This window comes from Bdellovibrionales bacterium, from assembly GCA_018266295.1.
Lineage (GTDB): Bacteria > Bdellovibrionota > Bdellovibrionia > Bdellovibrionales > Bdellovibrionaceae > JACMRP01.
Genome location: JAFEAQ010000011.1, coordinates 743,198 through 800,868 on the forward strand (window position 1 = coordinate 743,198; position 57,671 = coordinate 800,868).

At 47.7% G+C, this 57,671-nt stretch carries 47 protein-coding genes and 1 pseudogene (2 of these 48 running past the window's edge); 22 read left to right on the forward strand and 26 right to left on the reverse strand.

Annotation, left to right across the window (positions count from 1 at the left end):
* Both JSU04_12380 and JSU04_12385 read left to right on the forward strand, forming a co-directional pair.
* On the forward strand, positions 1-2,672 hold the 3' portion of the coding sequence (locus JSU04_12380) for an alkaline phosphatase family protein (GenBank protein ID MBS1971102.1). 1,363 nt of this gene lie to the left of the window's left edge; 2,672 of the gene's 4,035 nt are visible here — the last part of the coding sequence; the start codon falls outside the window, past its left edge; the stop codon is at positions 2,670-2,672.
* A gap of 84 nt (positions 2,673-2,756) precedes the next feature.
* Positions 2,757-3,308, forward strand: coding sequence for a hypothetical protein (locus JSU04_12385; protein MBS1971103.1), 552 nt, complete (start codon positions 2,757-2,759; stop codon positions 3,306-3,308).
* Positions 3,309-3,369: 61 nt separating this feature from the next.
* On the opposite strand, the gene JSU04_12390 is transcribed toward JSU04_12385, so the two are convergent.
* From JSU04_12390 to JSU04_12410, 5 genes are all read right to left on the reverse strand, one after another.
* The gene (locus JSU04_12390; GenBank protein ID MBS1971104.1) at positions 3,370-3,948 is read right to left on the reverse strand and encodes a porin family protein; all 579 of its coding nucleotides are present in this window, start codon (positions 3,946-3,948) and stop codon (positions 3,370-3,372) included.
* Positions 3,949-4,016: 68 nt separating this feature from the next.
* Positions 4,017-5,834 carry an ABC-F family ATP-binding cassette domain-containing protein gene (locus JSU04_12395; protein ID MBS1971105.1) on the reverse strand — a complete coding sequence of 606 codons (1,818 nt, stop codon included), beginning with the start codon at positions 5,832-5,834 and terminating at the stop codon, positions 4,017-4,019.
* Positions 5,835-5,842: 8 nt separating this feature from the next.
* Positions 5,843-6,538, reverse strand: a complete 696-nt coding sequence (locus tag JSU04_12400) for a leucyl/phenylalanyl-tRNA--protein transferase (protein MBS1971106.1) — start codon at positions 6,536-6,538, stop codon at positions 5,843-5,845.
* Positions 6,538-7,206 (reverse strand): hypothetical protein, encoded by a 669-nt coding sequence (locus JSU04_12405; protein MBS1971107.1) that lies wholly within the window; start codon positions 7,204-7,206, stop codon positions 6,538-6,540. Before JSU04_12405 ends, JSU04_12400 begins: the two co-directional genes overlap by 1 nt.
* A 7-nt stretch (positions 7,207-7,213) precedes the next feature.
* Entirely contained in the window at positions 7,214-7,858 is a 645-nt protein-coding gene (locus JSU04_12410; protein MBS1971108.1) for a matrixin family metalloprotease, read from the reverse strand.
* 194 nt (positions 7,859-8,052) lie between these two features.
* Here JSU04_12410 and JSU04_12415 point away from each other — a divergent pair, with 194 nt between their 5' ends.
* The 5 genes from JSU04_12415 (at position 8,053) to JSU04_12435 (ending at position 16,431) form a co-directional block, all read left to right on the forward strand.
* Entirely contained in the window at positions 8,053-11,379 is a 3,327-nt protein-coding gene (locus JSU04_12415; protein ID MBS1971109.1) for a hypothetical protein, read from the forward strand.
* Positions 11,376-14,444, forward strand: a complete 3,069-nt coding sequence (locus tag JSU04_12420) for a S8 family serine peptidase (protein MBS1971110.1) — start codon at positions 11,376-11,378, stop codon at positions 14,442-14,444. Before JSU04_12415 ends, JSU04_12420 begins: the two co-directional genes overlap by 4 nt.
* Before the next feature lie 57 nt (positions 14,445-14,501).
* Positions 14,502-15,407 carry a hypothetical protein gene (locus JSU04_12425; GenBank protein ID MBS1971111.1) on the forward strand — a complete coding sequence of 302 codons (906 nt, stop codon included), beginning with the start codon at positions 14,502-14,504 and terminating at the stop codon, positions 15,405-15,407.
* Positions 15,408-15,426: 19 nt separating this feature from the next.
* The gene (locus JSU04_12430; protein MBS1971112.1) at positions 15,427-15,987 is read left to right on the forward strand and encodes a hypothetical protein; all 561 of its coding nucleotides are present in this window, start codon (positions 15,427-15,429) and stop codon (positions 15,985-15,987) included.
* 126 nt (positions 15,988-16,113) lie between these two features.
* Positions 16,114-16,431, forward strand: a complete 318-nt coding sequence (locus JSU04_12435) for a hypothetical protein (GenBank protein ID MBS1971113.1) — start codon at positions 16,114-16,116, stop codon at positions 16,429-16,431.
* 114 nt (positions 16,432-16,545) lie between these two features.
* Here JSU04_12435 and JSU04_12440 read toward each other — a convergent pair whose 3' ends face one another.
* Positions 16,546-16,803, reverse strand: a complete 258-nt coding sequence (locus JSU04_12440; GenBank protein ID MBS1971114.1) for a hypothetical protein — start codon at positions 16,801-16,803, stop codon at positions 16,546-16,548.
* A gap of 186 nt (positions 16,804-16,989) precedes the next feature.
* Here JSU04_12440 and JSU04_12445 point away from each other — a divergent pair, with 186 nt between their 5' ends.
* The gene (locus JSU04_12445; GenBank protein MBS1971115.1) at positions 16,990-17,643 is read left to right on the forward strand and encodes an SAM-dependent methyltransferase; all 654 of its coding nucleotides are present in this window, start codon (positions 16,990-16,992) and stop codon (positions 17,641-17,643) included.
* On the opposite strand, the gene JSU04_12450 is transcribed toward JSU04_12445, so the two are convergent.
* Together JSU04_12450 and JSU04_12455 are read right to left on the reverse strand one after the other, a co-directional pair.
* Positions 17,640-18,578, reverse strand: coding sequence for a putative sulfate exporter family transporter (locus tag JSU04_12450; protein MBS1971116.1), 939 nt, complete (start codon positions 18,576-18,578; stop codon positions 17,640-17,642). The genes JSU04_12445 and JSU04_12450 overlap by 4 nt on opposite strands.
* Before the next feature lie 100 nt (positions 18,579-18,678).
* Positions 18,679-19,011, reverse strand: coding sequence for an RNA-binding protein (locus tag JSU04_12455; protein MBS1971117.1), 333 nt, complete (start codon positions 19,009-19,011; stop codon positions 18,679-18,681).
* 282 nt (positions 19,012-19,293) lie between these two features.
* Between JSU04_12455 and JSU04_12460 the strand changes: the two genes are divergently transcribed.
* Positions 19,294-19,986: a hypothetical protein gene (locus tag JSU04_12460; protein MBS1971118.1), complete on the forward strand. Its 693-nt coding sequence runs from the start codon at positions 19,294-19,296 to the stop codon at positions 19,984-19,986.
* On the opposite strand, the pseudogene JSU04_12465 reads toward JSU04_12460, so the two are convergent.
* Positions 19,979-21,424: pseudogene (locus JSU04_12465) on the reverse strand (RecQ family ATP-dependent DNA helicase). The gene JSU04_12460 and the pseudogene JSU04_12465 overlap by 8 nt on opposite strands.
* 148 nt (positions 21,425-21,572) lie before the next feature.
* Here JSU04_12465 and JSU04_12470 point away from each other — a divergent pair.
* Both JSU04_12470 and JSU04_12475 read left to right on the forward strand, forming a co-directional pair.
* Positions 21,573-23,681 (forward strand): elongation factor G, encoded by a 2,109-nt coding sequence (locus JSU04_12470; protein ID MBS1971119.1) that lies wholly within the window; start codon positions 21,573-21,575, stop codon positions 23,679-23,681.
* Positions 23,682-23,819: 138 nt separating this feature from the next.
* The gene (locus JSU04_12475) at positions 23,820-25,595 is read left to right on the forward strand and encodes a M3 family oligoendopeptidase (GenBank protein ID MBS1971120.1); all 1,776 of its coding nucleotides are present in this window, start codon (positions 23,820-23,822) and stop codon (positions 25,593-25,595) included.
* On the opposite strand, the gene JSU04_12480 is transcribed toward JSU04_12475, so the two are convergent.
* From JSU04_12480 to JSU04_12490, 3 genes are all read right to left on the reverse strand, one after another.
* Positions 25,570-26,826: a hypothetical protein gene (locus tag JSU04_12480; GenBank protein MBS1971121.1), complete on the reverse strand. Its 1,257-nt coding sequence runs from the start codon at positions 26,824-26,826 to the stop codon at positions 25,570-25,572. The genes JSU04_12475 and JSU04_12480 overlap by 26 nt on opposite strands.
* A gap of 118 nt (positions 26,827-26,944) precedes the next feature.
* The gene (locus tag JSU04_12485) at positions 26,945-27,340 is read right to left on the reverse strand and encodes a hypothetical protein (GenBank protein MBS1971122.1); all 396 of its coding nucleotides are present in this window, start codon (positions 27,338-27,340) and stop codon (positions 26,945-26,947) included.
* 9 nt (positions 27,341-27,349) lie between these two features.
* The gene (locus JSU04_12490) at positions 27,350-28,546 is read right to left on the reverse strand and encodes a S1 RNA-binding domain-containing protein (protein MBS1971123.1); all 1,197 of its coding nucleotides are present in this window, start codon (positions 28,544-28,546) and stop codon (positions 27,350-27,352) included.
* Between the two features lie 201 nt (positions 28,547-28,747).
* Between JSU04_12490 and JSU04_12495 the strand changes: the two genes are divergently transcribed.
* Positions 28,748-29,401, forward strand: a complete 654-nt coding sequence (locus JSU04_12495) for an OmpA family protein (GenBank protein ID MBS1971124.1) — start codon at positions 28,748-28,750, stop codon at positions 29,399-29,401.
* 50 nt (positions 29,402-29,451) lie between these two features.
* On the opposite strand, the gene JSU04_12500 is transcribed toward JSU04_12495, so the two are convergent.
* Positions 29,452-29,910, reverse strand: a complete 459-nt coding sequence (locus JSU04_12500; GenBank protein MBS1971125.1) for a hypothetical protein — start codon at positions 29,908-29,910, stop codon at positions 29,452-29,454.
* A gap of 284 nt (positions 29,911-30,194) precedes the next feature.
* On the opposite strand from JSU04_12500, the gene JSU04_12505 reads away from it, so the two are divergent.
* Positions 30,195-31,664 carry a hypothetical protein gene (locus tag JSU04_12505; protein ID MBS1971126.1) on the forward strand — a complete coding sequence of 490 codons (1,470 nt, stop codon included), beginning with the start codon at positions 30,195-30,197 and terminating at the stop codon, positions 31,662-31,664.
* 80 nt (positions 31,665-31,744) lie between these two features.
* Here JSU04_12505 and JSU04_12510 read toward each other — a convergent pair whose 3' ends face one another.
* The gene (locus tag JSU04_12510; GenBank protein MBS1971127.1) at positions 31,745-32,530 is read right to left on the reverse strand and encodes a dienelactone hydrolase family protein; all 786 of its coding nucleotides are present in this window, start codon (positions 32,528-32,530) and stop codon (positions 31,745-31,747) included.
* Positions 32,531-32,728: 198 nt separating this feature from the next.
* Between JSU04_12510 and JSU04_12515 the strand changes: the two genes are divergently transcribed.
* From JSU04_12515 to JSU04_12530, 4 genes are all read left to right on the forward strand, one after another.
* Entirely contained in the window at positions 32,729-33,766 is a 1,038-nt protein-coding gene (locus tag JSU04_12515) for an HlyC/CorC family transporter (GenBank protein MBS1971128.1), read from the forward strand.
* 20 nt (positions 33,767-33,786) lie between these two features.
* Positions 33,787-34,095: a divalent-cation tolerance protein CutA gene (locus JSU04_12520; GenBank protein MBS1971129.1), complete on the forward strand. Its 309-nt coding sequence runs from the start codon at positions 33,787-33,789 to the stop codon at positions 34,093-34,095.
* Entirely contained in the window at positions 34,095-34,619 is a 525-nt protein-coding gene (pyrE, locus tag JSU04_12525) for an orotate phosphoribosyltransferase (GenBank protein MBS1971130.1), read from the forward strand. The genes JSU04_12520 and pyrE overlap by 1 nt, the downstream gene beginning before the upstream one ends.
* 111 nt (positions 34,620-34,730) lie before the next feature.
* Positions 34,731-35,603 (forward strand): hypothetical protein, encoded by an 873-nt coding sequence (locus tag JSU04_12530; GenBank protein ID MBS1971131.1) that lies wholly within the window; start codon positions 34,731-34,733, stop codon positions 35,601-35,603.
* Here the strand turns inward: JSU04_12530 and JSU04_12535 are convergent, their stop codons facing one another.
* The 3 genes from JSU04_12535 to JSU04_12545 are packed head-to-tail and all read right to left on the reverse strand — an operon-like array spanning position 35,604 to position 38,607.
* Positions 35,604-36,446: a class I SAM-dependent methyltransferase gene (locus JSU04_12535; GenBank protein ID MBS1971132.1), complete on the reverse strand. Its 843-nt coding sequence runs from the start codon at positions 36,444-36,446 to the stop codon at positions 35,604-35,606. It abuts the gene before it with no gap.
* Positions 36,446-37,501 carry an alpha-ketoacid dehydrogenase subunit beta gene (locus JSU04_12540; protein MBS1971133.1) on the reverse strand — a complete coding sequence of 352 codons (1,056 nt, stop codon included), beginning with the start codon at positions 37,499-37,501 and terminating at the stop codon, positions 36,446-36,448. The genes JSU04_12535 and JSU04_12540 overlap by 1 nt, the downstream gene beginning before the upstream one ends.
* On the reverse strand, positions 37,501-38,607 hold the full coding sequence (locus JSU04_12545; GenBank protein ID MBS1971134.1) for a thiamine pyrophosphate-dependent dehydrogenase E1 component subunit alpha: 1,107 nt from the start codon (positions 38,605-38,607) through the stop codon (positions 37,501-37,503). The genes JSU04_12540 and JSU04_12545 overlap by 1 nt, the downstream gene beginning before the upstream one ends.
* A 329-nt stretch (positions 38,608-38,936) precedes the next feature.
* On the opposite strand from JSU04_12545, the gene JSU04_12550 reads away from it, so the two are divergent.
* Both JSU04_12550 and JSU04_12555 read left to right on the forward strand, forming a co-directional pair.
* Positions 38,937-39,515 carry a hypothetical protein gene (locus tag JSU04_12550; protein MBS1971135.1) on the forward strand — a complete coding sequence of 193 codons (579 nt, stop codon included), beginning with the start codon at positions 38,937-38,939 and terminating at the stop codon, positions 39,513-39,515.
* The gene (locus JSU04_12555; GenBank protein MBS1971136.1) at positions 39,516-40,022 is read left to right on the forward strand and encodes a hypothetical protein; all 507 of its coding nucleotides are present in this window, start codon (positions 39,516-39,518) and stop codon (positions 40,020-40,022) included. It begins immediately after the preceding gene.
* 61 nt (positions 40,023-40,083) lie between these two features.
* On the opposite strand, the gene JSU04_12560 is transcribed toward JSU04_12555, so the two are convergent.
* The 4 genes from JSU04_12560 to topA form a co-directional block, all read right to left on the reverse strand.
* Positions 40,084-42,102: a carboxy terminal-processing peptidase gene (locus tag JSU04_12560; GenBank protein MBS1971137.1), complete on the reverse strand. Its 2,019-nt coding sequence runs from the start codon at positions 42,100-42,102 to the stop codon at positions 40,084-40,086.
* A 113-nt stretch (positions 42,103-42,215) separates the two neighbouring features.
* Complete coding sequence (locus JSU04_12565) at positions 42,216-43,118, reverse strand: hypothetical protein (protein MBS1971138.1); 903 nt, start codon at positions 43,116-43,118, stop codon at positions 42,216-42,218.
* A gap of 18 nt (positions 43,119-43,136) precedes the next feature.
* A complete protein-coding gene (locus tag JSU04_12570; GenBank protein ID MBS1971139.1) occupies positions 43,137-43,754 on the reverse strand; it encodes a hypothetical protein in 618 nt (205 codons plus the stop codon).
* 11 nt (positions 43,755-43,765) lie between these two features.
* Positions 43,766-46,459, reverse strand: a complete 2,694-nt coding sequence (gene topA / locus JSU04_12575) for a type I DNA topoisomerase (protein ID MBS1971140.1) — start codon at positions 46,457-46,459, stop codon at positions 43,766-43,768.
* Between the two features lie 124 nt (positions 46,460-46,583).
* Here topA and JSU04_12580 point away from each other — a divergent pair, with 124 nt between their 5' ends.
* Positions 46,584-47,336, forward strand: a complete 753-nt coding sequence (locus JSU04_12580; GenBank protein ID MBS1971141.1) for an HAD-IIB family hydrolase — start codon at positions 46,584-46,586, stop codon at positions 47,334-47,336.
* On the opposite strand, the gene JSU04_12585 is transcribed toward JSU04_12580, so the two are convergent.
* The 5 genes from JSU04_12585 to rsgA form a co-directional block, all read right to left on the reverse strand.
* Entirely contained in the window at positions 47,333-47,740 is a 408-nt protein-coding gene (locus JSU04_12585) for a DUF523 domain-containing protein (GenBank protein MBS1971142.1), read from the reverse strand. The genes JSU04_12580 and JSU04_12585 overlap by 4 nt on opposite strands.
* A 51-nt stretch (positions 47,741-47,791) precedes the next feature.
* Entirely contained in the window at positions 47,792-49,135 is a 1,344-nt protein-coding gene (locus JSU04_12590; protein ID MBS1971143.1) for a TldD/PmbA family protein, read from the reverse strand.
* Positions 49,135-50,523: a TldD/PmbA family protein gene (locus JSU04_12595; GenBank protein ID MBS1971144.1), complete on the reverse strand. Its 1,389-nt coding sequence runs from the start codon at positions 50,521-50,523 to the stop codon at positions 49,135-49,137. Before JSU04_12595 ends, JSU04_12590 begins: the two co-directional genes overlap by 1 nt.
* Before the next feature lie 39 nt (positions 50,524-50,562).
* Positions 50,563-54,255 carry an ATP-binding cassette domain-containing protein gene (locus tag JSU04_12600; protein MBS1971145.1) on the reverse strand — a complete coding sequence of 1,231 codons (3,693 nt, stop codon included), beginning with the start codon at positions 54,253-54,255 and terminating at the stop codon, positions 50,563-50,565.
* 279 nt (positions 54,256-54,534) lie between these two features.
* The gene (gene rsgA, locus JSU04_12605) at positions 54,535-55,617 is read right to left on the reverse strand and encodes a ribosome small subunit-dependent GTPase A (protein MBS1971146.1); all 1,083 of its coding nucleotides are present in this window, start codon (positions 55,615-55,617) and stop codon (positions 54,535-54,537) included.
* A 366-nt stretch (positions 55,618-55,983) separates the two neighbouring features.
* Here rsgA and JSU04_12610 point away from each other — a divergent pair, with 366 nt between their 5' ends.
* Together JSU04_12610 and JSU04_12615 are read left to right on the forward strand one after the other, a co-directional pair.
* Entirely contained in the window at positions 55,984-56,949 is a 966-nt protein-coding gene (locus JSU04_12610; GenBank protein ID MBS1971147.1) for a hypothetical protein, read from the forward strand.
* Between the two features lie 117 nt (positions 56,950-57,066).
* A protein-coding gene (locus JSU04_12615; GenBank protein MBS1971148.1) for a TIGR02147 family protein crosses the window boundary here: on the forward strand, positions 57,067-57,671 show its 5' portion. Its footprint extends 145 nt past the window's final position; the window shows 605 of its 750 coding nt (coding positions 1-605); it begins with the start codon at positions 57,067-57,069; the stop codon falls past the right edge of the window.

Genomic DNA, 57,671 nt, shown 5'->3' on the forward strand with positions numbered 1-57,671 from the left:
AGCGCACAATACCTGGCCAAGTTCGCTCTAAAGACATCATGCCTTTGCTCGGCGTTGACACACGCACTCTCTTCGGCCGTACTTACGAGTCCGACGCCAGCAACACCGGTACAAACGTTAGAGAAGCCATGAGAAATTATCAGCGCGGTGTTGAAACCGACGCCAAGGATCTTTCTCAACAGCGTATTTTCCAATACCTGACTCGCTTTGTATCTGATACTCGTCCCTACTTCGTAGTTTCTGAAATGAAGAGTTTTATGGATGCCTTCAAGTTTGACCCGTTGAAACAACCAGGCGTTCAGACCTTGTCTCCTATGAACTTCGATATCTCTAAGTTTGATGTTCAGGGCATGATTAGCCCGGATGATATTGGTCAAGTGACGGATGCTGTTTTGACTGCAGGTTCCGCTGAGAACCTGATGAAAGATCCACGCATCAATAAGCTTAAAGATAAAGTGAACTCTCTCCGCGGCATCAAAGAAGCCTCGGTTGAACAGAAAGAACTTAAGCTGGATGATAGCTACGTTTCTAAACTTCGCAATTATGTTTTGCCAGCGAAGCGCAGTGCTATGAAGCTCTACCAGATCCCGTACTTGCTTGAGAAATCCCTGATCGTTCAGGAAAAACCATTTATTAAGGACACACGCGATCTTCGCTTTGCTCAAGATTGGCTAAACGGTCGTGACAGTGATATCAAAACATTTAAAGCCCTCAACAAGATCGGCAACACTCAAGAGCGCGTGACAAAAGTGCAGGCGTTGATGAAAGAAGCCATCAAAGAAGCGGAGCTAGAAGACCGCATCTTCCCGACGCCGCTTAATAAAGCTTATAACCGTAAAAACATGGATGGTCTGACGATCGTCTATGTTCCTGGAATTTATAACAGCATCTTCGATAAAGAGATTTTCAGTCTTGGCTTGAATGCTCTTTCTGATGAAATGGGCCTTCGCGTGATTCAGCCGCCAGTTGAAGCTACGTGCTCAGGTGATTTCAATGGCGATATCATCGCGGACTTCCTCAAGCAGGATACAAAAACCCGCATCGCCCGTGGTCAAGTGGCTCCGAAGTACATGATTCTCGGTTACTCAAAAGGAGCCGTTGATACATTGAATTTCATGGTGAAAAATCGCCAGTTCACGTCAACTTACGTGAAAGGCTTTGTCGCGATCGCAGCCCCACTCCACGGCTCTTCGATCCTCAACAAGACGGACCTGCCATTTGCACTCGTGTCGGCGCTGTCTGAAAAAGACGGACCTGAAGTTTGCAAAAACGAAAAGGCCGCTGCGAAATCACTTGTTCCAAGCGCGATGCAAAGCTTCTGGAGAAAGAACGAAAGATCTCTGATTGGTCTGACTCGTTACTACTCTGTGACTTTCGAAAGTGATCCTGAAGATTCTCATATCTTTATGAAAGCAACAAAGCTCATTGCACAGTTTGACGAGAACAACGACGGTGTTGTTACGACATCTTCTTCGAAATTCCCGGATAATTTGGCTGCGTTGGATCTTGGCACCATGAAAGCTGATCACTTGGCAGGCATCTTGGCATCTCGCTTTAACCAAAAAGCCTTTATGAAAGGCCTTGTGAATACGTTGGGCGAGTTGGATGCGAATAACGACCAAGCAAATATGCAGTGGAATACAAATACGATCTTGTCGGTTGCAAATGCTCACCCTGTTCGTGACCGCATGTATTACCGTGTGACTAAAAATGGGCTCATTCAACGCGTTCACTTGGATTCAAGCATCGTTGCTGAGCGCGGCGACGTCTTCCCATTCTCACAAACTTGGGAATTAAACCGCTTGCTCCTGCCACCGGTAAACGATCCGGCAGACGACTATCAACCGCAAGTGACTCTGCCACAGTCACAAATTAAGTATGACCCTTATGGAATCCTCGATGTCCAAAAGTTACCGGATATCATGTCGGCGACGAGCGTGACTCCCGTGAGTGTTAAAAACATGCCTCAAGGGATCAACATGGAATTCCATCATAAAAACATGGTGCACTTCCGCATGGATCACCAGTTCAACTATGAATCTCGTTCGCCACTCGGTAACGATGACAACAAGAATTATGGTTACATTAATTCTGATTTCAACGGCGAAAAAGACTGGGTTGCAATGAGAAGCGTGAACAACTCGATCCGCATGACGACTCTGTCTTACAGATTCTCACCGGTTGAGTTCAGCAAGATGTCTTTGAAGCTTGCTGTCACTAAAGGCGTGAAAGGTGCGGACCCCGTAAAAGGTCACACTGGTAAAGATGACTCTGCTTTCCAGGTATGGTTCACAATCCGCGATGGCCGCGCCAATGGCAACCGCGCTTTGGTGGATACAAAGAACGACAAGGTGTTCTTGTTCGGTTACTACTGGAGTGATCCAGTACCAGGTGAAAACCGTAAAGCTGGTGACATCTTTGAAAACTGGTACTCGAATAAAAACATCGTGGTTGCGACATTGCCAGAAGCAAAACAGCTGGTACTCAACAACCCAGATATGCTCGGTAAGCCGCAATTGTTCGAGCGCAATCTTGCTGAAGACTTAAAGCATGCGTTCCCGAATAAGAAAGTCGAAGATATGGACATCGTGGGTATCACGATCCAACACGACTCCAACGACACTGAGGACTCTTCAGAAGCTTACTTCAAATGGCTGAAATTCATGCCATAAAACAAGCGTGAAGAGAATATCTTGGTCTCGCTGAATTAATCTCACAAAAACTCAATATGCTGGCTCCAAAAAAAGGAGCCAGCTATGGATTTACAGCCCCCTACGTCCACCCCTGAGCCAACACCCGAGCGACAACGAAGACCGACCACTCAAGGTCCACTTCCCGAATTGCCAGCACCTAATAAAGTCTCGCCTGCGAACCAAACCTGTTGGTACCTGGGGGCGATCGTTCTTGCCACAGGCCTTGTGGGCTTTGTGGTTCCAGGCTTATTTTTATTACACTTAAATCCGGTTCACAATTTACTGTTCATTGTTTCAGGAGCCCTTGCCGTTTGGTGTGGAATCACCGCCCCCGACTATACGGCGAAAAAGTTCTGCGGTTGGCTCGGTGCTGTTTACTTTGTTGTAGGCCTTGCCGGATTTGCCTTCGGCCACCGTGCGATTTCTTTAACTCGTCCGACCTCGACGGGAATTGCCGAAGAGACCTCGTTCCTATGGCAGTTAGTTCCGGGACGTTTTGAACTTGGTACGGCCGATCACGTTCTCCATCTGATGATCGGCACTATTTTCCTGGCAGCGGCCTTTATGACTCTGCGAGGAGTCCGACGCAGCAAAGAGAAAATCACTTGGCACTAGTCACAAAATAAAAAAGGCGTCGGAAACCCAACGCCTTTTCTTTTTAAATTTAATATCTCAATTACAAAGTAAAGCGAGCCATCAAGTTCAGATTCGTTGAATCTGTTTTGAGGTCGTTACCAGAAACCGGAGAAATATTCTTAGAACCTTTTTGGTACTCAACTTCCGCGCTCAAAGTCAGCAATGTGAAGCTAAAGAAGTCATAACCAACACCCAAATTTGTTCTAGTGTCGCTCCCCGCTTTGCCATTTGTATCTGGATCTGTTTTTTGATTCGATACGAAAACAGCTCCTGCAAATGCGTATAGGCCCACAACGGGGAAATGAAACTGAAGGTCCACTGGGATTAACATATTGTTCAAAGTCGTATCAGAAGAACCCAAGATCGAGTTGGTCTCAAATTTTGCGCTTTCATAAGCGACGCCACCGCGAATCGAGAACCACGGAAGAACCGGAATAAATAACAACGCACCGAAAGTGTTGCCACCCTTACTTTTAACGCTGTCAATACCTGTGCCTGTTGCAGTGTAATTAGTTGAAAGCGGATAAGAGCCAAATACGCCTACGCCAAGTTCTGCGTGAGCCGCACTGACAAAACCAAGAGACAAAACCATTGCACAAATCAAACGAAGTTTTTTCATTTAAACCACCTTTAAATTAATTAACTTATGCCTGTGCAAATTTGTCAATGTGCTTGTCGCAAGATGTGTTATTCACCCTTTGCGATTTTCTCAAGTTCCGCCCAGCGAGCATATGAAGTTTCGATCTCGGTTTGCAGTCTAGACATCTTCATATGAAGCTCCTGCAGCCGCGTGGCATTACTAATGACCTCTGCAGAGATGGATTCAGCTTCCATTTTTGCGAGGTCCTCTTCCATGCCCAGGATTTTTGCTTCCATTCCCTCAAGTTCATTTTTGAGCTTAAAGGACATTCGTTGCACTTTTGCCGCAGGTTTCGCCGCCTCAACAGGCGCGACGACGTCGGCTGGTTTTACTTCGCCCGACTCTTCGGCGAGCCAAGCTTCTTCCCACTGTAAATATCCAACAAAGCGTTCGAGTTTTTTCGAAGGGTTGTCTTTTCGCGGGAAACTCAAAATATCCGTCGCGACTTGATCCATGAAGTAACGATCATGCGTTACCAAAATCACAGCCCCGTTAAAGTTCTGAATGGCGTCACTCAAAACTTCCAAGGTTGCTACGTCCAAATCATTCGTCGGTTCATCGAGCACCAAAACCGAAGCCTCTTGCAACATCAGCTGCGCGATACGCAAACGGCTTTGCTCACCGCCTGAAAGGCGGCCCACTGGTAAATCCATCTGCTGGCGCGAGAATAAGAAGCGTTCAAGGTAACTGCGCGCAAAAACGTACTGTCCTTGGAAGGAAACATAGTCTCCATCCGGGCAGATATTTTTGAGTACGCTTTTTTCCATATTCAAATTGCCGCGATTTTGCTCGAAGTAGGAAACCTTCACTTTGTCGGATAAAAAGACGCTGCCGCTGTCCGGCTGTTCATAGCCGAGCATCATCTTAATCAGCGTACTCTTCCCGCTGCCATTTTCACCTAAAAGAGCCAACCGTGTTTTGGGTGTGATCAAATAACTGAAGTTTTCAATCAGAGCACGATGATCGTAGCTTTTGTAGACGTCTTTAATTTCAATCAGCTTCTGCGGATTTCTCTCGGCATCACCAAAATTAATATTCGCAACGCGGTGACGGTTTTTTTCAACAAGGTTCTCAACGTCGTCCTTCAGATCGCCCGCACGATTGATACGAGCTTTCTGTTTTGCCAAACGCGCGATCGCTCCACGGCGAAGCCATTCAGTTTCACGACGAAGAGTGTTCTTCATAACTTGCTCATGCTTTGCTTGCGCCGCTAAAAGCTGCTCTTTCGTTTCAAGATACTGAACGTAGTCCCCGTTCACAGATAGCAAATTATTTGGATTGCGAGGATCCAGGTCGAAGACCTTATTCACCACACGCTGGAGAAACAAGCGGTCATGCGTGACCATTAAAAAAGCAAACGGTGCTTTCTGCAAAAACTCTTCAAGCCATAAAATACTGACAACGTCCAAGTGATTCGTCGGCTCATCCAGAAGCAACAATTCAGGCTCTGTCACCAATTCGCGCGCCAAGGCTACGCGCTTTTGCCAGCCACCGCTCAAATCCGACACGAGAAAATCTTCTCCGAACTGAGTCAGATCCAAACGCGCCAGCCACTCATAGGCCAGTCCCAAAGCTTCGTCTGGATCATGAGCATGGCTTAGCAAAGCCTGCATGATCGTTTCGCGCTCGGCAAACACTGGCGTCTGCGGCAAGAAACCGAGGCGCAAGCCTTTCTTTGGCGTGACTTTACCGCCGTCAGCTTGGCTCTTGCCAGCCAAGATCTTCATCAATGTCGATTTACCAGCCCCATTAGGACCCACGAGACCGACTTTATCGCCGTCCTCGATACCGAGGCTGACGCCAGAAAACAAAGTTTTACCTGCAAAGGATTTTTCGAGCTGATGAGTACTGATAAGCAAAGCCATGAGACGTCTTAACACGTCCAGGGGAAGATTGCATTCTCATTCTCGTCCTGAGTGTGAGCGAGTTTATATAAAAACTCTTCACGCTCAAGGTATTTGCCACCAAAGGATTTTGTCACCGGCGTCACCATCTGGATATCCATCCACTCAAGGCCCCAGGACTCTAAAAGCTTAATCAAATGAAACAAAGCGAGCTTCGACGCATTCGGCGTCTTATAAAACATGCTTTCGCCACTAAACATCCCTTTTACGAAGACACCGTAGATACCGCCCACTAACTGACGTTTATGCCAGACCTCCACACTATGAGCATAACCCGCATTGTGAAAGTCGATATACGCCTTTATCATCGGCGGCAAAATCCAAGTGCCTTCCTGGCCGGGGCGTGGCTGCTTCGCACACTCGCGAACGACTTGTGCGAACGCCTGATCGACAGTGATTTCAAACTCATCACCATGCTGGCGCACAAATTTATCGAAGCTGCGGCTGATATGCAGATCTGAGAACTCGATGATCCCGCGCTTTTCAGGCGAAAACCACAGTAATGGATAATCGGGATGCGGCCACGGAAAGACACCGAGGCTGTAAGCAGTATAAAGAGTGCCTACGTCCAAGAGGCCTCCCACGGCCAAAACTCCTTCGGCCATGGCGTCTCTCGGATCTGGAAAGTCTACGGTTGATTGAAAACTTTTTTTTCTGCTCACCATCACTGTTCTTCAGACAAATCTAAAGTCAGCGGCTGGTCAAGAAGGGAAATGATTTCGTAGCCGTCCATCGCGATACTTTCTTGGTCATTGGACAATTTCACCCCAACAACGTTCCAAGCAGTCGGCCACTCATTGTATAAAAACTGTGCAGAAACCATAAAGCTGTCGCCACGATCCCCGAGTGGAACTTTCCACATCGGATTCTGGCGGACATTCTGATAAAGGCCCTTCAACGGAAGCGGCAAAGCCTGAATGGTTTGACCGTCATCAGAGTTCAAACAAGGGCCGCGCACGATGATCGTCGGAATACTTCCGGAATAAGCAACACCCTCTGCTTGCAAAGTGATTTCCAAATCAGGATACACTTCACACGCGTACACTTTTGAACCTTGAGAATTCTTGACGAGAAAATTACCAACAGTCAGTCCCGCGGTGGCGGCTCCGCGCTGAACTTGCAACCCCTGGGACATCGCAACCTTCGCGGACTTCGAGAACGAAGGCCCCGTCAGATCACTCAAATCATAATAGCTCGTCCCGTTGCTCGTCGTGATTGTTCCATCAAAAGAAGCAACATGGCGCTTTTGCAGGAACAAGCGGTCACCGAGGTAAATTCCCCCGACAAGTAACAACGCGAGTCCGAATAAAAAACGACTTTTTGATGTTTTCACAAAACTCCTAATTATATTCGCACTTCAAGTTAGCGATATCTTCAGCGGTCGGAATTTCCCGCTTCACTAGATAATCAAGCACAGATAACATCACAGACGAACTTCCGTTAGCGAGATGCTTCAGGCCCAACACATGACCGAGCTCATGCACAAGCAAGCTCAGCAAGTGCACATCCGTATTCGAATTCGGATTAGTCACATAATAAGTATAAAATTGAGCATCAACTTTGACGTCGGCTTCAACCAACTGATTATTGGTCCATGATAAGGAACTCATCGCTTGGAGCTTCGTATCTGTGTTGTTCCAAGGATTCATCCAGTAAATAACGTTGCGATTATCCTTAGCAGGTGTAGATGTCGCCGCCGCTCGTTCGAAAACAAACAACGTGCGCCCCAAGACATCTTCCCACTTTTTCGCAGCATCGCGCAGAACAGAATCGTATTCGGTCGGCACCGTCGGATCTATATAGATCTTTACCGGAAGACTTTGCTTCCAAGAAACACGTTGCCCGTAACTGTTTTGGACAAAACCGCAATCCTTCTCGGACGCGGTCGCGATTTTTTCGTCGGTCTCTGGCCCCACCTTCGGTACACGTCCGCAGGCAAGGAGCACATTTGCTGATAACAGACCTAGTAAGAGATATTTTTTCATCTTCTCTTAGTTTAAATAAAGTCCCCGCGAAATATAAGTACCCCAGACCTTTCAGCTTAAAAGCTGCACGCAGCGCGGTAGGTACGGCCCTTGCTTAGTACAGTGTCGGACCTGGACTTAGGTCAATGTGACACCACTGCGGAGGGGTATTCGTGAACACTTTAAGAAGTCTTTTTGTCTTAGTCGCCTTTTTCTTGAGCGCTCAAGCACATGCCGAAAGCGTCTCTATCCCACTTAAAGTAGTTAAGAAGCCCGCTTCCGACCTCGTTGCCTCGAATGGTGCGGTTTTGGACGTTGGTCAGGCTGCGAGCATGGCTCAAGCCGGGCAAGACCTAAGTGTTCTGAATCCCCAAGAAAATAAGATGTGGCAGAATCAGAAGTACCCGCTGACAGATGCTTCGCAACCAAAAGAAACAGCAGTCCTCTATCAGTCTTCTGAAGCCCAGCTGCCATTCACGTTCATGGCCCGGGTGCAATCAAACACCAACCCTGCACTTTTTTACCGCCTGAGCTTGAGCCGCATGACCCATACGACACTGATGCGGGCCGCTCTCTTAAAGAAGCTCGGCTATTTTGTACCAACTCCGCAGTATTCAAAAAATCTACGTGTTTATTTTAAAACAGAAGCGGACAAAGAAGATTTCTTAAGAATGGCCCAAGAGACCATGATCTCGGATTTCGACAGCCGTGGCTGGGTGACTGAGAACGACACAAAAAATCACTCTCTTGTTTTCTCAGATGCAGTTCTTGAACAAGCAACTGCGGACTATTTCGATATTCAGTGGGGTTATGCTCCAGATCCAAATGATCCTGCACAAGTCTCTGTGGTGCAAAGATTCTCTCGTTATCGTGCTTATCGTGCCTTGATTATTCCTTTCTCTCTCGTAGATCTTCCTGAGAGTGTGAACCGTTTCTCTCCTAAATATGCTTCTGTCCTTTCTAACTACATCGTCATCACTCACCCTTCTGCAGAGTCTTTCTCTGCGTGCTCTTATGAAGACGCTCGTTGGTTGCTTCGCCGGTTAAATCAATTTACTGAGCAAGACTTCATGGAGATCGTCAGAGCCGGCGCCTTCCCTGCCGAGCTTGAACAACTCATCTATACAAAGCTTCTTTATCGCGCAAACAACGCGATGGAACTTTTCAACCTTTCAAAGCCTTGGAAATTGCCAAGCCTGAAAATCAACTCTCCGTCTGGCCTTGTGAAAGACGGTAAAGTCACGAAAGAATTGGTTCCAGGTTATCCTCAGCGTTTTGCCCACGGCGATCGTGAATCCCCGTTCAAAGACGGCGACTTCGAGCGCTACCTTGGTATCCGCGGACGTTCTGCGGCGATTTCTACAGTGATGAATCACATCAATGAGAAATTGGATCTGTTGAGCGTTGGCGATCTCGCGAACAACCGCCGCATGGACATTCAGAATAGAATTGCCCAGCACATCTCTCAGCACCCGGATCAGCCACTCTACCAAAACGTAGAGGCTTGGGGCGGACCTGTTGGTGGTTTCAATCTTTCGGCAACTCGCAATGTGACAACGGGTACTTACTACGGAAGTTCTGCGGCGATTCAGCTTGTCGACAACGTGTCTGTGGCTGCTCGTCTTGGTTTCTTCCTCGCTCTGGATGGTGTTCCAAACATCACTCCTGTGGGTGGCGCCAATGTGATGATTCAACGTGATTACACTCACGTTCGCCCGTTGCTTTCTATTACTGAAGGTACAAAAGTTTCTTGGAAAGACCTTGTTATTCCAAAATTCATGAAGGGCCTTACCAACGTTCTTGCCCGAGAAAAAACAGAGGATGGCAAATACGCCGTCGACGTGATGTTGAACGATCTCCGTGAGGGAGAAGTTTTCACGATCACTGATTCAGTGACTCTTGCCGGCTATGCACAGATCAATGCGCCTTTAGATGCCTTAATGGGTATCACGCCGTTGAATTTTATGAACTCGGTCAGTATCGGTGCAGACGGAGCTCGCGCAATCCTTCGTCAAACAAGCTTCATGCGTACAGCTCAAGGCATTCAAGTCTATGTTCGTGAACAAAATAACAAAGTCTTCGGTCTGAGCTTTGACTTGAACTACTTCATTAACATCGTCAACATTCGCGCAAGTACAAACACGGCGGATCTTCACACAGATGCTTTCGTCATCGACTACAATCCAGCTTTGGGCGATATGATCGATGATGGCTCTGCGGATCAGAAGTACGCAAAGGATTTCCTCCAAACTCGTGAAAACCTTCGCCCGGCGTTGATTGCTCTCTTCCGCGGAAACGATACAGAGATTCTGTACTCGCGTTTCAAATACCAGAAGTTTGAAATCACGCACGAACTGAAAACAAAAGAAGTTCGCAGTAAGTTCTTGGCAATGCGCCTGGATAACTTCAACGAAGATCATCTTGTAAAGATTCTCTACCCGCGCAGCCCGGATGCTCCTGAGCTTGATCCAAAAGATGAAGAAGTGATCTTGCTCTCGAACAAACGTGGTGAGCTCGTAGGTCGTGACCTCCTTGGTTTTGCGACAGACTGGATCCAAGCGATCATCAACAAAAAATGGAGCAACTCAAAAGTCGATTTGGGCGGTTCCGACGATCCAAATCCAGCGAACACTCCATTCGGTAAAGCTTACTGGCGTATCATCAACACCGAAGGCGACTTGAGCCCTAACGGAACTCAGTATCCCAACGTGGCTGTTCTTCAGCACGTCTGGGGCGGCTGGCACTTGAACTCGAAAAAGTTCTTCAAATTGATCGACGAAGTTCAAGCGCAGTTTAAAAATACTCCGCTAGCTCCGTACCGCTTGATCGAGCCTGAAGCATTTGCGAATACAACAGCCATCAACTTCTATCGTATTACAGCTCAGTTATCGGTTTTACCTGGCGGTCTTGATAAGCTCCGCGACTTGCTGATCCAGCCTGAATGGGAAGGCAAGCCAATGCCGAAGCAAAACTTCCTCGGCAAACTCGCCCAGAAACTCAGTGAGAAGATCGGCCGCCCAGGCCGTCCTGGCGACAAAGAGTTCTTCCTCGACTTGATGACAATCCTCGGTAACGGCGATCAAAAAGCAGGTCTTGCGAACTACAATGTTCAATGTCAGGCCGAAAAACAACAAAGCCGTGGCGACACAAGCTACCGCCCGGATGACACTGGCATCTGGTGGAATGGCACTTACTACGACTGTTTGAACGGTTGGACTAAAAAGCTGATTGACCTCGCTGGCGAATATCCAAAGGACAAAGCAGAACAAGTGCGTTGGACGACGAAGGTCCTCTACGTTCTTGACGAGCAAATCCCATTGCCACAATTGCTGAAGTACTTGGGCGATGAGAATTACATCTTTGTCATCCGCATCAACGGCTTCCGTGAAGGTGATGAGGACGGTGACCTTGAGTACTTCTCTAACAGCTTGGGCGATCCAAAATCAAACATCGAGTACGCAAACGGTTTGATCAATATGTATGCGAACAAGACACGTATTTCTCCGATCGAAATGGACAGATCACAGGCAGGTTTCCGATGAGATATTTGAAGCTTCTTCCGCTAGTTACGTTCGCCGCTCTTTCAGCTCATGCCGCCGACCTTTTTGAGAAAAATCAATGGGGTCTTCATAATGACGGTACAGCTCAGATCATCGACTTGGATCCGATGCACACTTATAAAGTGCCTGCTCGCACTGGTGAAGACGTCGATATGCCAGCACCTGTTCAAGCATCTAAAAAGATTCTTGTAGCGGTTCTTGATACCGGTATTCAAAAAGATCACCCGGATTTGAAAGGCATCATTCATCGCAACCCGACGGAGTGCGCGGCCCTCGAAAAATTCCTCGCCTGCGTTCAAGATGGCGATCGCAAAGCGTGCGAAAAGAAATGGATGGATTTAAAAAATCCAGAAGTTGACCAAGATCACAACGGCTATCCTTTAGATTGTGAAGGATGGAGCTTGCTCGGTGGTAAAAACGCCGCCAACATCATGGGCCGTCCGGACTTTGACGACGATCAAGGTCACGGAACTCACGTAGCCGGTATCATCGCAGCGATCGCTGGTAACGGCATCGGTGTTCGCGGCATCAGCAACAACGTAGAAATTCTTCCGGTTCAGGTTTTGGGTGAACAGCCTTCTGAGCCGATCAAGCCTTACTCTGTCGACATTGCGCCGACAGAAGACAATCGCACACCTCCGCGCAGTCTTGGTGACAGCGTGGCTCGGGGTGTGATGTACGCCATTCACTCAGGCGCAAAAGTCATTACTTTCTCAATGGGTTGGCCGGCAGGACAAGACTCGCAAATCATGCGTGACACGATCGCCGAAGCTCAGCGCCGCGGCATTATCATTGTTGCCGCCGCGGGTAACGATTCAACTCGCGCGCTTCTTCGTCCTTGCACATACCCAGGTGTTATCTGCGTCGGTGCCACAGGTCCGGATGGCGCGCTTGCGCACTTTTCAAACTTCGGCAGCGGTGTTGATATCGCAGCTCCGGGTGTGAACATCCTTAGCACATTCCCTGAAAGCATCCGCCCCGTCAGATTTAGATCTACTCTCGGCTATGAATACTTGTCTGGGACTTCTCAGGCGACACCCTTCGTAACAGGCGCCGTGGCTGAAATGCTTGCCCGCGGAATTCCAGCAAACGAGATCATGCCACGTTTGGTCTTGGGCTCTCGCCCACTTCAACAAAGCCTCAACTTGATTGAGAACCTGATCGGCGGACAAAAGATCACGGTGAATACCGATGCAGCTCCGAGATATCTTTTGGCAGGTCAGTTGGATGTGAAGAAAGCTCTTGCGGTCAGCGCACAGCCATTGATCGTTCCTGCGACAAAAGAAAAAATTGAAATCCAGTGGAACCGTCAAGCTTCAAGCATCGACGTTGAAGTCAGTCTTGTGAACAGATGGGCTTCCGTAGATGCTTCAAAAGTACAAACGCAGTTCTATTTCTCTAAGCCGCATGCTGAAGCGATTCGCCCAGCGGTCTTGGCTGTGAATCCAAAACAAAGTTATGGCAGCACTTGGGCCCAAGGCGAAGTTCGCACTTATGTGGTGCGCTTGCAGACAGCTCCGCGGATGCCGGGCGAATTAGATCTCATTGGTCAAGTCAATTTGCCAAACGGTTCTCAGCGCCGTTTCATCCTCGATGTCGACGTCACAGTCCCTGTTTCGCCGACAATCAAAGATGCAGAGATGCAAGTTCTGCCGATCAAAGGCATGCCTCAGCGTGACCGCCTTGACTTCCTTCCGATTGACCAAAACTTGGATGGCCAACCAACAGGTCGCGATTACGTCGCCTACTCTGAAGACGGCAACAGCCGTGAGCTCTGGTTAGTGCGCCAAGAAAAAAATCAGTATCAAGTTCGTGGTACGACAAAAATCGATCTTGACGAGCCTGTCGGCGATCCAGATGCGTTCCGTGAGCAAGTGGCTGCCCGTCTCGACTGGGATGGCGATGGTCGCAGTGAATACGTGATCGGCTATTTGGACGAATCATCGGACGATGAAACAAAAACCAACATGCAGTTCTTCATCTTTGATCAAGACATGCACGTGGTGAAGAAGTTCAAATACACGAGTGAAAAAGCTTTGATCCCTTACGATATCTACTGGCACACAAGCCACGGCAAGAAATTCCCGGCGTGGGTTGGCGGCGGTAAAGATCCGCAGAAAAAACGCGGCCTCAAAGATCGTTGGGAAAATCCAGACAATATTGAAGGCAACAAAACCCGTTTCTACTACCTTGAGAACGAAACGACTTTGCGCAGCCTTGATGAGTACCAAGGTTACCGCTTCGTCGACGTGATCGAGGCCCGCCCAGATCAAATCCAGCGCGGTGCAGTTCCGGTCTTGCTTGCAAAGAACGAAGGAACAGAAGCCAAAGCTTCTTACCTCTATAAGTTCGCAGTGGCTGAAGTTCTTGACGGCCAAGTGATCAACTTCTCAGAAATGGGCAGCTTCGGTCAGGCCGGCAACTACCGCAACATCTTCGAAACCCGCGTCGATAAAGTGTACAACACATCTACCGACAACCGCGTATTCGCCGGTAACTTCTGGTTCGGTGAAGGTCTGCTTCGCGAGCAGCGTCTGTCGATCTTCGACAATAAGAACCTCGATATCATCGACAACACTCTGCAAGCTCAGAACACGCAAACGGACTCTGCACTGTGGGTGCGCGCGGCATTTGCCGGAGACAACCGAAACGGCGCCTTTGTGCTCACGAACAGCGAGATTCAGTATCACGATTTGGATCATCACCAGGTCGCATCGCATAGCATGGAGCGCTACACGTTCTATCCAGACATGCTCATGACGAACTTGTATTTCCCAGTGACTCTCGGAGATACGAAAAATCCGTCAACGCGCTTGCCGGCTCTCTTCACAACCGAGAGATCGGGCCTCAATCGCGGTGTCAAAATGCTTGTCCCAGTTTTTGCAAAGGATTCCAAGGTCATTGAAGTGGTGTCACCAGCGCGCTTGAGATTCGATACGGTCGGATGCACGCCGCTTGCGACACCGGTTTTTGTGGGCGGAGCGACGGGCCATGCCCTCGACTTCCACTGCAAAGACACGATTTTGAGAATGCCTTTAACCTATTAGATTTTTATTTAAATTAAAGGTCTCATAAAACTAGAGACCAAAAGAGGAGGAAACCACATGAAAAAACAAATCACGACAGCCCTGACAGGGATGGTACTTGCGACTCTCGCAGCTTGCGGTGGCGGCGGCGGTGGTGGCGGTGGTCACAGCAGTGACGTACTTTACTACCCATATGAAACTGTCTACGGCGACGTATGTACAACTCAACAGCCAACTCCGGGTTGCACATTCTTAACTAAAAACGGTCAACGTATCAAAGTAACTGAAGATACTGACTACGGCAAAAACGGCCACGGCTCTGATGACATGTGGTACGTCAAGTTTGACGGTGCTGGAACTGCTGCGGTTTATGACCAATACGGCCGTTTCCAATACTACGCAAACCCTAAAGACTTCGCAGGTTACATCGGCGGTACAACAATCGGTGTTGGTACTACGGGTCTCTTCTGGGAAGACATCACTGGCGGCACCTACTGGCTTGGTAAAAACGGCGTTCTTTACAATGCGAACCCAGGCGAGTCTAACTACGGTCAAGCGATCAACGATAAGTCTTCTTCAAAAGCATCTGATTCAAACTTCGCAGCCCTTAAGTCAGACACGAACAAAAAACTCGTGAAGATGGCAACTGATAAGTTGATGAAAGAATACGGCTTCAAACAAGACAAAGCTGTTGCTGTTGCTTCTGCTTTGAACTCTTGGGCTGTTGCTGCTGCTGAGCGCGGTCAAACAACTCCTGCAGATATGGACAAAACTTTCAAATCTGTATTCGGTGTTAAGTTCGCTGACGCTTTGACGGCAGTTAAAGAATTGCAGAACGGTAGCACTGCGGGCATGGCTGATTTGACAAACAGATCTGCTGCGGCTCTCGGTTTGAAACCAGACCAAGCGCAAAAATTCGTAAAAGGTATGTATCGTAAATCCCTCGCTAGCTGGGGTTACGATGTAGACCAAGTGAACTGGTAATCAGTTTTAACAAGGAAATATTTTTATGAAAAAATTATTACTCATTCTCACAGCCGCGTTGACTCTGTCAGCGGTTGTTGCTGAAGCCTACATCACTCCAGGCAACCCACCGGGCCCTGGATATGGTCCTGGCCGCGGCCCAGGTTACCCGGTTCGTCCGGGCCCGGGCCCTCGCCCTCGTCCACCAGTCAGACCTGATCCGGGTCCGGCGCCTTACCCAGGCAATCCGTATCCGCCAAATCCAGGTTACGGCACAATCAGCGTTCCAGTTTATGTAGACCGCTACATGATGGGCAACGATCGCATTGATATCGGTCAGTACGTCAATTTGTACCAATACCAAGGTTACAGATTGGTTGCTGTCGATTTCACAGCGAATGCTCAGTACAACACGGCGCTCATCGATGTTTTGATCAACGGTTTCCAAGTTGCTCCAACGATCAACTTGAACGCTTATCCTAACAATTTCCGCATTTTCCCTAACCAAGCGACTTATATTGGTTATGGCGCGGATAGCATCGTGATCTACGGAAACGGTAACTTGTATATCAGAAATGTGTTCTTACAGCTTTCTCGCTAATCCGCAGGTGTGGAGCTAACGTAAGATCTCATGGAGCCTCGGGGGTTTACCCCCCGGGGCTTTTTTTGCTTGATTCATGGGATCTCCTTTGTGTAGCTTCAAAAAAACTTGCGGAGGTTTTAATCAATGAAGTTCTTGTTTGTTCAGGTTCTGCTCGGGATCAGCGTTCTATTTAGCTCTATGTCTTTTGCTCAAGATTTGAACTTTACTGAGTACAGAAAGTTCCTCATGAACGGCAGCAAGACTTCTGGCGGCAAAATGGCGATCCAAACGACTTGCACAACAACCACAGGCCAAACTTACCGCATCGGTGAAACCGGCTACGATACATGCCTTGCAGCTCTTAAAAATCAGCATGAAATGAAACAAATCACGGGCGGCAAAGATAGCAATCAGCCTGTAAATTCAACCGGCGCAACGACGACAATCCATATCGGCAACTAGTTTTTCAAGCCGATCATTCGCACCAGACATTTGCAGAGTCACGATGCCTACGTGACAAATAAAAAAGCCTTCGATTTCTCGAAGGCTTTTTTTATTGTTTGTCCGCAATTCAAACTATTTATTGTGGGCCATTTTCTTTGCTTTACAAGCAGACACAACATCCGCACCAACGTTGACGCCAGCAACAGATTGACCAGCCAAGATAGGCTGAACGCAGTCTTTATAAAGACCCTTTTTCTCTTTATGGTCGCCTTTTTTGAAGCCAGCAGATTGGCAAGCGAGGTTGATTTCTTGGCAAGGCTTTGAGCCTTCGTGGCCAGCAAATGCAGAAACAGAACCCAAAAGAACCATTGCAGTAATAAGACTTTTCATACGAACTCCTTGTTTTTTTCGTTAGGACTTATTGCTTATAAAAAAATCTTACTCCGGACGGATTAAGAACCTATGAGAACCCGATTAACTTTTTTTAATTCCTCTGATACTGTGTTTCCATTCGAGAAATAAGCTTCAACAAAATCGAAAAGGGCGTCCTCTCTGGCTAAAATCGTTTTAAACTTTATGGATTTATTTCCACAATTGCCGGAGGCTTCTCATTCTTACACGGAGGCCCAGGAGCATGCCGTCATGGTTGATGCGCATCTTGGATTTCAAACCAAAGAAATCGAAAAAAGTCTGCTCAATGAGTGGGGACCAAAAACTGTTTCCTCGGATGTCCAAGCATGGGTGGGACTCCCTGTTCAAGCAATGCAAACTCCCTACACGGAGTTGCGCCAGATTTTGGCTTTACTTTCGCCTGAAAACGACAGCACTGTCGTCGATCTTGGCTGTGCCTATGGGCGCATGGCTCACGTCATTGGTCATCACTACCCCCACGTGAATTTCATCGGCTACGAACTCGTCGACGAGCGCGTGCAAGAAGGTCGCAGAGTTCTGGCGAAATTCGATTACCCACGCTGTCGTCTTGAGACCGCGGATCTCAGCGCTTCAGATTTCATTCCGCCACTGGCAGAGTATTATTTTATTTTTGATTTTGGCAGCCGGCCGGCTATTGAGAAAACTCTCGAAGATCTTAAAAAGATTTCCCTGCAAAAATCTATCACAGTGGTGGCCCGTGGACGTGGCATCCGCAACTGGATTTATCAAGGTCATCCATGGCTGTATGCCATGAATGAGCCTCAGGTCTTTGATCATTTCAGTATTTTTCGCCCTTAGTGAATCCAGCCGGCCTCAATGGCACCGAAGGTCGCGGACGCCGCGATAATCCAAAGCAAGACCCCTTGAAAGAAAGGCCGCGCCCCAACACTGCGAAGAGTTTCCCGCGTCAACCCACTGCCAATCAGAAACAAAGTCAAAACCAGCAAGCGCTTTGCAATCGATTCAATCACATGTCCCGCTGGCTGCAACACCGGGACCCATGTCACCAAGGCTGCCGCAAGAATAAAACCCAGAATAAACCACGGCTTTTTGCCTTTCCCCGCAGCGCCCGTTTGCTGATTGCGAGCCACAACCCAGCCGATCGCAAATGCAATTGGTACGATCCAAAGCGCGCGCGCCAATTTCACTGTGGTCCCTACCTGCAAAGCTTCAGCACCGTATTGAAGAGAGGCTCCGACGACAGAGCTTGTGTCGTGAATCGCCAGCGCACTCCACAAGCCAAACTGATGTTGAGTGAGACCGAAATAATGCCCCAGAGGTGGAAACAGAAACAACGCCACAGCATTCAGCACAAACACTGTGCCCAAAGCCACAGACACCTCATGGGACTTTGCGCGAATCACCGGCGCGACGGCTGCAATGGCGCTACCACCGCAAATCGCAGTTCCCACCGAAACTAAGATAGAAACATTGCGATCAGTTTTCAGCAGTTTACCGATAAAATATCCCAGAGTGAGTGTGAGCGAAATCCCCGCGATGGTGTAACCGATCCCCTGCAGGCCCACACGGCCAATCACCGCGAGATCCATTCCGAATCCCATCCCAACAACTGAAATTGCGAGCAGTCGGTGGGTATATTTACGTGCAAGATCTAAATAAGGATTTCCGAAAATCAGAGCCAGCGCCACACCCATAAAAAGCGCGGTTCCGGAAGAAATAAAAGGAGCCAAACAGAGAAGCCCAGCCAATGGAAACAGAATTCGAGCTAACATAAGACCTACTTTCGAAATCAGTATCGGCCGATTCTCTGAAAAGGCAATAAAAAAGGGCCGGTGTTTCCGGCCCCTTTTTCTATTTACAATTTAAAATTTTCTAACCGCGCATGCGGTTTTGATCACCACCGCGATGCTCACGATGGTCGCGGTGATCGCGTGGCCCACGCCCCCCTTCACGCGGCATCATGGGCTTTGCTTCGCTGACATTCATCGCACGTCCTGCCAGCTGAAAACCATTGAGTCTTGAGATCGCTGTCGCGGCCTCATCGTCTGTGGCCATTTCAACAAAGGCAAAACCTTTGCTGCGACCGGAATCACGATCCATGATAATGCGAGCAGATTGCACACTACCAAACTCAGAGAACACATCCATCAAAGATTGATCGTTCAAAGAATAAGACAAATTTCCTACGTAGATTTTTTTTCCCATTAAAAGCCTCCTTTAACCTGGCGTTTGGGGAGCCGCTTAAGAGAAACCGTGGCCCCACGCCCGTACCCTCCCAAGGACTGATAAGAAATATCTTTGGGTCGCCGTAAACGTATTTCAATCGAAAAAACCGATTGGAGAAAAACAGGAACAAAACCCGACAGGTTTCTCCAAAATCTCTCTCGCAAAGTCCAGGACAACGCCAATTAATAATTCTAATGCCGTCATCAGATCTATTAATTTTACAGTTTCCTCACATCGACCTACAAAGAGTGCGGAGGTTTTATGATGAAGTCATTCTTATACCTAGCCTTGAGTTTCTTAACCGAATTCAGCTATGCGCAAGTTCTACATCATTCTTCACACTCCTCCGACCGTCCTTCTACTCACGGTATGGCGGTTGTAGGCACTCAGCATATTTACCTGTCCCACCTACCGATGTTTCATTCACCGCACGATTACCAAGTGATTTTAGAAGTCACGCTGGATACCGCGTCTCAGGCTCAGTATCTGAAAATGAAAGCGACGACCGGCAGTGAACTGATCACCATGGTGCCTGAAACTTTTGTTTTACCAGAAATGGTGGCTCACCCACGCCCGTTTAAGGCAGCTTTCTACAGAGGTCACTTTGAAAGAGGCGGCAGCGTTTTCATCGATGAAGCCAGCGTCACCATCAGCAAGGTGATTTACTTCAATAAATTTTCACCCACCGAGAACAAACATACGGAAGCCAGATTCATTTTATTTGGCGATAAGAAGGAGCAGTTCCTTGCTCATCAAATCACAGTAAAGCCGGATTTTGATCAGCTTCTCAGCGTTGAAGCTCAAGGCTTTCAAGAAAAAAACAATGGGGATGTCTTAGTCTTCAAAGACCGCAACAATGACCAAGCTCTCAATCCCGGTGAAATTGAAACGCCGGACATAAAAATCCAAGTAAAAACAAATCTCTATTTGGAATTCGGCGATCTGGCTATTTAGCATTCCCTGCGAGGCACACATCACAGTGCCCGCACTTGCTGGCACCTTGGTAACCAAAATATTCATAAACCTGCAACAAGCGACACTCGTCTTCGCGAGTGGCGTAGCGAACGATGTCATAGAGCTTTTGGTTTTGACTCTTCAGCAGCGCCGGCGAGTTTTCTGCCGCAAACATTTCCGGCGTGGGTTCACGAACCGCAATGTATGGGAATGGCATATCCGGCGCGGCCTCCAGACAATCCCAGCGTTCCAGGATACGCACGGCGCTCTCAACTCGAAAGTCGCGGCGGTTTCTAAAGCTCATCTGCCCGCGCAGATAATCGAAGCCCTCTTGGTCGAGGGGCCCGCGGTTTTTCACAATCAACTGGTAAACCTGATTGATGAACTCAGGCTCCGGATGCGACCACTTCAAGAACTCCATCTGAATTGAGACATCGTCTTGATCATAGAGCAAATGACACTGCGAAGGCAGCCCATCGCGGCCGGCACGCCCCACTTCTTGGTAGTAGGCCTCCACTGAGCCAGGAATCTCCACGTGCACAAGCAAACGCACGTTCTCTTTGTCGATCCCCAAGCCAAACGCCGGCGTTGCCACCATCAGCGGCGCTTCTTCAGAAACGAAGCGCTTCAGATTGCGCTTACGGTCCTGCCCCGGCAAATCGCCATGATAAACCAGATGTTCCACCCCTAGGCGGCGGAGATCACTAGATACTTTTTTCAAAGTCTGAATCAGCGAGCAATAAATAATAGCCGCCCCCGGCGTCTGATGATGAAGACCAATGATCGCGCGGATCTTCTCATCGATCCCATAGACATCATGCACGCTGAGCTGGAGATTCGGACGCTCGAGCCCTCCGAAGATGATTTCCCCGGAGTTTTCCATATCGAGCTGCTTCAAAATGTCTTTCTGCACAGCCGGCGTCGCGGTCGCAGTCAAAGCCAGAACTGGCGGGTTCCCCAAAAGCTTCCGGAACTCGCCTAAGCGCGAATAATCGGGACGGAAATCATGGCCCCACTGGCTAATGCAATGGGCCTCATCAACTGCCAGGCAAAAAAGTTTTCGTTTTTGAATGGCTTCAAGAAATTCCGATTTGCGAAAGCGCTCGGGCGTCACATAAAAGAGCTGGAACTCTCCGGCGGCGAGGCGTTTTTGGCGGGATTCGCGGTCTTCGCGACTCACGGTTGAACTTAAATACGTCGCTGAAATGCCCAGCTTCTGGGCTTTTTGGACCTGATCTTCCATCAAAGCGATCAGGGGCGAGATCACTAGCACGAGGTCTTTTTGCACCTTTGCCGGAAACTGGAAGCACAGGCTTTTTCCCATCCCTGTCGGCATGAGTGCCAACGTGTCTTTCCCAGCCATGACCCTTTCCAGGATCTTTTCCTGTTCACCTCGAAACTGTTTATAGGGAAAATTTTCAGCTAAAAGTTGGGAGAGAATCACTCAATAAATCCTTGCCTGATTAAACACTGCGCAAAAGGCCTGTCGTCACGGATTCGTCACATTCTTCTTTTGCAATGGGGGCCGAATAATGATAACTCCTTAGGCTCTTTAAGCAATCATTAACACACAAAAGGGTATAGTTATGTCCAAAAAATGGAATATTGATACGGTTAGAAATATCGGTATCTCGGCTCACATCGACTCGGGAAAAACGACAACTTCTGAGCGTATTTTGTTCTATGGAGGTCGTATCCACGCTATCCACGAAGTTAAAGGTAAAGACGGCGTGGGCGCAACGATGGACTCCATGGATCTTGAGCGTGAAAAAGGTATTACAATCCAGTCTGCTGCGACTCAGGTACAGTGGAAAGATTATACCATTAACTTGATCGATACACCGGGGCACGTGGACTTCACCGTTGAGGTAGAACGTTCATTGCGCGTTCTTGATGGTGCGGTCTTGTTGTTGTGTGGTGTTGCGGGCGTTCAATCTCAGTCAATCACAGTTGACCGTCAGATGAAACGTTACAGCGTACCTCGTTTGGCATTCGTGAATAAGTTGGACCGTCAAGGTGCTAACCCATTCCGCGTTGCTGATGCGTTGGTTGATAAATTGAAATTGAATGCAGTGATGATCCAAATCCCAATCGGTTTGGAAGATCAACATCGCGGTCACGTTGATTTGACTGATATGAAGTCTTACATCAACGAAGGCGAAAACGGCGAAAAAGTTGTTGTTGGTGAAATCCCTGCTGACTTGGTTGAGCAAGCGAAAGAATACCGTCAAAAAATGATCGGCAAATTGGCTGATATCGATCCTAAGATCGAAGAAAAGTTCTTGATGGAAGAAGAGCCAACGACTGAAGAAATCCGCGCGGCGATCCGCACTGGTACTATCGGTTTGAAATTGGTTCCTGTTCTTTGCGGTTCAGCGTTCAAAAACAAAGGCGTTCAGCGCTTGATGGATGCAGTGACTTACTACTTGCCATCTCCTGCTGAGAAAAAAGAATACGCATTGGATTTGACTAAGAACGAAGAAAAATTCGAATTGTTCCCAGACAACACGAAGCCATTGGTTACTTTGGCGTTCAAATTGGCTGAGACTCCATTCGGTCAGTTGACTTACATGCGTCTTTACCAAGGTAAGATGGCGAAAGGTGATTTCATCATCAACCAAACGAACAAGAAATCTGTGAAGATTCCTCGCTTGGTGCGTATGCACTCTGACAAAATGGAAGATATCGACGTAGCTTACGCGGGTGACATCGTTGCCTTGTTCGGTATCGATTGCGCATCTGGTGACACTTTCTGTGACGATAAAATTGAAGCTTCTATGCAATCAATGCACGTTCCAGACGCGGTTATCAGCTTGGCGGTTGCTCCTAAGCACAAAGAAGGTGCGAACAACTTCTCTAAGGCACTCCAAAAGTTCCGTAAAGAAGATCCTACCTTCCGTGTACACCGTGATGAAGAATCTAACGAAACTATCATCTCTGGTATGGGTGAGCTCCACTTGGAAATCTACGTTGAGCGTATGAAGCGCGAATTCAACTGTGAAGTTGTTGTCGGTCAGCCTCAAGTTGCTTACCGTGAAACAATCGCTGTTGAAGCTCCTTATGACTACACTCATAAGAAGCAAACAGGTGGTTCTGGTCAGTACGCGAAGATCGTGGGCGCGATCCGTCCATTGCCTCCGCAAGAAGATGGTTCTGTATTCAAGTTCTCTAACAGCGTTGTCGGCGGTCGTATTCCTAAGGAATTCATCCCAGCTGTTGAAGAAGGTTTCAAAGAACAAACGGTGAAGGGTCCACTCATTGGCTTCCCTATCGTTGGCGTAGAAGTAGAATTGACTGACGGTGCTTACCATGATGTCGACTCCTCTTACATGGCCTTCAAAATCGCGGCGATGGCTGCACTTCGTGAAGTGTACCCTGCTGCGAAACCAACTGTTCTTGAGCCGATCATGAAGCTTGAGACAACTGTTCCAGATGAATACCAAGGTTCAGCGGTTGGTCAAATCAACCAACGCCGTGGTGTTATCGTTGGTACAACTTCTTTCGAAGGTAGCTGCGTAATTGAAGCAGAAGTGCCGTTGACAGAAATGTTCGGTTACTCAACAGATTTGCGTTCTGCAACTAAAGGTAAAGGTGAGTTCTCTATGGAATTCGCTAAATACCAAGCTGCTCCTCGCAACATCCAAGAGGAACTCGTTAAGAAATACCAAGCGAAGCGCGCAGCTGAGCAGAAGTAATCTTTGCGATAAAAGCGAAATTCAAAAAGCCGGTGGAAACACCGGCTTTTTTTATGTCCCCAGTTCCACTTTGTGAAGACTCCGTGACTTGCAGGACCTCCTGAACGAAGCTAGACAGATAGCTCTCACGGAGGTCCCATGACTACATCCCCTGCTTGGAATATTGAATCTGAATACGCATCTCTCGAAGCGCCGGCTTTCAAAGCCGATTATGCCGCTGTTGAAAAAGGGATTGCTGATATCGAAAAACGCAATAGCGCGAAAGACGTTGCAACAGTTCAGGATCTCTTTGTCTTGCGTGAGCAGACTTCTGTTTTAATTGGCAACCTTTTTACCTATGTGAACTGCATCCTGTCCGTCGATGCTTCCGATCAAAATGCAAAGGCCGTGAACTCGCAAATCGCAGTGCTGCTCTCACGCCTGTCTCAAGCCTGCACTCCACTTGAAATTTTGGTGAAGACTGCCGACGAGAGCTTTTTAAAACAGCTTTTGGATCATCCTACACTCTCGGCTTACAGCTTTGCCTGGAAGCAAGACCGCGCTAAATCTCCGTACCTGCTCTCCGAAGGTGAAGAGACTTTACTCACAGCTGTCGGCGTTTCAGGCCACACGGCATGGGAAACTCTTTATACAAATCTTTGCGGCACTATTAAGTGTGAAATGAAGTATCCGGACAAAACTGAAACCGTGGGCCTTGCCCAAGCTTTGGGTTCATTCTTTCAGAAAGACGAAGTCTTACGCAAAACTGCATGGCATGCTGTTCAGGAAGCTTGGACTGAGCACCAAGAAACTTCGGCGGCGATTTTGAATTCTCTCGCAGGCTGGCGCCAAGAGGTGAATAAAAAACGCTCGCACACAAAACCTGTGCACTTCTTGGATACTCCCCTGCATGAGAACCGCATTCAACGCGCCACCCTCGATGCAATGATGAGCTCGCTTCACAGCAACGTTGGCAACACTCGCAAAGCACCTGCTTTAATGGCGAAGATTCTTAAGAAGAAGCAGCTCGATCCGTGGGATTTGCTCGCCCCAAGCCCGCTCGGCGAAGAAGGTAAAACCATCGAGTTCTCTGAAGCTGTGAAGCTCGTACGCGAAGCCTATGGCGCCGTGGATCCACAGATGGCGGACTTCGTCGACATGATGGTGAAAAATAACTGGATCGAAGGACGAGTCACGCCAAATAAAACCACTGGCGCTTACTGCACATTCTTCACAAAGAGCAAACAGCCCCGCGTGTACATGACTTACATGGGCTCTGAGCACGATGTGACGACGTTGGCGCATGAGCTCGGCCACGCCTTCCACTCTTGGTCGATGCGTGATCTTCCGCAAGTGCAAATGAACTACCCGATGACGCTGGCAGAAACTGCGAGTGTCTTTGGTGAAACGGCTCTTCGCGATATGCTTTTACAAAAAGCTAAAACCAACGCTGAAAAGCTCGATCATTCATGGAACGAGCTCGAAGCCGCTTCGGCATTCTTGATCAACATCCCTGCCCGTTTTGATTTCGAAAAAAGCTTCTATGAGAAGCGCGAAGAAAAAACCCTCAGCCCCGCGGAGCTTGGCACATTGATGGATGAGGCTTGGACGAAGTGGTATGGACCTGTGCTTTCAAAGAACGACAAGCTCTTCTGGGCGCATAAGCTGCATTTCTCGATTGCAGGTGATAATGGGTTCTATAACTTCCCGTATGCGTTCGGGTATTTGTTCAGCCTCAGCATCTATGCTCGCCGCAAAGAGCTCGGTTCGAATTTCATGAAAACTTACGTGGATGTTTTGCGTGATACAGGCCGTATGACGGCGGAGGATTTGATCCAGAAACACTTCGGCGAGGATATCACCCAGCCGAAGTTCTGGCAGAAGTCTTTTGATCTCGTCGCAAGCAAACTTACGGCGATTGAGGCGCTGGCGTAGACGACGCCTGCTCCGGTGCCGGCGTTGCTGTCGGCGCTGGCCAGTAGATCTCTTTGAGCTTGGCCCAGTGGCGTGCTAGCACAGTCCCTTCAGTGGAGTCCGACATGAGGTCTCCGCTATTACTTTGGAAGGTATAAGCACAAGTATCCGTGCTCCAAGTCGTATAGTAGTTATCGTAGAAACCCAGAATATGTCCGAACTCATGGGTTATGGTCTTAAATCGACCCCAGTTGTGAAGTTGCATAAAAAGTTTATTCCAGTTTACGAAGGCTCGGCCGCCTAGTTCATTATCTACAAGAATTTTATAAGAGGACTTTTCTACGCCAGTGACAGATTCAACCTTCAATGAGTACTTAGAGTCGATATTCCACGTCTTTTCGATAAGAGCCGCAAACTTTTGCGCTCCCTCCACGCCAAGATCAGAAAGGTCGAGTGGAATTATCAATGTTTTGCCCTCTGTTCTGATCACCGGATTTTTAAAAAATCCGTAGCTCGAGGCATCGTCTTGCACTCGCTTTAAAAAACGATCTAAAACATCACGCTTTTTCGCGGAACTCGCAGAGGACCCATCAAGGATACCCATATAATACTTATAGATAGGATTTGTTTTAAGATAAACCCACTCATCATCCGTCAATCCAGGGTTTGTACAAACAAGGTCCTTTTGGCAGTTCTCTAGTTTTTCTTTAATCGCGATAATGACTGGCCCAGAATCCTTCGTCAGGCCATAAAAAGATCCATACGAAATACGACTTTGATCGTCCGCCACCATACCACGAGCCTTGCGATTTAAATTAACCCAGTATGGATTTTGCGGATTATCTTTAATGATTTCGTAATCCCGAACTATTTCACTCCAAGAAGAAGTAAAAGTCGTCCACTCATCTTTTCCTGGCGGATTGCTCATATCATCGATGAACTTAAAGGAACCAAAGTCAGTTCCGACAATATTATTTTCAGAATTTTTCTTCTTTGCGAGAGCTTCAATGTCTTTACGCTTTTCTTCGAGGACACGGGCGATTTCTAAAATTTTCGGACGCCATTGCAAGTCACAAACGTCCATTCGCGGCTCATTCTCTTGAGCGTAGATCTCGTTCATCTTCTTATCAAGATCGCCAAGATAAAGAGGCTTTACGGCCTCATTATTTGCCGGTGTATCGCTTGATTTCTGGCAGGCAGCCAATGTAAAAAGGAAAGACCCCACCAATAAAATAGACAGTGCTTTAGACACGAAAAACCCCTCAATGCTTTAAACGATGTGAGGGAATCTACAGCAATGCCGGGGCCAAAACCAGCGTGCAAAAGAAATAAACTGTTTTCCCGTGATGACTCGATAAAATCGATTCGAATTATTTTGTAACCGGCTTAAAGCAGCCGCCCTTTGCCTGCACCCATTTTACAGAGACAGTATAAGGCTTGCCTTGGTTTTCAAGGGAGATTTCGACTGGCTTTTCCCAGTCTTTTTCCATCTCATTCATCTTTACAGAGATGCGATGAGGATAGCTTCTCATTTGGCCCTTTTCGAGGACTTGCAACCCTGACATCACTGTCAGCATGGGCTTGCCTTTCGGGCCAGTCGCTTTGATAGACGTAATCTTTGGCAGCTGAGTGCCGCCATCGAGAATGATCTCCTGAGACTTATCGACTTCAAGCGTGTAATTCTTGGTGGGTGTCAACACCAGCGGTGCTAACTCCGTCCCCATACAAGCCATCGCATTCATTGAAATCAATAAGCCCAAGATCATGGTGTGCTCTTACTTTTTATTAAGATTCAAATTTTTGAACTGATCCGCCAAAGTGCCGAGGCCTTTGCCGCCGCCACTCGTGCTGTTTGAAGTGAAACCCTGCCAAGAAGTGTCTTCTTGTTCTTTAGGGAACGACAAAGAGATCTTCTTTTCAGCCGTGTTTACGTTCTGGATTTGAACTTTCAAAGTTTCACCTGGATTTTTCTTTTCCATCTCACGCTCATCCGCGACTTCGCGGAAAGCACTCTTTGGCAAAAGGCCGACGATGCCTGGTTTCAACTCCATCAAGAAACCGAAGCGCTCTTTGCTGCGGATCTTGCCTGTGTGCACGCTGCCCACTGGGAAATCTTTGTATGCGAGCATCCAAGGATCCTCCTCAGCCTGCTTACGAGACAATGAAATCTTCAAGCGGCCGTTGGCATCTTCTTCGATTTTCAAAATCTTCACAGAGATCTCTTGGCCAAGTTCGAGCGCTTCAGAAGGATGAGCTAAACGAGACCAGCTGATTTCAGAAATGTGAACCAAGCCATCGATACCAGAAGCAAGCTCTACGAAAGCACCGTAAGCTTCGATACGGGTCACGCGGCCGTTCATGATTTCACCGGCCTGATGCTGATCCATGAACGTGCCTTGGTTCTCAAGTTTTTCCATGTCCATCATACGACGGCGAGATACCACGATGTTGCGGCCGCCTTTTTCGAACTTCGTGATCATGAAGTCGAATTTCTTATCGATGTAGCTTTCAGGCTCCGTAATCATCTTTGTGTCCATCTGACTGATTGGACAGAAAGCCAATTTACCCATGATGTTCACGCGGAAGCCACCGTTCACAACTTCAGTGACTCGGCCCTCAACCGGAGTTTCGAAATCGAAAGCGTCTTCGAGATCGTCAGCCAGCGCTTTACCGGAAGCTTTCGCAGAAAGAACCAAAAGACCTTCCTGAGACTTTACAACGTAAAGAGTGATTTGATCTCCGACTTGCACTTTCAATTGGCCGTTGGCATCGAGAAGCTCGGTTCTATGAACCATGCCGTCGCGGCCGCTCACGTTCACGAACACTTCTTCCTTACCTAGAGTGACAACTTCAGCAGTAACTTTGTCGCCTTTGCCATAGGATTTTGTGTAACCTTGAACGGACTCCTCGAACATCGCCGCGAAGTCATTTTTCTTATTCTGTGAATCGTCGTCCCCGAACATGTCTCTCATAGTTAAACCTCAGTTTGAAAGGCTCCTATTTGATCTAGTTTCCCCCCTTTTGTCTATGACCGAGCAATGCAGAAGGGGCCGAAAGTCTGGGCCGCCCCCCTCGTTCACGATTAAGACGCAGCGAATCCTGACTGGATCTTTTGGGATGAAAACTTCCATAATAAATCCATTCGATTTCACGAAACTAAAGGAGCTTGAACTATGAAAAAGCAAATCATTCTTATTGCCACGGCAGCAGCGATGCTTTCTGCGTGCGCATCTGGCGACAACAAAAACACGATCAACAAAGCAGGAATCGGTGCCGCTGTCGGCGCGGTTGCTGGTGCTGTTATTGGTCACCAGACTGGCCATCGTAACGAAGGTGCGCTTATCGGTGCAGCTTTAGGTGCTGGCGTGGGCGGAGCCATCGGTCACCGTTTAGATAAGCAACAAAAAGAACTCGAAAAAATTGCTGAAACAAAGCGTACAGAGCAAGGTCTTATCACGAAGTTGAAAAGCGATATCTTGTTCGATACGGGCAAAGCTGATTTGAAACCAGCGGCAAAAACGAACATCAACGAACTTGCGGCTATCATGAAGAAGTATCCTGAGAACGTTTTGACGATCAAAGGTTACACAGACTCTACAGGTTCAGACAAAGTGAACAAGCCACTTTCTGAAAAACGTGCGAAAGCTGTTCGCGATGCTTTGGTTTCTGGTGGTATCCCAGAAAACACTGTGAGCTTCGTAGGTATGGGCTCAGAAAACCCAGTTGATCCAGGCAAAACAAAAGACTCTTTGTCTAAAAACCGTCGCGTTGAAATCGAAATCACTGTCGACGAAAGCAAAGTTCCTAAGCAAGCTGCTAACGACTAGTTTGCAAAGGTCCGCAAAAAACAAAAGGCTGGTTCATCACCAGCCTTTTTTTATTTCTTCGTCCAAGCCATTTCGATCTTACAAGAAACCGGTCTGTCATCACCCTCGCCATCTTTGACGGTCAGGCTGACAGCGGTCTTCGTCTTGGCCGTGTCTCCCATATCGATCTCTTGAACGATTTTGTAGGTGCCGGATTTATTGCGCGAAAGCACGTTCAATGACTTATTGAAAGTTCCGTTCGCGGCGCGCGGCCAGATCATGTATTGGCGCTCGGACCCAAACGTCAGAGCTTGGTTTCTGCCAACATTCGCAACGTATTTCACCTCATCCAAAGTACGTCCGTTGCTGACAAGCTTTTGCTTGTTATGAATGACGATACCGTTGGCTTGGCAAGAGTACTTCGTTTGCAGAGCGAAGTCTTTTGGAGCACCCGCCGGAACTGCGTTCGCAGTGGTGAAAGTGCCGAAAATGAGGCCTAAAGCCAAAATTGGGCTAAATAGACGTTCCATAAGCAAATCTCCTTGAGCCGGAGCTCAGTATGTCTCAAATTAGCACAATCAGTGCCAGCATTCTCAAAACTGGACGCTCCCAGAGCCATTCCTCAGCCTAGGCCCAGCAAACAACCTATTGTGTCGCTGGTTTTTACATCTGATCATGAAGATGTATACACCGGTATCCATGACAGCCCGTTTTTAGGTCTTAAATCCATCACGGTTGCGATGACGGTTTTTGTCACCTGGTGCCTGGTTTGCATTAAATCTTTTCGGGAGCTAACTTTTTTCGGGGGGAAACCATGGGAATTCATAAACTGAATTCTTCAGTTGCAACGGTCATTGTTGGATTGACCATTATCACGTTCGGATTCCAGAACTGTACCAAAGCGAGATTCGTTATCGATGAAGCGGCAAAGCAAAAAGCCCTCGGTGACGGCAGCGTTTTCGGAACCACTCCTGGTGACGACGGCCAAATCGCAGGCGGTGGAAACACTCCGGGCGACGACGGTAATACTCCAGGCTCACGACCTGGTGATGATGGCTCCGTTCCTGGCGGCATGAACCCAGGTAACGACGGCTCTATGCCGAAATTCCCAGGCATGGGCAACGATCCAAACATGCCAAAATTCCCGGGCATGGGTAACGACCCAAATATGCCGGGCATGCCAACAACTGGTAACGACCCAAGCATGCCACGGATGCCGAGTGTTCCTGGTATGCCTACAACTGGTGACGACACCGCTGTTCCAGGTGATGGTACTGCTATCACGGTGGTTCCAAATCCAGTTTGTGGACCAAGCATCACTTCAGGCCAAGCTTCTTTGCCGACTTCAAGCAAAGTGGTTGCGGTGCTCTTTAAGTCCGATAACTTCTCTGCAGGTGGCGCAACTGTGATCCAAGCTTGGGATGCAGAGCCAGATGTAACAAACATCCGTACGCAGCTCGCCTCTTTGAAGCCATTGTCTCTGAAATTATCTAAGACATTGGCGGCGGGTACTTACTCAGTAGTTATGTTTGATGCGAGCAAAGTAAAAGCTCCTTACAAATACGACTGGAGCGCCGGCCAGAATGTGATCGCACCTTTGCAGGATTCTATCGCGCACTTTGTCGATATGAATTCTACTTTCAAAGTTGATAGCTCTGGAAAACAAAAGGCCGTGCAATCTATGAACCTCTTAGTAGGTAAGCAAGGCGATGCCGCTTGCGCGACAGCGGGTTCTATTGACCCATTGTTGATTCAGTTGAAAACATCGACTCCACAGCCGATTGCTTTATCAGCTCCGGAAGATGGCGTGATGTTTGACTTGCTCGGCAACCGCTTGAACCACAAGAAAGTTCAGACTGCTTGGTTTGAATCTTCTAAGACAGAGAACTACTACTTAGTATTGCCTAATAAAGACGGCCTTGTTCTTGGCATCGATCAATTGTTCGGTGACGCGACTCTCGGTCCAGATGGCAAGTACGCTTCTCACGGTTTCGCAGCTCTCGCTAAGTACGACGACAGCGGTGATAAGGTCATCAGCGAAGACGACGAAGTGTTCTCACAACTCCGTCTGTGGAAAGACGACAACCTTGATGGTATCGCTCAACAATCTGAGCTGTACACTCTCGAAGAAAAAGGTGTTGTTGCCATCGACTTGAGATTTGATAAGCGCTACAGAGAAACGGACAAACACGGTAACGTTACAAAATATAAATCCGTGGTTGTCATGAAAGATGGTCAATACGGTCTGGTCTATGACTTGTACCTGAGATACATCAACAAGTAAGACGGAAACAGAATCTAAGGGTAAAATAAAAAAGGGTCGTTCGGAGAACGGCCCTTTTTCTTTTTTACTGACGGCCTCAATTATTTCGTAATCGGCGCCACCTCATTGAGGAAATCCAGGAACGCCACCATCGAGCGACGGTCAGAAACCGGGTTGTAAGCCGCACCCTTGCTCATGTCATTGCCGGCTTGAGGGTTGGTAAAGGCATGAACCGTGCCGCTATAGCTGATGAATTGATAATCCACCTTCGCATCGTCCATCTCTTTTTGAAATCCAGGAACCTCTGGCTTCACGTTTGGATCCAAAGCTCCGTGCAACACTAACAACTTCGCTTTGAAGTTCTTAGCTGCGTCTTGTGGATTCGGAGTTGAAAGTCCACCGTGGAAACTCACAACACCCGCCAGAGGCAAGCCCGCACGACCCATCTCGAGCGCCACAGTTCCGCCAAAGCAGTAACCCATTGCGATCATCTTACTGGAGTCAACATAAGGCTTTGTCTTGATAAAATCATATCCCGCTTTTGCTCGCTCACGCATCAGCTTGCGATTGTCTTTGTACTTGCTTGCTTCTTTCGCGGCCTCAGGTCCTTGCGCAGGACGCACGCCCTTACCATAGATATCCATGGCAAACGCCACGTAACCTTTTTCAGCAAGCTCTTTGGCGCGGCCTTTGACGTAATCACCAAGCCCCGTCCACTCATGAACAATCATAATCACGGGACGCTTGCCCTTAATACTGCTGTCGTAAGCAATATAGCCTTCGAGAGTCGTGTCGCCTTGTTTGTATTCGACAGTTTCAGTTTTGATCTCTGCACGGGCAACAAAGGCACCGAGGAGAAGGATGAGTGTTAGAAATGCATGTTTCACGCTGAACTCCTTTTGTATGCTAAATAAGGAAGCATTCCGCGCCGGAGATGTAAACAACTAGCCTAATTTCTGTGCTTTTTTTGATTTTCCGCAGAATGGAGTGCTTATTTACTGGGCGCTGGACCTAAGTCCCGCGTCAAGGGTCAAGGACCACTAGACAAAGTTTTGCTGTAGCGTGGTATGATACATCCTACATCTATGACCACAATCCTTCTCTTATTTTGCGTTACTCTCCTCATTTCATTCACGTGTTCACTCTTGGAAGCTGTGATCCTTTCCGTTTCACCTGCTTACGTGGCAGTGGCTGTGCAAAACAAAAAGCGTAGCGGTTTACTTCTTCAGCATCTGAAAGAAAACCTCGACCGTCCTCTTTCCGCGATTCTGACTTTGAATACGATTTCTCACACTCTGGGATCTTCGGCGATTGCTTTCAAAGTTCAACAGCTTTACGGCGAAGACTTTGTCACATTGTCTTCTTTCATTCTGACATTCATGATCTTGATCGTGTCTGAAGTTTTGCCAAAAAGTATTGGTGCTTCTTACTGGAAAGTGATTGCACCTTTTGCGGCTTATTTGATCCAAGCAATGATCTTCGTTCTTTACCCGCTGGTGAGCTTTTCACAATTCGTCGGCAAACTTGTTTCAAAGCCTGACGTTCCTGAGGTCACTCGTGAAGAGATGATCATGACGGCCGAGCTCGGTGCTGAAGAAGGTACTCTCAAGACAAAAGAATCTAATGTTATTAAGAATCTTTTGATGCTCGATAAGATCTACGTTTCTGATATCATGACTCCGCGATCTGTTTTCTTTGCGCTGGAAGCCGATATCACGGTCGATGAAGTTGTGAATAAGTATGTCCCTCTGCGCTTTTCACGTATTCCGGTTTATCGCGACAGCTTGGATAACATTATCGGTATTACTCACCGTTATAAAATCCTTGAAGCTTCGTCAGATGATCAGCACACGCGAAAAGTTTCAGATCTCGTGACGCCAATCGCTTCTGTGTCTGAGCGTCTAACAGTGGCTCAGGTTTTAGATTTCTTCATTAAAGAAAAAGAACACTTGGCGCTTGCAGTAGATGAATACGGCGTGACGACGGGTCTTGTCACTCTTGAGGATGCTGTTGAAACCCTTCTGGGTGTTGAGATCGTTGATGAATTCGATAATATCGAAGACATGCGCAAATACGCGTTGGACCAGTGGCAGATTCGCAAGAAACAACTCCGCCGTAGCTAAGGGGATTTATGGCCGACGATATATGCCTGTACTACGTCACCTGCCCCGATACTGAGACCGCAAAGAAAATCTCGATGACAATGCTTGAAGAAGGCCTCATTGCCTGCGCAAATATTTTACCGGGCATGGAGTCTTTGTATTGGTGGGAAGGCAAAATCGATTCTGCCAAAGAAGTGGTTTTGATTCTGAAATCCACCACTGCCCTTTCTGCGCGCATTACTGCTCGCGTTGAGTCTCTGCACCCCTATAACACGCCTTGTATTCTGACTCTTCCGATTGAAAAAGGTTCTGAAGCATATATAAGATGGCTCAAAGGGAGCCTCTTTTAATGCACAAAAAAGAACTCGCACAAAAGATCTACGAAGTGGCCCATCTCACGGGCGAATTTAAACTCCGATCCGGTACAACTTCTAACGAATACTTCGACAAATATCGCTTCGAAGCTCGTCCTGAATTGCTGAACGAGATTGCCTTGCACATGCGCGCACTGATTCCTCCCGGAACTCAAGCTCTCGCGGCGCTTGAAATGGGTGGCATTCCTGTGGCGACGGCTTTATCGCTCATTACAGGCATTCCTTGCGTCTTTGTTCGCAAAAAGGCAAAGGATTACGGCACTTGCCAGTTTGCCGAAGGGCTCGATATTAAGGGCCTTCAGCTCTGTATCATCGAAGACGTCGTTACCACCGGTGGCCAGGTTTTGCTCAGCACGGAAGATTTGCGTTCAATGGGCGCAAAAGTAGCTGACGTTTTGTGTGTGATTCACAGAGGCGGCGGCGAAGAAAAACTCAAGGCGGCGGGTTTGAAGCTCGGTGCGCTCTTTGAATCTGAAGAACTCAAAGCTCATTTAAAATAAATCCCTGGACTAAAGCTCAGGCCGGAACAGTTTCACCTGGAACCCGGCCTTGTGAGAGCAGACCACTCTAAAGCATACTATCCTTATAGAATCTTTCATGAAGGAGACGTCATGCTTCGTTTCGCAAAATCCGTAGCCGCGGCTAGTCTTATCGTTTTACCTGCAATTTCTTTTGCGGCTCGCGATGGTCAATTTTTAGATACCGCAGAATTAAAATGCATTTCTGATGGTATGGAAGTCGCTACTTCTCAAAATGGTGGACTTGGCCTGACTCCTTCTCCAAAATTTTTAGCACTCGTTGGCTTTGGCATGCAGAGATTCCAAAAAGACACGAATGGAAACGCCGGCTTGGACCGCGAGACCTATCAGCAAAAAGTGATCGAGTTCATTCAGGCTAATGGTTACTGCCTAGCAGAGGCTGTGGATGGCGCTGGGCAACCTACAAAGCGTGATGGCTACGGCGGCATCAAAGGCAGCGATCAAAAAGAGCCTGACCGCTTGGCCTTGATCGTTCTTGGCACCGGGACAAAACGTGTGAACGACAATCTCTCTCAGAACCAGTTTACAACAAAAGAAATTGACCAAACAGTGAAGCTTTTGGGCTTTAAAGACATCGATCAAATCAAAGCAATCTTCCAAAATGATAATTTCTCAGGTCAAACACCGGCGCAACGCCAGGAGTTTTTCCAGAAAGCGATCGCTGATAATGGCCGCTATAGCGACGGCTTGAAAGAGTGCTTTAATCAAATGAAAAACATGGAAAAGCTCAGTCCTGTCTACAATCACAACGGTAAACGTAGCCCACAGAGCATCAAGGTTTGTGAAACCTTGGCAGACGAGTGCGGCTTGCCAGACAAAAAATTCTGCTCTCTGAGCGTTCAGATCAATAGAAAGTCTGTGGGTGGCCAGCCTGTGAAAACGGCGCCAGCGAAAACCGGCCCAAGCATCTATGACGGCGTGGGCGGCAGCGGCGGCGCTCAGTAATTATTTTTCAGCTACGATATAGGCGATCCAGCTGTCGCAGGATTCGCCTTTTTCAGTGCGGGTGAAAACACCGTCACCTGACCCGTCTTTCGCAGTTCCTTCCCAGTACACATGAGTTTTCTTGAAACCCACTTCGCTCATAATTTCGCGAAGTTCAGGAATAGACCACAGACGCCAGTCGTAAGTGAAAACCTTTTCGATCTTCTGCCCACCAACTCTGAAATGAATATAGAAAAGAGCTTCGCCACTCACTGGATCGTAATTGCTCTGATCCCAGTAGTAAGTAAAGCCATCAAGTTTGATTGTATCTTCAATCGGCCCCTGACATTGTGAACCGCCGAAACAGTCCACCAAAAAGATGCCCTCTTTACCGAGCGTCTTGTAAACATTGGCAAAGTATAGCTTCATCACTTCACGGGATTTAAAACAGAAGTAAGAAAAATTCATCGCTGCAACGATATCTGCCTTCGGCAAATTCGGCTGAAGCACATTGCGCTCATGAAGAGTCATGCGCTTTTGCTGCTCGGGTTTTAGCTTCGACAGATAATGAGTTTTTCCGTAAGCCATTGGCTCCGGATCAAGATCAATACCGATTGCCTCGTGACGAGGATTCAGCTTAATCCATTCTGTCGACAACGCAAAAGTTCCGCAAAAGTCTTCGCGGAACGTCCGTGCATTGCGCTTTTTCAATTCTTTGTAAGTATCACGGATAAAGACTACGTCATTTTCCGCGGATTGAACCGCACGACGATAAAAATCGTATTTATCAAACACGATGCGTGCGCGTTTTTTATTTACGCGACGACGCACTTTCTTACGGTGAGGTTCAATCTTCACTGCCATTATGGAACTTCCGCTACGATCTCACGGATCGCTGTTTCGATGTCTGCCATTTGAGGAACTGAATTCTTCTCGAGGTTCGGCGACAAACCGATGCCTGGAAGATTCTTACCCGCTACAACGCGAGGACGAGCCATCAAGCTATAGAAACATTCTTGAGTCGTTCTGTAAGCCAAATGCTCACCGAAGTTTGTCACTTCAGTGTCTTCATTCACAAATAATACGCGGCCTGTTTTTTCAACAGACGACTTAATCATTTGCCAGTCGTATGGATAGATAGAACGAAGATCGATCACTTCAACAGAGATGCCTTCGTCCGCCAATTTCTTAGCAACATCATCACACAAATGAACCATGCGGCTGTAAGTAACAACCGTGATGTGCTCACCCGCATGAGTGATTTTACCTTTACCGATAGGTACGATGTATTCTTCGAGCTCCGGCCATTTCGCTTTCCAGTTGGCAAAGTTCTGAACTGGTTTATCGATCATCGACTTAAGCTCTTTTTCATCCGCAGGTTCGCCAGGGATCAATTCATCACCTTTATGGCGCATCAAAGCTTTTGATTTAAGATATAATACTGGATTCGGATCCTGAATCGCCGCCAGCATCAAGCCGTAAGCGTCGAGAGGATTTGAAGGCATCACGATCTTCCAGCCTGGCAAGCGAGACGCCCACGCATCGAAAGAGTGCGAGTGGTAAACGGAACCAAAGATTCCTGCGCCCACTGGAGTCATCACAACCATCGGTAATTCAACTTGTCCGTTCGTCACCCACAAAGTATTGCCGGCGATTTTGAGCAAATCGATGGTATTGAAAATATAATCTGCAAATTGGATCTCAGCCACGCAACGGTCACCCGTCATCGCAATACCCATCGCCATGCTGATGATACCGCGTTCATCCAGCGGAGAGTTCCAAGCTGTCTTCAAACCTTGAGTCGCTGTGAAAACACCGCCGAGAGGCGCGCCCACGTCTTGACCGAAGATATCTTTAACACCGAGATGTTTTTCACCATAGTGAAGGGCCATTCTGATGGCCTGTGCTACGCTAGCCATTAGAACTTCCTCCAATCAGCATTTTCGTTTCCTACATAAACATGATCCCACACAGAGTCTGCAGAAGGGCTTGGCTCACTACGAGCTTGCACTTGAGCTTCAACGCCCTCAGCCTCATATCCTTCCCAGATTTTCGCCGATTCTTCTTTTGTCAAAATACCCGCATCGATCAAGCGCTTTTCGAAAGCGAAGACGGGATCGACAAGTTCTGTCTTACGGTTCGCACCGTCCGCAGAAGAGTGACCGTACAAACGAGAAACATAAACTTCAATGAAAGAGGGCTTACCGGTTTTACGGATGTATTCCATCTCTTCTTCAAGGGCCAAATATGCTTCAACAGGATCATTCCCGTTAATGACGCGTGAACGGATGTTGAAAGCTTTTGCACGATCCGCGATTTGCGTCTCACCATGCTGGCCTTCATACGGAGTCGAAATACCGAAACCGTTATTTTGAACTGTAATCAAAACCGGAAGTTCTTGGCCCTTACGAGAGGCCCAAATCAAACAGGTCGCGAAATCACCTTCCGCAGTTCCGGCATCACCACCGGTCACGATGCTGATCGCTTTGTGACCCGCGCGCTTTTGCGCGTGAGCCGTTCCGCAGGCCAAAGGATACTGAACTTCGATCGGAGAAGTCACAGGTGCTACGTTCCACTTAGGGAAGCAATAGTGACCTGCGAAGTTACGGCCACCTGTCGATGGATCCGTCACGCGGTTCATCATCAATCGAGTTGCATCGATCATCGGCATACCGAGAGCCACCATGGTAGGCGTGCAACGGTAGTGCAAATGGAACCAGTCATAGGCAAGGCCTTGGCCTTTACGTGCTAGCAAACCGAGTGGAACGCCGAAAGCTTCCTCACCTGGCCCACCGATCCAGAAGTAACCTTCACCGGCTTTGTAAATCTTGATCACGCGCTCTTCAAGCACGCGAGACTTAACCATCAAATTATGCATTTTCAGCAAAAGTTCTTCAGACAATCCGCCAAAATCAGATTTGGATTTTTTAGGAGCAGCCTTCTTAGCCTTCACCGCTGACTTGGCTACAACAGCCTTCGCCGGCGCCTTAGCTTTGGCACTGGATTTCGTGGTCTTTTTAGACATTTCTATGAGCCTCCAAAAGTAGAAATATCTAAGCGATAACGAGGGCTTTTGTCGCGCAATAATCGCAATAATGCAATAAGTCGTCACCCCCAAAACCTACCCGGAAAGCCGATTAAGCCGCCAAAGAAGAGTAAACAAGCACTGAGCCCAAGAAAATTTATGGGGCTGATGTAAATTTAGAGTAAAGGCCTTGGGGAACTGCCTTGCAGTCCAGGTTAATCAAAAACTTCTCAAGATCTTAGGCTCACGTAAGGGTCTAGATTCCGTGCATAAATCTAATTTATTTATAGAACTATCCGATAAAAAAGAGACAGGTCATGGAGAGAAAAATGAAACTAATTTCAACTTTGGCCCTAATACTCCTATTCTCAGTTGCGTGTGGAAAATTGAAAACTTCCGACGAAAGCTCAAACTCAACTGAGAATATGAACACGGCAATCAAAGTCTATACCAAAGACGGCGTACTTCTTGGAAAGTATATCGGTATGTTAGTAGGCTCCAACGCGTCGGTCGTTTTACAATTCACAGATGGCGGTTTGGGAAATATCGACACTACACTGGGCACCCCTACGGGCTACTTTTCGACCTATTTCGATATTTCAACTACATTCTCTTGTTTCTATAAAACATCTAACGCCTCTGGGGCTTGCTACACGCCTGTTGATACACTCGGCTCCGTTCAAAGAAATGCAATTTTTTTTGATGGCACAAGCTTTTACAAATATACCGGCCAAGAACCTACCGAAAGTATCACGTACGCATATATTTGTTCTTACTATCCATATAATACAACACCAAGTTGTGGTGCTGCGACGGGAACTATTACGAAAGCTGCTCATCTTACGACTCCATGGTCGCTTCCAAGTGGTCTAAGCTTTCCTCTGTATAATCTCATTATCGGATTTTAGATGAAGTCTCTGGTTTTTTTCCTTTTCGTTGCCATTCCAAGTTTCGCGCTCGCAAGTCAGCAGATTTCGACAAAAGCCATTCCTGAAAATGGATTCTTAGTACGTCTTAGTTATCTTGATATAGGCCAAAACAACGGAGGCCATCTATCAACAGGCGTCGTTGAAAGTGGAGTGCGTGGTTGGTTTAATCCGAGCTACTATTACGCAGGGGTTATAGGTGCCTATCCGCTACAACTCGATGATAAAGAAGGGAACGTTGTTGGTGGCACGTTCTCGCTAGGCCTTGGTTGGAGTTGGGATCGTAAGATTTTACTAGAGTCGGGCCTCGACTATCACACATGGGGCGGAGCTATTAATGCAACAACGGGTCTGTACGGCAAAATCATCATGCCTTTCAAGACCGACGGCTCAACGGATTTCTTTATCGGCCTCAGCGTTTTCGGCAGCACTGCTCCGATAGCACCGCAGTCACTCATTCAACTCGGTATTAGCCAAGTTTTTAAATAACCAAAAAAAAGCCCCAGGATCACTCCCAGGGCTTCACAAGTTTTACTTTATCTACCAGCTCTTAATTCGCCGCCTGCTTGCCAGTGGGCTGAGCCGCCTCCGACTCCATCAAATCCATCAACACATTCGTTGCTTCATTGATATCCGGACGCTTCAGGTATTCTTTGTTCTTCTGATCTTTATTGCCGTAACGAGCCACTTTTTCTTTTTCTTTTTTATTCTTAGTCTCGTTTTTATCTTTCAGAACTTCGCTCACTTTGATCAACTTGCCGCGAGCTTTTGCCTTCTTCAACTCATCTTCAATCTTCTTGAAGTCTTCGCTTTTCTCAACGCGAGCCACTGACTTTTCACGCAGAGATTTGATCCACTCAGGCTTGAGCATTGACCAAGCGCCTGGACCTTCTTTCACGTAAGCTTCAGGTGACAAGAATGGAGCGATCTTTTGCGGTGGCAAAGAATAATCTAAGAACTTCTCACCGATATCGTCCGTGCTGTAAGGGCCTGGCAATACAACGTCGGCTTCAACACCGCGGTGCTGAGTTGAGTTACCGCCTGGCACGAAGAACATGCCGACCGTTACTTTCAAAGCGCCCAAGTTGTTTGGCATTGGCAAAACGGATTGAACAGAGCCTTTACCGAACGTGTGGTCACCACCAACGATGACAGCACGTTTGTAATCTTGCAAAGTACCAGCGACGATCTCAGAAGCAGAAGCACTGATACGGCTTGTGAGAAGAACCAAAGGTCCCGCCCAGTCTACTGCAGGATCTGTATCACTCAGCGTCTGTTCACCACGGCTTGCATCGCGCGAAGATTGTTTTACGACGTTACCCGTTTTAAAGAAAAGACCTGCGATTTTCACAGCGTCTTCCAAGCTACCGCCACCGTTGTTAGAAAGATCAAGAACCAACCCGTCGACTTTCTTTTCGTTAGCTTCTTTGATGATCTTTTTCAGGTCAGCAGCAGAAGAACGGCCGCCACGGCGAGAGTCCGCGTAGAATGAAGGGAAGTTGATGATACCGATCTTCTTCTTTTTACCGTTGATCTCTTTATCTTGGTAAATGATAGAAGCTGCTTCGTCTTCCAAGTTTACTTTTTCCCGAGTCAAAGAAACATCAAGACGCTGTTTGCTTTCACCTTTTTTGCGAAGGATCGTCAAACGAACTTTCGTTCCCTTAGCGCCACGGATTTTCTTAACCACATCTTTCAAATCCATGTCGATCACATTTTCCATCGCGCCTTTTTCTTGGCCGACAGCGATGATCTTATCTTGTGGCTCGATCAAACCCGATTTCGCAGCAGCACCGCCCGGAACCAATTGTTCAACAACCGTGAAGCCGTCCTGAGAAGAAAGTGTCGCGCCGATACCTTCCAAAGACAAACGCATTTGGATCTCGAAGTCTTCCAAGCTGTCGCGAGAAAAGAAACTTGAATGTGGATCCAAAGCTCTTGCGAAACTGTCCAAATAGTCTGAGTACAAATCAGTTTCTTTGGTATCTTGCAAGCGCTTCACTGCGCGATCATAGGTCTTGATCACATTTTTCTTCGCTTCATCCATCTTCATGTCCGTCGCCTGGTAATTCGCGATCTGGAAGTGGATGTATTTTTTCATGAAATCATTAGCTTCATCAGTGTTTTTAGGAAAAGGCTTTTTATCTGGGTCGAATGTAAACTCAGTCTTTGGATCAAACTTGTAGTCTTTACCCAAGAACGTTTTTGCGAAGGCGGCACGTTCTTCAGCACGCTTCACCAACAACTTCTGCGTTTCAGTCAAGAATGCGCAGTCTTTGTTTTTTGTTTTTTCAAACAGGTTGGACATCCAGCCTTTGATTTGATCGATATCCGTTGAAAGTAAATAGATTTTCGAAGGGTCAATACGCTTGATATATTGCTCGACAGTGTGGTTTGCCAATTCAGCGTCGCGATTTGCGTAGCGAATGTGGTTTGCAAGGAAACCGCCTTCGATGGCGCTCAGATACCGACACTCAAGATCGTCTTTGCCTTGTGCGTATGAGTTTGAAGTGAGGAACAAAAAAGATCCCGCTAGAACAAGCGAGGCGATGCCTTTGAATGAGCCCATGTATATCCTTCCTATGGTCTACCTGTAAGGTCGATCTACTTAGGATAGCAAATATCTAAGCGAGATCATTCAAATTATCGGCTAAACAAAGAAAAAGAATAGTCGGCTATGCGTTAGGACTTATGTCTATCAACATCAAACAAATTGAGCTGATTTACAGACACAGAGTCACCAACTTTAGGCTCGGTTCCGTGACGAGTGATCTCGTGTTTGACGAAATTGCCATCGTGAGTAGCAATCAAAAAGAAAGACATTTCAGGATAATCCGCCTTCAAACGAATCATCTCTTCCGCGATCAATTGAATATTCTTGGGATCATCGTCAGACATTCCAAAGCGGTGGTGTGGACTGTGGCCGTATACTTCCAAGGCTCTTTCCACACTTGCGCGAATCGCTTTTTGTTTTAACTGAGCCGCATTCATCGTCAGATTCGCGTCGCCGAGCACGTGACGAGTGGCTTTGTGATTCACAGGGAACACGCTTAAGTAATTCGGCTCATGTGGAAGAAACTGACGATCCACGAAGAGCTGAATCCCCGCCTTCAAGGTTTCTGGGTGATGACCGCGGGCCGTGATCACTGAAATGGGACGACGGTTAAAAGTTGCGTGGTAGAAGCACTGCCAAGAAGGACCTTTCCACTGAACATCCGGAAAGCCCAACGCCTCCGCCAAATCTTGCACGAAGATCTGTTTTTTGCCTTCGAGTTTTTCAATATCACTGATGTTGATGTCACGGAAATTACGGTACGTCCCTGTCTCATCGTCAAAACGAACTTCGTAGTCCTGGAAGGGACCCGGTTCGCCAATGATGGAGTGAATTTTCGCGTATTCGCCACTCCCCACACGTAGCTCCTCGCCGGTGGTTTTGTGGAATAGAATTAACGGAGTCGAAAGAAAGGCAATATTATCGTCGAAGTCGAAGAAATAGAAACTACGCCCACCTAAGTGATGATTTCTGTCTTTTTCTTGGAGCCGTTGAATCCCCAGTTCCAACTGCCCCTTGTGGGAGTTCGTCATAACAAAACCTCAAGGGCTTTAGAACACGATCCCGAGGGCCACCGAAGCGCCAAAGCCGTTTGCGTTGGCCTTTTCCATATCATCGATATCACTCTGAACCTGTGTGCCGTAGCTACGTCTGATAGAAGGCTTTTGTACCATGACTCGGTATCCCACATCTAGGGTGAGTGAAAAAAACTCCCGGTAAATAGAGCGAAAAGCAAGCCCGGGAAGGATGTACATCGAATTGCCCTGATCGTAATAGGTGTCAGCTCCGTTATGGGTGTAGGTTTTACGACCGCCATTTGCGTAATAGAGGTTCCCACCGGCTAATACTTGGCCATGGCAAGAAAAGGCAAAGAAACAGGTGGTTTTAGGCCAATTATACAAGAAGTAGTTTGCTCCGCCGGTAAAGAACCAGCCTAAACTATCCACCCCTGTTCCGGCATTCCACTCCCAGATGTCATTGACGGCATTTCGATAGGTTACAGCACTGGTTCCCGTCGATGAAGAAAACCCGGTAAAAGTAAAATCAATCCCCTGCCAAGCCTTCACTTGGCGGTATTTTTTAGCCTCTTTTTCAGGATCAACCCACGCATGAGCAAGAGAGGCTGCAAAGAACGAAAATACCAACAGGACTGCAAATACTCTATTCATTCCGGAGTTCCTTATTTCTTAGCTTTTTTACGAGTAACCACTTTCGCCACTTGAAGCTGCTGAGCTTTTTCAGACTTACCAACCTTCTTAGCTGCTTTCGGCGTCGCTGCTTTTTTCGGAGCGGCGGTTTTTTTAGCCTTTCCTTTAGACTTCGTCGAAGTCGTACCAGCTTTGTCGTTGATAAGCTCAATCGCCTGCTCAAGTGTCACAGTTTCTACCGTCGCACCTTCAGGCAAAGACACATTCGTCTTTCCTGATTTGATGTAAGGACCATAAGGACCGTTGTAGATCTGAATCGCCTGCTCAGTGCCTGGATGCACACCCAAGTCTTTCAACGGAGCTGCTTTACCACGGCCTTTTTTCGGCGTGCTCAACATCTCGAGAGCTCGCTCGAGTGTGATAGTGAAAATGCTTTCGCCTTTTGGAATAGAACGGTAATCGCCATCACAAACAACGAACGGACCGAAGCGGCCAAGACCCGCTTTGATCTCTTTACCCGTGCCAGGATGAGTGCCGAGAGTTTTCGGTAATTGCAAAAGCTCAAGAGCTATCGGCAAAGTCACGTCTTCAGGCTGCACACCTGGAGGCAGTGAAGCGCGTTTTGGTTTGTCCGTATCACCCACATCGCCCAACTGAACGTAAGGCCCATAGCGACCGTTTAAAACGTAAATCGGCTGATCGGTTGCAGGGTCTTTACCAAGAGCATCTGCACCGTTGATTTTTTGATCGATGAGCTTTTCTGCGATTTCCGGAGTGATATCCGCCGGAGATTCGCTCTCTGGCAAAGACGCACTGACATCCTGACCATCACGTTGTGTGGTGAGGTAAGCGCCGTAACGACCGACGTGGAAAGCATATTTTTCCATGCCTTCGAGTTTGATCGTACGTGCATCTTCTGGATCAATTTTGTCAGCTTGTTCTTCGACTTGCTCTTTCAAACCTTTCGGTCCGAAGTAAATCGATTTCAAATATTTTTCGAGCTCCAAATCGCCATCAGCGATTCCGTCGAGTGATCTTTCCATTTCAGAAGTGAATCCGAGATCCACGTACTGAGGAAGGTAACGACTGAGGAGTTTTGAAACAACCATCGCCGTGAATGTCGGAATCAGAGCGGTCCCCTGCTTACGAACATAACCACGATCAATGATGGTACCGATAACCGACGCGTATGTTGACGGACGGCCGATACCTTCTTTTTCCATCGTTTGTACGAGACTGGCCTCAGTGAAACGCGCTGGTGGTTTTGTTTCGTGTGAAGTTGGGTCAGCTTTCGCGCATTTGACGCTATCTTTGACTTTCAACGCCGGCAAGCGCACTTCGCGCTCTGCCAAGTCTGCTTCAGGATCATCGCTGCCTTCCACGTAGGCGCGGAGAAAGCCCGGGAATTCAATCGTCATTCCCGATGCGCCGAAGAGGGCTTCTTCAACCTGAATTTTTGCACTCACTTGTTTCTGGCGAGCATCCACCATTTGGCTGGCGATCGTACGCTTCCAGATCATATCGTAAAGTTTAAACTGAGTGCCTGTCAGACCCGTTTCATCCGGATCCACGAAGCTCACTCCCGCTGGACGGATGGCTTCATGGGCCTCTTGCGCGCCTTTGACTTTCTTCGCAGCATAGAAGCGCGGAGCATCCGGAAGATACTCTTTGCCGTACTTGCTTTGAATGCCATTGCGAGACGCTGTGATCGCCTCGTTCGACAAGAATGTCGAATCTGTTCTCATGTAAGTGATGAAACCTTGCTCGTAAAGCTTCTGCGCCACTTGCATCGTCTCGCGCGAACTCAAGCCCATTTTTCTATTGGCTTCCTGTTGCAAAGTCGACGTGATGAACGGAGCTGCCGGGCGACGAGTCGTTGGCTTTTCCTCAACGTCTGTCACAGTCCATGCGCCGGTTTTAATCGCAGCTGCAAGGTCTTTGGCTCTTTTTTCATCGAGGACCAAAACATCTTTACCGGCAACAAGCTTACCTGTTGTACCGTCGAAATCTTTACCAGTCGCTACACGCTGTGATTTCACATTTTGCAAACGGGCTTCGAATTCAACGCCGTCTTTTTGCAAGTTCGCAAGGATGCCCCAGTAACTGGAGCTTTTGAAACGGATGCGCTCGTGTTCGCGTTCAACAATCAACCGAACCGCCACCGATTGCACACGGCCTGCTGACAAACCGTAAGCCACTTTTTTCCATAGCAGCGGAGAAATCGTGTAACCCACCAAACGATCCAGAACACGGCGGGCTTCTTGAGCCTTCACAAGATTAAAATCAATCTCGCGCGTGTCACTCAGAGATTTTTGGATCGCGTCTTTCGTGATCTCATGGAACACCATTCGCTTGGTTGGAACTTTTGGCTTCAAAACTTCCAGCAAGTGCCAGCTAATACTTTCCCCTTCGCGGTCTTCGTCCGTCGCGAGATAAAGCTCTGCGGCTTCTTCAAGTTTGTCTTTGAGATTCTTAACAACTTTCGTTTTGTCTTTTGGAACACAGTAAAGAGGCTCGAAGTTTTTATCGACGTTCACGCCGAGCTGAGCCCATTTCTCTTTCTTTACTTTTTCAGGAATGTCTTTTGCTGATTGCGGCAAATCACGGATGTGGCCCATGCAAGACTCAACCACATAATCCTTCCCGAGGAATTTACGAATGGTTTTGGCCTTGGTCGGAGACTCTACTACTACTAATTTAATACCATCTGCTGATTTCTTCGCCATTTTTTACACCTTCATCATGTGCAGGCACTACTAATATATAGACAAACCATGAAGCCGATTCTCCAACTGCGCAAGTACAAATTTTGACTTTGCGCTTCCTAAGGTCGCCGACTATCATCGATTCATGCCGAAAATAAAATTTCTTCTAACTGATATCGACGACACTTTGACCGACGAAGGTCTTTTAGGACCCGAAGCCTACGAGTCCTTGTGGAGTTTGCATCGAGCTGGTGTGCATGTGGTTCCAATTACTGGACGTCCTGCCGGGTGGTGCGAAATGATCGCGCGACAGTGGCCTGTGAGCGGAGTCGTTGGAGAAAATGGCGGATTTTATTTTCGCTACCACAACAGAAAGATGCTCCGTCATTTTTTCTTCGATGAGAAAGCACAGAAAGCCAATCGAGAAAAACTCAACAAGTTAGAGACCGAAATTCTCGCGAAGGTTCCGGGCTGCGCTTTGGCGAGCGATCAGTTCTGTCGCTTGATGGATCTTGCTATTGATTTCTGCGAAGATGTTCCCGCACTTTCAAAACCGGAAGTGCAAAAGATCGTGGACATCTTCCATCAGCATGGAGCTCAAGCCAAAGTTTCTTCGATTCACGTGAACGGCTGGTTCGGCACTTACGACAAACTCACGATGACTCTGACGATGTTACAAAAAGAATTCGGTGTGAGCGCTGAAGAGGCAAAAAAAGTTTGTGCGTTTAGTGGTGACTCTCCAAACGACGAGCCGATGTTTGGCTATTTCCCACATTCCTATGCCGTTGCAAATATCCAGAACTTTATCAACGATATCAAACAAAAACCCGCCCACATCATGAAATCACGCGGTGGTTTGGGTTTTGCTGAAATTGCTAAAATTATTTTGGCTGGTTAGTCGACAGCAGTCACTTTGATGCCGGCTTTGAGGAGAGCTTCTGTAAAGAAGCCGTTGCCCTCAACAGTCTTGCCGCTGAAAGAACCGTCGTAAATGATACCTACGCCGCAAGATGGGGACTTGGATTTCAGATAAGCCTCTGTCGCGCCATTTTCTAAGGCGACCTTCAAAGCAACGTCAGCGCCTGCGATAAATTGCGCGGTCACATCGGCACCTTGATTGGTCACTACACGGCCATTTTGAATTTCAGACGGCGGACGAGGCGTAGAAAGCCCGCCCATTTGCTCCGGACAAACGGCCACAGCTTCGCCCTTCTCGACCCATTCACGGATCTGAGCGCGCTCTTTGGCTTGGCAATCGAAGCGGCAGGGAACACCCGCCAGACAGGCTGAAACGACTTTCATAGAGACAATATAAAAGAAAAGGGGGCTTGTTAAAAGCCCCCTGTAAAAGCTTTAGGCTCCCGCGAAGCTCATCGACTTGATAAGGACGTCAGGACAGATATAGGAACTTCCAGGCTTTGCATATTCATTGCCCAGTTCATCGATATCACTAAGGACATCCATGATATTCCCAGAAACTACGAACTGATCAATCGGACCAACCATCTTCCCTTTTTCATAAAGGAATCCCTCGGCAGGCATCGAAATATCACCCGTCGTCTCTTTATAACCTGAATGCAGACCCGCCGAGAACTCAGTCAGGTAAACAACCTGATCGTACTTCTCAAGCAACTGCTGCAATGTCTTCGTACCTTTAGAAACCACAAGGTTTGTCGGACCGATATCCATTGAAGAAGCAGGGCTTCTCGCAGCATGTGCCGTATGCGGCAGTTTCATTTTCTGCGAGTACTCGAGATTCGTCAGATAGCTTTTCAAAACACCGTTCTCAAAAATCACCGTCTTTTGCGAAGGGGCTCCTTCCGAGTCAAACGGACGCATTGAAGGTCCACGAGTCTCAAACGGATCGTCCACAACCTGGAACTTCTCGCTAGCAATCTTCTGATTCAGTTTTCCCTTAAACAGAGACTTCTCTTCATAAACTTCTTTCGCTGAAAGATAGCTCGTGAACATCTCCATCACCATCGGAAACATCTCACGGCTGATCACAACCGCATAGTTACCGGTTTTCAACTTTTGAGCACCCAAGCGCGAAAGCGCTTTACGAGCGCCTTCTTTCGCAGTTTCTTCCGGACGAACATCTTTAAAAGATCTGACGAAGAAAGAATCTCCATCCATCTTTGAGTTCTCTCCGTCTTTTGCCAGCGGATACGCATAGCCTGTGAAATAACTCGTTTTATATTCTTGGTCCATGCCTTCAGAATTCAAAACACGGCGCGAGCCCATACCTTCGCTAAACGAAGAGTATGGCACCGCTTGAATACGTGGATCTTGATTCAAAGCCACTTCTTCAAGGAGCTTGGCAACTTCCATCTTTTTGTTCATCGGAATTTCTTCCGTGCTAAAAAGACCATCGATCGTTTTGAAACTCTGTGGTTTCATCAACAGAACTTCGTTTTTTTCATCAGACTTCAAAGTCTTCGCATTACTGAGGGCTTCTTTATAAGTGCGATGAAGAGCTTCCCAAGAAAGATTCTCGGTATAAGCGTAACCTTGGCTTGCGCCAAGAATTACACGAAGACCCGCCATCTGAGTTTGTGTTGATTCAAACTTTTCAAGCTTGCGCTGGCTGTAACCTAAATTAAGGTTTTCACCTCGTGACAACAACAACTCGACTTTTGCGCCTTCGCCTTTTGCTTCAGCAGCAATCTTATTAAAACTTTCTTTCAAAGCATCCATTACGACGCCCTCCCGCCGACCATCAGGCTAGAAACCAAGATTTGCGGCTGACCAACACATGTCGGGATGCTGCCGCTCACAGAGCCGCACATACCTGTTGCGTGTTTCAAATCATTAGAGACTTTCGTGATCTTACCGAGAGTATCAATCCCGCGGCCGATCAAGCAGGCGCCCTTCACAGCTTCTTCGATACGTCCCTTACGAATGATGTAAGCCTCACGTACTTGGAAGTTATAATCACCCGTTCCAGGATTCACGGAACCGCCGCCCATGTTTTTCGCATAAAGACCGTAGTCCACATCACGAATCATATCTTCGAAAGAATCTTTGCCTGCATCGATGAAAGTGTTTCTCATACGAGATGCCGGTGCGTACTTGTAAGACTGACGACGGCCGCTGCCGGTTGCTTCATAGCCTGTTTGCTTCGCACCCATTTCATCAACGATGTATGACTTCAAAATTCCTTTTTCAATCAAAACCGTGCGTTTCGTTTTATTGCCTTCGTCATCGATGTTCAAAGAACCCCAGCTATTCGCCATCGTTCCGTCATCCACTGCCGTCACGCACTCAGGAGCAATACGCTCTCCGAGCTTGCCGCAAAAAACGGAAGCGTTCTTCGCGACCGATGTGGTTTCAAGACCATGACCACAAGCTTCGTGGAAGATCACGCCACCGAAAGAATTATCAATCACGACCGGCATTTCACCCGCAGGAGCATACTTCGCTGTTGTCAGCAAATTCGCACGATCCACGCAGCCTTCAGACAATGACTTCAAATCCCAGCGGTCGAAAACTTCGGATGTGCCGAGCAAACCTTCGCGCTCGGAAGCACTTTCCTTCACACCATTGTGTTCAACAAACGTTTCCACCATCACGCGAGAATACGCGCGCTCATCATAAGCCATTAGCCCCTTTGAGTTTGCGATCTGCACTTTTTGGAATTTCTCGTGCAACATCGATTCAACTTGAGTCACATGCGAGCTTCTTGCGCGAGCATGTTGATCCATCGAATTCAACCACTTAAACTTTTGATCACGATTCATTTCCCACGGCTTTTCACCGTAAGTGTGAATTGAATCAAACGCGACTTGCATCAAAGGCATCGATTTTTTTGCTGCTCCTTGACCACGGCTTTGGGCCGCATTCAAAGCCGCTTTCACGAGCCCTGCTTCGCTGAGGTCGTTTGTCGTCACGTAAACAATCTCGTGGCCAAAGAACAAGCGCACACCGGCGCCATAAAGTTGACCGACGATGGCTTTGTCTGCTTTCTGACTCAATAAACTCAACTGCGAAGAGTAAGTATCTTCGACAAAGATATCTGCGAAGTCAGCACCGGTTGAAAGAGCCGCATCCAGGGCTTTTTCCAAAATACTTTGAGAGACAATCATTTCTACCTCCAAAAACTAGATTGTATACGAAGAAAGAGCTTACACCAAACTCTCTTCGATTTCTTGCCGCGTCCATTCTCCTGGACGTCGGACTGATTTTACTTCGCCTGCGGAAATCTCCACGATCTGATCGCAGTCCGCGACGGTCCCTAGGCGATGCGCGATAATCAACATAGTCACTCCGCTAAACGCGCTTCTGATGACTTTCTGTAGTAATGCATCTGTCTGCACATCGACGCTCGCTGTTGCCTCATCCATCACGATCACACGCGCTTTGGTCAGCAAAGCCCTTGCTAAACACAACAATTGACGCTGCCCCTGACTTAAATTGAGGCCGCTCTCAGTCACCGGCGAATTCAATCCTTGCGGAAGACTCGCCACATATTCCCACATGGACGCGTGTTTCAAGGCTTCAGTCACATCTTTGTCAGAATACTCATTAAAGCGATCCAAGTTGTTCCGTATGGTTCCAAGGAACAATGTGGGATCTTGCGGAATGATTGCAAGATTGCGGCGCAGTTTTTCTAATGGAACTGTCCCAATGTCCACACCATCAATCGCAATTGTTCCCTGTTCCGCCTCAATAAAGCGGAACAGAGATTGAAAGAACGTGCTCTTGCCTGAGCCTGTTCTCCCAATGATCCCAACACGACTACCTGGGGCAACATCAAACGTGATGCCTTTAAGCACTAACGGCAAATGCTCTGCATAGCGAACCTGCAAATTCTCAACTTTAATTTCACCAAACTCCGGCCAAGTCGGACGCAAAGCTTCAGACGATTTTCTGACAGTCTCTTTTTCTGCCGGAAGATTCGCAAAGAACTTTAGACGCTCAATCGAAGTCATGCGCGATTCGATATCGGCAAAAACTCTCACGCCCCAGTTCAAGTATCCCCAGAACGAAAGTGAGTATAACGTCACAAGCCCGGCAGTTCCCGCACTCATCACACCCGAGTAAGCAGAAAGTGCAATACCCACAGTTGTTGCCATCGCAATCACCCCACCCACAAGCGGAATGCGCGAAGAGAACCAACGATTCAACATATAATGCGAATAGAACATTCTCTGACTGTGCGCGAGCTTGTCGTAGAAGTTCTTCATGAACCAATCTTGCTTATTGAAACTGCGGATGACGACAAGCCCTTGTAAGCTCTCTTTAAAGTGAGCATAGCGAGGCGAGCGCGCCACGCTGTCGAGACGTTTCGCTTCACGTGCAGGACGACGATAATCCCTCTGCAAGAGATAATACAACGCCATCACAGGACCTATCACAAAAATCATCATCGGCATCAAACCCAAGATCAGCACGAGCGACACAACCACTTGCATCGCACAGTTAACCGCAGCACTAAACATCCACTGCAAATAGACATCGACAGATTCGATATCACGTGAAAATCTCTGCAACACACGTCCCACCGGAGTCGAGTCAAAGAATCGCACCGGCGCATGTAGTACGCTATGAAGCATTTTATTGTGAATATTCTGACCAGCACGAATACCACGCGCGAGCCAGAAGAGCTGATCGAGCAACGTCAGCACAAGCAACGCCAAACCGATCAAGCCGTAAATACCCACAGCTGTCAGAGCCATCCACTCCGTCTGATGAGATGAATAGTAAGACAACCACGCCTTCTGAATGAGCGGCAAAAAGTTCACAGCACAAGTTGCAATAAACAGAGCCAGCAAAATCAACGGACGCGTGTACTTACCGTCACCACCCAATGATAGAATATAATCCCAGTAAACGGAGCCCTTCACGGCGCCTTTCTCACGATCCTCATCCTCGGTCACGCGAGTTTCAGATTCGTCATCTACTTTCGAAGCCGCTACTTCCGTGCCGGCGTCAGCTGTTGCAACAGCAATATCACCCTCACCATGGGACTTCCCGTGCTCTGCATAGAAAGTCACAAAGGATGGACAGCTATTCTTAACCTGCTCAAGCGTCCCTTGGCCCTTAATCTCGCCATTCTCAATGAAAATGACTTGATCAAACTGCGCCAAGAATTCCAAACGATGAGTCACTACAACGCGGGTGACATCTTTCCATGCACCAAAGATCAAACGCTCGCACAAAAGCTTCTCAGTATCGGCATCCACCGCAGACAAAGGATCATCCAGCAACACCACCTGAGGTTTACTCAAGAACGCCCGACCCAAGGCTACACGCTGCTTCTGACCGCCGGAAAGATTCACACCCTTCTCACCGATCTCTGTGCGCAGTCCGCCTTTCCATTGACGCAAGTCCTGACTAAGACAGCTGTTATGCAACGCCCGGCGAAGTTCTTCTTTCGTGACGTTCTCACCGAACTGAAGGTTCTCCAGCAATGTCGTATTCACGATATAGGCTTCTTGCGGCACATAAGCGACACGCGGACTCACGCTTTCAGGCAAACCGGTGAATTTAAATCCTCCCGACGCCAGTTGCATCTCACCTAAGAGCGTATTGAGAATCGAGCTCTTCCCCGAACCGACTGGACCTACAATGGCAACAGAGCTGCCCGCAGGAACATTCAAGTTCAAATGTCTCAACACCGCGCGCTCCGTCCCCGGATACACCAAGGTCAGATCATGCATTTCAACACCCACAGACGCACCCGTGGTATCCAATTGCTTTTGCCAATTCGGAACTTCCTCTTGCTTTAAGAAGTTCAATATACGAGTGGCACCAACCTTCGCCGCTGTCGCGCGAGAAATCAAACGCGATAACTCGCCAAATGGCCCTTCAAGTAATCCGAACAAAGAGATACAAGTAAAGATCAAAGCCGCATCCAAAGTCTGCCCACGCAAAACGTGCGTCGCCAAAGCGACAAAAAGCACAAACGTTGAAACCGCCAGATAACCAAGGCTTGCAATCACTTCCGCGCGCGCCAAGCGGCGACGGCTGTGCAATTCTTTCTCGCGAATCTCCGTGACCTCTTTAGAGACACTTTTTTCCCAGGCAAAATACTTCACGACACGAATCGCATTCAAAGCCTGCGTAATCAGAGTCACGCGATGATCGCGATGAGCCATCATCTCTTCATCAAGTTTCGTAAAGCGCTTTGCTACATAGTTCGTCAGCGGGGCCAGCGTAAAGAGCACGATCAACGCTGCCAGTGCCGACCAGCCGATATAATAGAAAAGCATCACAATCACGGCCGTCATCATTAATATAGACATGATGAAGTCCGCGAAAATGATCGGCCAATCCGCAACCGAGTCACTGTCACTGCTCATATAGTTTACGATATCGCCCAGTTGATTCTTCTGGCGCGCATTCTGACTCAGCTTCAAACTGTGAGTAAAAATTTTCTCGTTCAGAACATTGGTCAATACCTGATAGCTGCGAAGAGTATTGTGAAAGAAATGCTGCAAGCAAAAGCCCGAAACAAAACCGCAGAAGCCCAGCAAAAGGCCAACAATGACCGCCTCAACTAAATTCTCTTGCGTGACACCTTTTGAAATCAAACCGACAAAGTGATGCACCAACACAGGTGTCGACAAAGAGAAAACCGCGTTGAGCCCGTACCAGGTATATCCCGGAATCACAAAACGTCTTTGGACTTTAATCAAAGACATCAAGTGAGACCACGGAGAATCCCAGCGAATCTCGTTCACAGGTACTTGAATTGAGCGTGGGTTCACCAAATCCGGCAGCGGTAACATATCATTTTCTTCGATATGCTGGAGCTTGGCCTTTTTGATCAACGGCACAGCTTGGGTAAAAAATAACTTCCTAAAGAAATCCATAAAAATCCATTCTGGATATGCAGCTGCCGTCAGCAACTGCGCATAAAACTTAAATTGTGAAAGAAACAAAAGGTCTGATCGCTATTATTTGGAACTAATGAGGCCTTTAGAACTGAGAGAGAAGAGAGGCCGACATAGCTTCAATGCGAACTTGCATTTTAATTTGCAATCTAACTTGCATTAGAATCATGGTGCTCTCCTCTCTAAAGATTTTTCCACGCTATCCGGTAAATTCCTTATTGTCTAGCGGGGAAATATTTTTTCTCTCAGTTCCGGACCTCAACGGCGTTTCATTTTAATATGCTCGTACATTTCTTTCTGCTGCTTCTTGAGCTTTTCCCTGGCCTGTCGCTGCTTTACGCGGTCCTCGCTGATCTGTTTTCGCTGAAGTTCCCGCTTTAGTTTCTGATAGCGGTTCCAACGATTTTCGTCGAGCGCCCCGTTTTCAAGCGCGCTTAACACAGCACAGCCAGGCTCCGTCCGATGTTGGCAATCTCCGAAACGACAAGCGTTTTCAAGTTCCGCTAAATCAGAAAACAGCGTATCAACTCCGTCTTCCTGATCCATTAGCGACAGCATACGCATTCCCGGCGTATCAATAACAAAAGCTCCGTTATCCGTTGGAAACAAATACCTCGCCGTCGTCGTGTGCTTTCCGCGATCATCGCTCTCGCGGATTTCCTGCGTCTGCAACACATCTTTTCCCAAAAGATGATTTGTCAGAGTCGATTTTCCGACACCGGAAGACCCCACAAAGACCACCGTTTTTCCCGCGGCAATGTAAGGATCCAAATTCTGCAAACCGATTTTCTCTTTCACACTGAACGCATGCACTCCGATTCCGGGAAATTCACCTCGTAAGTTCTCAAGCAGATCTTCCAGGTTTTCTGAAAGCTCCGCTTTGGTCACACAAAGAACCGGAATCGCACCGCTGTCCCACGCCAGGCTCACATAGCGTTCAAGCCGCGCGATATTCATATCCGCATTGACTGACGTCAGGATAAAAGCAAAATCGATATTGCTCGCTAATATTTGCGCAGCACCGCCGCCGCCAACCGCTTTGCGGTACATACAGGACTTCCGGGCAAAAACTTTTTGCACAAGTGCCACCGCCTGGTGCTCTTCATACTTGCAAGAGATCCAGTCGCCGACGGATGGCAAATCCATTCTTGAGTGCGATTGATAGCGATACTTTCCCGGCAACTCCGACCACACCGTTGCCGTCGCAGAAACCTGCACCCGCCAACGGTCTTTTTCTTCTCCAACAACCCGGCCTATAATCTGATCCGAGTCTTTTAATTGTTTTTCAAAAAAATCATTCCAACCCCACGCGAGGCGGAATTCTAAATTGCTTTGCTTCAAGCAAAACTCCTTAAGTTTAAAATTGAAAATAGAAATAACTTAAGGTCGTCTTAGCTTCTGAGAACTCAAATTGTTTAAATTAAAAATCTCTGGTTTGAGATCCTAGAACGCAAAGAGGACCGACATTGAATTGATTTGTACTGCAATCATAGGCCCTCCCTGTGTGGCGATAGCCGAACTGGCTATGAACTCAATATAAACGAGTCCGCGTGGGACCGCAAGAGGCCTTTCATCCTAATTTTGGCACAGGGCTTGGATGGTAGGGTTCCGACGGCTTTTAAAACCCTTAATTTGTCCCTTAACCCCCTAAAAAGAGACAAGAAAGGGCTGTTGTCGACAACTTCGCCATGCCCTAAGGAGACGAACATGAAATTCGCAATGCTGAAATCCACTCTGCTCATTTCTGGCCTCGTAGTATCGGTCGTTGCCTGCACCAACTCAAAAACGGCTAAGAACGTTTCCACAAAAACCAGTCAGCAACAAACCACCAGCGAAACCACAACCGTCAATGGCCAAACTGTTTCTGAAAAGTACTCCTACCGCCTCGAAGAAAACGGCTGCGATACAGAGCTTCGCAAATTCAGCAGCAAAGAAGCTATGTGCTCGGGCCTTCAAGACGAAAAACTTAATAACTTCTGCGCGCCAGAAGCCCGTGAAGAAAAATTTAAAGCCCTTTGCAAAGGAACATACAAACCTTTCGTCTCCGATAGTATGGGCAATGTTGATGTTGAAAAAGGCGCCCCTGACTTGAGAGCCGATGCTCCCGAGGCTTCGGATAAAATGGCTGTGAAGGAAATCAGCGAAAAAGGTGGGCTTGAATATTTCAAAATGACGGCGGACCAAGATCACTCGACAGCGATCTCAGCTATCACGATCGTAAGCTGCGATTCCAATCCTGCAAGCTCCATCACTTCAAAAAGAAATGGCATTTTGCTTTTGCCGTCTTCGAAAGCCGTTCTTACGCGTGATCTGAATAATGTCCTACCTGACGGCTCTACGACGGCCGGTCTCCATCCATTTGTGACATTGAAATGTGCTGGTAATGAAGCCGCAAAAACCGTCGACCTCACGACCCTTGATCCAAGCAAGTTTGAATTAAAAGAAATTAAAGCTTCGAACATTGTTCAAGACATTATCGTGACCTCACCGGAAGTTGAAACAAGTGAACGCCAAACGGGTGTCGTTAGTATCTCTTGCAGTGATGATACGACAGCCGCGATGAAATCTGCTTTGAACGGTATTCAGTTGATAAAAGGCTCTAGCGTTATTCTTGTTCGCGATCTTCAGCAGAAGCCTGATCAAGCGCCTTACCTCGTCGTGAGCTGCAAATAGAAATCGATCTTCGCCAGTCTCTGCACATTTACGGAACAGAGTTTATCTGTTCCGCAGAACAACAGCTTCATTATTATTTTTTGACTGGTCTCTTTGCTTGCTGAAATAATTTTTTTCATGTCAAGAGCCGCCGAGTTTTTACTGACCCAATACAATCTTAGAAAAGATAAAAACAAACGTTTTTCACAAAGAGCCTTTGCCCGACTGATTGATCTCAATCCAGGCCGTGTGAATCACTATTTCTCCGGAGAGCGCCAAATTACCAAAAAAATGGCGCAGAAGATTTCTCAGAATCTCGGACTGGATGCCAAACAAGAAGCCTATTTCATTCATCTTTGTGAAATCGACATTGAGACAAAACGCAACCCAACGACCCGCCGTCTACAAGACGACGAACTCGCGCTCATCGTAGAGTGGCATCATTTCGCGATTCTATCCCTCATGTCGACGAAGGATTTTCAGTCAAATCCAGAGTGGATCTCAGGGCGTCTGGGGATTCCGTTGGACCTGGTCTCTCCGTCGTTAGAACGCCTCGAGCGTATTGGACTAATCAAGAATCTTAACGGCAAGTACGTCAAACAGCCTGGCTCTTTAACGACGACCGAAGATATTCCAAGCCAATTCTTGATGATGTCTCACCAAGATTCTCTCCGTCACATCATACATCACCTCCCAAACGTGGCCGTCGAAAAGCGCGATGTCAGCTCCATCACCTTGGCGAT

Bases quoted from the DNA above. Each gene is read 5' to 3' on its own strand.
- JSU04_12385 (MBS1971103.1), top strand. From the start codon at position 2,757: ATGGATTTACAGCCCCCTACGTCCACCCCTGAGCCAACACCCGAGCGA.
- JSU04_12390 (MBS1971104.1), bottom strand. From the start codon at position 3,948: ATGAAAAAACTTCGTTTGATTTGTGCAATGGTTTTGTCTCTTGGTTTT.
- JSU04_12395 (MBS1971105.1), bottom strand. From the start codon at position 5,834: ATGGCTTTGCTTATCAGTACTCATCAGCTCGAAAAATCCTTTGCAGGT.
- JSU04_12400 (MBS1971106.1), bottom strand. From the start codon at position 6,538: ATGGTGAGCAGAAAAAAAAGTTTTCAATCAACCGTAGACTTTCCAGAT.
- JSU04_12410 (MBS1971108.1), bottom strand. From the start codon at position 7,858: ATGAAAAAATATCTCTTACTAGGTCTGTTATCAGCAAATGTGCTCCTT.
- JSU04_12420 (MBS1971110.1), top strand. From the start codon at position 11,376: ATGAGATATTTGAAGCTTCTTCCGCTAGTTACGTTCGCCGCTCTTTCA.
- JSU04_12425 (MBS1971111.1), top strand. From the start codon at position 14,502: ATGAAAAAACAAATCACGACAGCCCTGACAGGGATGGTACTTGCGACT.
- JSU04_12435 (MBS1971113.1), top strand. From the start codon at position 16,114: ATGAAGTTCTTGTTTGTTCAGGTTCTGCTCGGGATCAGCGTTCTATTT.
- JSU04_12440 (MBS1971114.1), bottom strand. From the start codon at position 16,803: ATGAAAAGTCTTATTACTGCAATGGTTCTTTTGGGTTCTGTTTCTGCA.
- JSU04_12445 (MBS1971115.1), top strand. From the start codon at position 16,990: ATGGATTTATTTCCACAATTGCCGGAGGCTTCTCATTCTTACACGGAG.
- JSU04_12450 (MBS1971116.1), bottom strand. From the start codon at position 18,578: ATGTTAGCTCGAATTCTGTTTCCATTGGCTGGGCTTCTCTGTTTGGCT.
- JSU04_12455 (MBS1971117.1), bottom strand. From the start codon at position 19,011: ATGGGAAAAAAAATCTACGTAGGAAATTTGTCTTATTCTTTGAACGAT.
- JSU04_12460 (MBS1971118.1), top strand. From the start codon at position 19,294: ATGATGAAGTCATTCTTATACCTAGCCTTGAGTTTCTTAACCGAATTC.
- JSU04_12470 (MBS1971119.1), top strand. From the start codon at position 21,573: ATGTCCAAAAAATGGAATATTGATACGGTTAGAAATATCGGTATCTCG.
- JSU04_12475 (MBS1971120.1), top strand. From the start codon at position 23,820: ATGACTACATCCCCTGCTTGGAATATTGAATCTGAATACGCATCTCTC.
- JSU04_12485 (MBS1971122.1), bottom strand. From the start codon at position 27,340: ATGATCTTGGGCTTATTGATTTCAATGAATGCGATGGCTTGTATGGGG.
- JSU04_12490 (MBS1971123.1), bottom strand. From the start codon at position 28,546: ATGAGAGACATGTTCGGGGACGACGATTCACAGAATAAGAAAAATGAC.
- JSU04_12495 (MBS1971124.1), top strand. From the start codon at position 28,748: ATGAAAAAGCAAATCATTCTTATTGCCACGGCAGCAGCGATGCTTTCT.
- JSU04_12500 (MBS1971125.1), bottom strand. From the start codon at position 29,910: ATGGAACGTCTATTTAGCCCAATTTTGGCTTTAGGCCTCATTTTCGGC.
- JSU04_12505 (MBS1971126.1), top strand. From the start codon at position 30,195: ATGGGAATTCATAAACTGAATTCTTCAGTTGCAACGGTCATTGTTGGA.
- JSU04_12515 (MBS1971128.1), top strand. From the start codon at position 32,729: ATGACCACAATCCTTCTCTTATTTTGCGTTACTCTCCTCATTTCATTC.
- pyrE (MBS1971130.1), top strand. From the start codon at position 34,095: ATGCACAAAAAAGAACTCGCACAAAAGATCTACGAAGTGGCCCATCTC.
- JSU04_12530 (MBS1971131.1), top strand. From the start codon at position 34,731: ATGCTTCGTTTCGCAAAATCCGTAGCCGCGGCTAGTCTTATCGTTTTA.
- JSU04_12535 (MBS1971132.1), bottom strand. From the start codon at position 36,446: ATGGCAGTGAAGATTGAACCTCACCGTAAGAAAGTGCGTCGTCGCGTA.
- JSU04_12540 (MBS1971133.1), bottom strand. From the start codon at position 37,501: ATGGCTAGCGTAGCACAGGCCATCAGAATGGCCCTTCACTATGGTGAA.
- JSU04_12545 (MBS1971134.1), bottom strand. From the start codon at position 38,607: ATGTCTAAAAAGACCACGAAATCCAGTGCCAAAGCTAAGGCGCCGGCG.
- JSU04_12550 (MBS1971135.1), top strand. From the start codon at position 38,937: ATGAAACTAATTTCAACTTTGGCCCTAATACTCCTATTCTCAGTTGCG.
- JSU04_12555 (MBS1971136.1), top strand. From the start codon at position 39,516: ATGAAGTCTCTGGTTTTTTTCCTTTTCGTTGCCATTCCAAGTTTCGCG.
- JSU04_12560 (MBS1971137.1), bottom strand. From the start codon at position 42,102: ATGGGCTCATTCAAAGGCATCGCCTCGCTTGTTCTAGCGGGATCTTTT.
- JSU04_12565 (MBS1971138.1), bottom strand. From the start codon at position 43,118: ATGACGAACTCCCACAAGGGGCAGTTGGAACTGGGGATTCAACGGCTC.
- JSU04_12570 (MBS1971139.1), bottom strand. From the start codon at position 43,754: ATGAATAGAGTATTTGCAGTCCTGTTGGTATTTTCGTTCTTTGCAGCC.
- topA (MBS1971140.1), bottom strand. From the start codon at position 46,459: ATGGCGAAGAAATCAGCAGATGGTATTAAATTAGTAGTAGTAGAGTCT.
- JSU04_12580 (MBS1971141.1), top strand. From the start codon at position 46,584: ATGCCGAAAATAAAATTTCTTCTAACTGATATCGACGACACTTTGACC.
- JSU04_12585 (MBS1971142.1), bottom strand. From the start codon at position 47,740: ATGAAAGTCGTTTCAGCCTGTCTGGCGGGTGTTCCCTGCCGCTTCGAT.
- JSU04_12590 (MBS1971143.1), bottom strand. From the start codon at position 49,135: ATGGATGCTTTGAAAGAAAGTTTTAATAAGATTGCTGCTGAAGCAAAA.
- JSU04_12595 (MBS1971144.1), bottom strand. From the start codon at position 50,523: ATGATTGTCTCTCAAAGTATTTTGGAAAAAGCCCTGGATGCGGCTCTT.
- JSU04_12600 (MBS1971145.1), bottom strand. From the start codon at position 54,255: ATGGATTTCTTTAGGAAGTTATTTTTTACCCAAGCTGTGCCGTTGATC.
- JSU04_12610 (MBS1971147.1), top strand. From the start codon at position 55,984: ATGAAATTCGCAATGCTGAAATCCACTCTGCTCATTTCTGGCCTCGTA.